At 67.1% G+C, this 40,756-nt stretch carries 41 protein-coding genes; 16 read left to right on the forward strand and 25 right to left on the reverse strand.

Annotated features, from left to right (window positions below; genetic code table 11):
- Nucleotides 1-238 precede the first annotated feature (238 nt).
- A complete protein-coding gene (locus AC6CHP_RS13435) occupies nt 239-865 on the forward strand; it encodes an NAD(P)-binding protein (protein WP_498230464.1) in 627 nt (208 codons plus the stop codon).
- A 58-nt stretch (nt 866-923) separates the two neighbouring features.
- Here the strand turns inward: AC6CHP_RS13435 and AC6CHP_RS13440 are convergent, their stop codons facing one another.
- Nucleotides 924-1,571 (reverse strand): copper resistance CopC family protein, encoded by a 648-nt coding sequence (locus AC6CHP_RS13440; protein ID WP_498230403.1) that lies wholly within the window; start codon nt 1,569-1,571, stop codon nt 924-926.
- A gap of 113 nt (nt 1,572-1,684) precedes the next feature.
- On the opposite strand from AC6CHP_RS13440, the gene AC6CHP_RS13445 reads away from it, so the two are divergent.
- Nucleotides 1,685-3,124: an NCS2 family permease gene (locus AC6CHP_RS13445; protein WP_498230405.1), complete on the forward strand. Its 1,440-nt coding sequence runs from the start codon at nt 1,685-1,687 to the stop codon at nt 3,122-3,124.
- A 55-nt stretch (nt 3,125-3,179) separates the two neighbouring features.
- On the opposite strand, the gene AC6CHP_RS13450 is transcribed toward AC6CHP_RS13445, so the two are convergent.
- Nucleotides 3,180-4,484, reverse strand: a complete 1,305-nt coding sequence (locus AC6CHP_RS13450) for a cation:proton antiporter (RefSeq protein WP_498230407.1) — start codon at nt 4,482-4,484, stop codon at nt 3,180-3,182.
- Nucleotides 4,485-4,664: 180 nt separating this feature from the next.
- Between AC6CHP_RS13450 and hutG the strand changes: the two genes are divergently transcribed.
- Complete coding sequence (gene hutG / locus AC6CHP_RS13455; protein WP_498230409.1) at nt 4,665-5,678, forward strand: formimidoylglutamase; 1,014 nt, start codon at nt 4,665-4,667, stop codon at nt 5,676-5,678.
- 51 nt (nt 5,679-5,729) lie between these two features.
- Here the strand turns inward: hutG and AC6CHP_RS13460 are convergent, their stop codons facing one another.
- The 3 genes from AC6CHP_RS13460 to AC6CHP_RS13470 form a co-directional block, all read right to left on the reverse strand.
- Nucleotides 5,730-6,398 carry a response regulator gene (locus AC6CHP_RS13460; RefSeq protein ID WP_188732005.1) on the reverse strand — a complete coding sequence of 223 codons (669 nt, stop codon included), beginning with the start codon at nt 6,396-6,398 and terminating at the stop codon, nt 5,730-5,732.
- Nucleotides 6,395-7,972 carry a sensor histidine kinase gene (locus tag AC6CHP_RS13465; RefSeq protein ID WP_498230466.1) on the reverse strand — a complete coding sequence of 526 codons (1,578 nt, stop codon included), beginning with the start codon at nt 7,970-7,972 and terminating at the stop codon, nt 6,395-6,397. Before AC6CHP_RS13465 ends, AC6CHP_RS13460 begins: the two co-directional genes overlap by 4 nt.
- Before the next feature lie 140 nt (nt 7,973-8,112).
- The gene (locus AC6CHP_RS13470; RefSeq protein ID WP_498230411.1) at nt 8,113-8,376 is read right to left on the reverse strand and encodes a hypothetical protein; all 264 of its coding nucleotides are present in this window, start codon (nt 8,374-8,376) and stop codon (nt 8,113-8,115) included.
- A gap of 207 nt (nt 8,377-8,583) precedes the next feature.
- Between AC6CHP_RS13470 and AC6CHP_RS13475 the strand changes: the two genes are divergently transcribed.
- From AC6CHP_RS13475 to AC6CHP_RS13490, 4 genes are read left to right on the forward strand one after another with little or no spacing between them, the layout of a single operon-like run.
- Nucleotides 8,584-9,594, forward strand: a complete 1,011-nt coding sequence (locus AC6CHP_RS13475; RefSeq protein WP_188732009.1) for a Bug family tripartite tricarboxylate transporter substrate binding protein — start codon at nt 8,584-8,586, stop codon at nt 9,592-9,594.
- On the forward strand, nt 9,591-10,103 hold the full coding sequence (locus AC6CHP_RS13480; protein WP_498230413.1) for a tripartite tricarboxylate transporter TctB family protein: 513 nt from the start codon (nt 9,591-9,593) through the stop codon (nt 10,101-10,103). The genes AC6CHP_RS13475 and AC6CHP_RS13480 overlap by 4 nt, the downstream gene beginning before the upstream one ends.
- Nucleotides 10,103-11,746, forward strand: a complete 1,644-nt coding sequence (locus AC6CHP_RS13485; RefSeq protein ID WP_377193566.1) for a tripartite tricarboxylate transporter permease — start codon at nt 10,103-10,105, stop codon at nt 11,744-11,746. The genes AC6CHP_RS13480 and AC6CHP_RS13485 overlap by 1 nt, the downstream gene beginning before the upstream one ends.
- A complete protein-coding gene (locus AC6CHP_RS13490; protein ID WP_066273479.1) occupies nt 11,743-12,135 on the forward strand; it encodes a universal stress protein in 393 nt (130 codons plus the stop codon). Before AC6CHP_RS13485 ends, AC6CHP_RS13490 begins: the two co-directional genes overlap by 4 nt.
- Here AC6CHP_RS13490 and AC6CHP_RS13495 read toward each other — a convergent pair.
- On the reverse strand, nt 12,132-12,995 hold the full coding sequence (locus AC6CHP_RS13495) for a fumarylacetoacetate hydrolase family protein (protein WP_498230416.1): 864 nt from the start codon (nt 12,993-12,995) through the stop codon (nt 12,132-12,134). The genes AC6CHP_RS13490 and AC6CHP_RS13495 overlap by 4 nt on opposite strands.
- Before the next feature lie 213 nt (nt 12,996-13,208).
- Between AC6CHP_RS13495 and AC6CHP_RS13500 the strand changes: the two genes are divergently transcribed.
- Complete coding sequence (locus AC6CHP_RS13500) at nt 13,209-13,469, forward strand: hypothetical protein (protein ID WP_377193570.1); 261 nt, start codon at nt 13,209-13,211, stop codon at nt 13,467-13,469.
- A 97-nt stretch (nt 13,470-13,566) separates the two neighbouring features.
- Here AC6CHP_RS13500 and AC6CHP_RS13505 read toward each other — a convergent pair whose 3' ends face one another.
- The 4 genes from AC6CHP_RS13505 to AC6CHP_RS13520 form a co-directional block, all read right to left on the reverse strand.
- Nucleotides 13,567-13,803: a hypothetical protein gene (locus AC6CHP_RS13505; protein WP_104188045.1), complete on the reverse strand. Its 237-nt coding sequence runs from the start codon at nt 13,801-13,803 to the stop codon at nt 13,567-13,569.
- Between the two features lie 162 nt (nt 13,804-13,965).
- Nucleotides 13,966-15,558, reverse strand: coding sequence for a histidine ammonia-lyase (gene hutH, locus AC6CHP_RS13510; protein WP_498230419.1), 1,593 nt, complete (start codon nt 15,556-15,558; stop codon nt 13,966-13,968).
- A gap of 95 nt (nt 15,559-15,653) precedes the next feature.
- Nucleotides 15,654-17,363: a urocanate hydratase gene (hutU, locus tag AC6CHP_RS13515; RefSeq protein WP_498230421.1), complete on the reverse strand. Its 1,710-nt coding sequence runs from the start codon at nt 17,361-17,363 to the stop codon at nt 15,654-15,656.
- A 111-nt stretch (nt 17,364-17,474) separates the two neighbouring features.
- On the reverse strand, nt 17,475-18,305 hold the full coding sequence (locus tag AC6CHP_RS13520) for an IclR family transcriptional regulator (RefSeq protein WP_498230423.1): 831 nt from the start codon (nt 18,303-18,305) through the stop codon (nt 17,475-17,477).
- Between the two features lie 266 nt (nt 18,306-18,571).
- On the opposite strand from AC6CHP_RS13520, the gene AC6CHP_RS13525 reads away from it, so the two are divergent.
- From AC6CHP_RS13525 to AC6CHP_RS13535, 3 genes are read left to right on the forward strand one after another with little or no spacing between them, the layout of a single operon-like run.
- Nucleotides 18,572-20,056: a DUF1538 domain-containing protein gene (locus AC6CHP_RS13525; RefSeq protein WP_188732015.1), complete on the forward strand. Its 1,485-nt coding sequence runs from the start codon at nt 18,572-18,574 to the stop codon at nt 20,054-20,056.
- Complete coding sequence (locus AC6CHP_RS13530) at nt 20,053-20,403, forward strand: P-II family nitrogen regulator (RefSeq protein ID WP_104188034.1); 351 nt, start codon at nt 20,053-20,055, stop codon at nt 20,401-20,403. The genes AC6CHP_RS13525 and AC6CHP_RS13530 overlap by 4 nt, the downstream gene beginning before the upstream one ends.
- Before the next feature lie 30 nt (nt 20,404-20,433).
- Complete coding sequence (locus AC6CHP_RS13535) at nt 20,434-20,823, forward strand: CBS domain-containing protein (RefSeq protein ID WP_104188031.1); 390 nt, start codon at nt 20,434-20,436, stop codon at nt 20,821-20,823.
- 87 nt (nt 20,824-20,910) lie between these two features.
- On the opposite strand, the gene AC6CHP_RS13540 is transcribed toward AC6CHP_RS13535, so the two are convergent.
- On the reverse strand, nt 20,911-21,882 hold the full coding sequence (locus AC6CHP_RS13540) for an NAD(P)-dependent alcohol dehydrogenase (RefSeq protein WP_377193580.1): 972 nt from the start codon (nt 21,880-21,882) through the stop codon (nt 20,911-20,913).
- A 170-nt stretch (nt 21,883-22,052) separates the two neighbouring features.
- Nucleotides 22,053-22,916, reverse strand: a complete 864-nt coding sequence (locus tag AC6CHP_RS13545; RefSeq protein WP_498230426.1) for an SDR family oxidoreductase — start codon at nt 22,914-22,916, stop codon at nt 22,053-22,055.
- A gap of 97 nt (nt 22,917-23,013) precedes the next feature.
- Between AC6CHP_RS13545 and AC6CHP_RS13550 the strand changes: the two genes are divergently transcribed.
- Together AC6CHP_RS13550 and AC6CHP_RS13555 are read left to right on the forward strand one after the other, a co-directional pair.
- Nucleotides 23,014-23,406: a winged helix-turn-helix transcriptional regulator gene (locus tag AC6CHP_RS13550; protein ID WP_498230428.1), complete on the forward strand. Its 393-nt coding sequence runs from the start codon at nt 23,014-23,016 to the stop codon at nt 23,404-23,406.
- A 191-nt stretch (nt 23,407-23,597) separates the two neighbouring features.
- Nucleotides 23,598-23,861 carry a hypothetical protein gene (locus AC6CHP_RS13555; protein ID WP_104188021.1) on the forward strand — a complete coding sequence of 88 codons (264 nt, stop codon included), beginning with the start codon at nt 23,598-23,600 and terminating at the stop codon, nt 23,859-23,861.
- A 71-nt stretch (nt 23,862-23,932) separates the two neighbouring features.
- On the opposite strand, the gene AC6CHP_RS13560 is transcribed toward AC6CHP_RS13555, so the two are convergent.
- Nucleotides 23,933-24,682, reverse strand: a complete 750-nt coding sequence (locus tag AC6CHP_RS13560; RefSeq protein ID WP_377193582.1) for a 3-hydroxybutyrate dehydrogenase — start codon at nt 24,680-24,682, stop codon at nt 23,933-23,935.
- Nucleotides 24,683-24,918: 236 nt separating this feature from the next.
- Here AC6CHP_RS13560 and AC6CHP_RS13565 point away from each other — a divergent pair, with 236 nt between their 5' ends.
- Complete coding sequence (locus tag AC6CHP_RS13565; RefSeq protein WP_498230431.1) at nt 24,919-25,836, forward strand: LysR family transcriptional regulator; 918 nt, start codon at nt 24,919-24,921, stop codon at nt 25,834-25,836.
- A 28-nt stretch (nt 25,837-25,864) separates the two neighbouring features.
- On the opposite strand, the gene AC6CHP_RS13570 is transcribed toward AC6CHP_RS13565, so the two are convergent.
- From AC6CHP_RS13570 to AC6CHP_RS13620, 11 genes are all read right to left on the reverse strand, one after another.
- A complete protein-coding gene (locus AC6CHP_RS13570; protein WP_498230433.1) occupies nt 25,865-26,782 on the reverse strand; it encodes a spermidine synthase in 918 nt (305 codons plus the stop codon).
- Nucleotides 26,783-26,828: 46 nt separating this feature from the next.
- Nucleotides 26,829-28,367, reverse strand: coding sequence for a D-glycero-beta-D-manno-heptose 1-phosphate adenylyltransferase (gene rfaE2 / locus AC6CHP_RS13575; RefSeq protein WP_498230435.1), 1,539 nt, complete (start codon nt 28,365-28,367; stop codon nt 26,829-26,831).
- Nucleotides 28,364-29,791, reverse strand: coding sequence for an aldehyde dehydrogenase family protein (locus tag AC6CHP_RS13580; protein WP_498230437.1), 1,428 nt, complete (start codon nt 29,789-29,791; stop codon nt 28,364-28,366). Before AC6CHP_RS13580 ends, rfaE2 (AC6CHP_RS13575) begins: the two co-directional genes overlap by 4 nt.
- A gap of 42 nt (nt 29,792-29,833) precedes the next feature.
- Entirely contained in the window at nt 29,834-30,550 is a 717-nt protein-coding gene (locus tag AC6CHP_RS13585) for an SDR family oxidoreductase (RefSeq protein ID WP_104188007.1), read from the reverse strand.
- A 48-nt stretch (nt 30,551-30,598) separates the two neighbouring features.
- Nucleotides 30,599-32,041 (reverse strand): D-glycero-beta-D-manno-heptose 1-phosphate adenylyltransferase, encoded by a 1,443-nt coding sequence (rfaE2, locus tag AC6CHP_RS13590; RefSeq protein WP_498230440.1) that lies wholly within the window; start codon nt 32,039-32,041, stop codon nt 30,599-30,601.
- On the reverse strand, nt 32,038-32,745 hold the full coding sequence (locus AC6CHP_RS13595) for a D-sedoheptulose-7-phosphate isomerase (RefSeq protein WP_498230442.1): 708 nt from the start codon (nt 32,743-32,745) through the stop codon (nt 32,038-32,040). Before AC6CHP_RS13595 ends, rfaE2 (AC6CHP_RS13590) begins: the two co-directional genes overlap by 4 nt.
- The gene (locus AC6CHP_RS13600; RefSeq protein ID WP_498230444.1) at nt 32,742-33,995 is read right to left on the reverse strand and encodes a glycosyltransferase; all 1,254 of its coding nucleotides are present in this window, start codon (nt 33,993-33,995) and stop codon (nt 32,742-32,744) included. The genes AC6CHP_RS13595 and AC6CHP_RS13600 overlap by 4 nt, the downstream gene beginning before the upstream one ends.
- Nucleotides 33,992-35,035, reverse strand: coding sequence for a glycosyltransferase (locus AC6CHP_RS13605; protein ID WP_498230446.1), 1,044 nt, complete (start codon nt 35,033-35,035; stop codon nt 33,992-33,994). Before AC6CHP_RS13605 ends, AC6CHP_RS13600 begins: the two co-directional genes overlap by 4 nt.
- On the reverse strand, nt 35,032-36,087 hold the full coding sequence (locus tag AC6CHP_RS13610; RefSeq protein WP_377193662.1) for a glycosyltransferase family 9 protein: 1,056 nt from the start codon (nt 36,085-36,087) through the stop codon (nt 35,032-35,034). Before AC6CHP_RS13610 ends, AC6CHP_RS13605 begins: the two co-directional genes overlap by 4 nt.
- Nucleotides 36,088-36,119: 32 nt before the next feature.
- A complete protein-coding gene (locus AC6CHP_RS13615; protein WP_188729138.1) occupies nt 36,120-36,656 on the reverse strand; it encodes a D-glycero-alpha-D-manno-heptose-1,7-bisphosphate 7-phosphatase in 537 nt (178 codons plus the stop codon).
- A 266-nt stretch (nt 36,657-36,922) separates the two neighbouring features.
- Nucleotides 36,923-37,783: a sigma-70 family RNA polymerase sigma factor gene (locus AC6CHP_RS13620; RefSeq protein ID WP_188729136.1), complete on the reverse strand. Its 861-nt coding sequence runs from the start codon at nt 37,781-37,783 to the stop codon at nt 36,923-36,925.
- A gap of 147 nt (nt 37,784-37,930) precedes the next feature.
- Between AC6CHP_RS13620 and AC6CHP_RS13625 the strand changes: the two genes are divergently transcribed.
- Nucleotides 37,931-38,986, forward strand: a complete 1,056-nt coding sequence (locus tag AC6CHP_RS13625; protein ID WP_188729134.1) for an NAD-dependent epimerase/dehydratase family protein — start codon at nt 37,931-37,933, stop codon at nt 38,984-38,986.
- Here the strand turns inward: AC6CHP_RS13625 and AC6CHP_RS13630 are convergent.
- The gene (locus AC6CHP_RS13630) at nt 38,983-39,603 is read right to left on the reverse strand and encodes a hypothetical protein (protein ID WP_188729132.1); all 621 of its coding nucleotides are present in this window, start codon (nt 39,601-39,603) and stop codon (nt 38,983-38,985) included. The two genes, AC6CHP_RS13625 and AC6CHP_RS13630, sit on opposite strands and share 4 nt — an antisense overlap.
- A 187-nt stretch (nt 39,604-39,790) precedes the next feature.
- Here AC6CHP_RS13630 and AC6CHP_RS13635 point away from each other — a divergent pair, with 187 nt between their 5' ends.
- Complete coding sequence (locus AC6CHP_RS13635; protein WP_188729130.1) at nt 39,791-40,756, forward strand: hypothetical protein; 966 nt, start codon at nt 39,791-39,793, stop codon at nt 40,754-40,756.

Consider the following 40,756-nt stretch of genomic DNA (forward strand, 5'->3'; position numbering starts at 1 on the left):
TGGGCGATCTCCGGGAAAGCGCCTTCACCCCGACAAAATTGTTTCGGGATTGGGCTATCCCTGGCCGCCAATCTTCTGTAGTCTTCAGGACATTGTTGGTCCGGGACGCCTACTGCCTTACTCCGTCAGAGTTGCCCGGAACGCACTGCGGCCGGGCTTTGGGGGTAACGGGACGCGAGCGGGCGAGGACGCCCGCACCTGCCGAAACTTTCGAAGGAGGGAAACTGTAGTGTCAAGCATGCCTGGGAATGCCGGGACCGAACAGACCACCACTGTGATCATTGGCACCGGCCTGTCCGGCCTGGCCGTGGCTGCAGAGCTGTGCCGCCGCGGCGTGGACTCGATAGTGGTGGACGGACTGGACCTCCTTGGCGCCGCACAGCCGGCCAACACAGCTTCCCTCCAACGGTGCGACGCGGCGGACTCCGTGAACCTTCGCGAACGCAACGAGATCCTGCGGCACCTGCGGAACTACGCTGCCAGCCACGACGTCGACGTGCGCAACACCACCCGCGCCGTCCAGCTGACCATGGTGAACGGCGGGTCGCCGCTTTCTTCAGCCCCGCAGTGGGAGGTGCATACGCCCACGGGAATCCTGGTGGCGGACCACATTGTCCTGACCCGTTGCGCCCACAGCCAGCTCCGGCGCATGATCAACGACTTCGGCATGGCGGTGGGCCGAAACCTCACCGCAGCCATGCGGGCCATCGGCATCTACCTGGTGGGCGTTGGGGAACTCATCACGCCCTCCCCCAAGGAAGTCCTGCGGCAAGCCAAGACGGTGGGCCAGGCAATCTCCGCCAGAGTGCACCCGGACACTGTGGCCTACCCGGCCACCGGGAGCTTTGCGGCCCTAACCGGCTAGGCCCTGACCTGCTAAGGCCGCCCGGCGCCCCTGCCCGCGGCGGGCCCCCAACCCGCCATCATTCGTCGTCCGTGCCTGCTGTGAGCCGGCGCCGGGCCAGGATGGCAAGCGTGGCCAGCAGCCCCACTGCGACGAGGGCAAAGATGACGATGCTCCACTGGAACGGCTCCCCTGAGCCCACCTGTTCAGGCTCGCCCGTCGTCCCCGGCCGGGCCGTCCCCATGGCGGGGGCAGTACTTGCCCCGGCGCCGGTGGCTGGGACTGTAGCCGCCGCCGTCGGACTTCCTCCCTCAGTTGGACTTGCTGCCGGTGCGGCGCCCTGCCCGGCAGAGGCGGCCGTAAAGGAGAACGTCCCCTCGATGGGATGCGAATCCGAGCTGACCACCCGCCAGGCCACGGTGTACTCCCCCGCCGGGCCTCCGGCCCTCAGCTTCTGGGATGCCACGTTGTCCACGATGTCCACCGGCCCCTCCGCCCACTCGGTACCGGAGGCGTCTTTGACGGAGAACGCGGCGCCAATGCCCAGCGGCTTGTTGTTGAAGGCCACCGAGACCTGTTCGGGCGGCGCCGGCAACGACGCGCCGGCCGCCGGGGTGCTGGATTCGGCGGCATCATGGGCCGCTGCGGGCCCGGCGAGGCCCAGCACACCGGCGGCAAAAACGAGGAGCACGAGCCCCAGGGTCAGGATCTGGCGGATGGGACGCATGCGGCGGCGGCTCCTTGTGTGTTGGCTTCCTTACAGACTAGGCGAAAATGCCTGCCGCCCTGCCGCCGCCACCATAGGATGCAGGTATCCCCACAGACTCCCCCGGAGGACTAATGCTTAAGCAAGGCTCTGCCCTGGACCGGTACTTCAAGATCACCGAGCGCGGTTCCAACCTTTCCCGCGAGATCCGAGGCGGCTTCGCCACGTTCTTTGCCATGAGCTACATCGTGGTGCTGAACCCCCTGATCCTCTCGGGCCCTGACTCCAGCGGCACAACGCTGGGGTTCACCGCCGTAGCCGCCGTAACAGCCTTCGTGGCAGGCATCCTGACCATCCTTATGGGCGCCTGGGCAAAGCACCCCTTCGCGCTCGCCACGGGCCTGGGCGTCAATGCGTTCGTGGCCGTCACCGTGGCCACCAATCCGGGGCTGACCTGGCCGGACATGATGGGCCTGGTGGTGCTCTCCGGCGTCACCATGCTGATCCTTGTCCTCACCGGGTTCCGCACCGCCGTCTTCAAGGCCGTCCCGGACGGGCTCAAGACGGCCATCGTGGTGGGCATCGGCCTGTTCATCGCGCTGATCGGGCTGGTCAACGCGGGCTTCGTCCGCCGCATCCCAGATGTCGCCGGCACCACCGTGCCCGTTGGCCTTGGCTACGACGGCAAGCTCCTTGGCTGGCCCACCGCGGTGTTCATCTTTGGCCTGATCCTGACCATCGCCCTGGTGGTGCGCAAGGTCAAGGGCGCCATCCTGATCGGCATCATCACCTCCACCCTCATCTCGGTGCTCCTGGAGATGACCCTGCACATCGGACCGAGCTTCGACGGGCAAACCTCCAACCCGCAGGGCTGGTCCCTGGTGGCGCCCACCTTCACCGGCTGGGCCGCCCCGGACCTGTCCCTGATCGGCAAGGCAAACCCGTTCGGCGCCTTCGAGCACCTGGGCTTCGTTGCCGCAACCCTGCTCGCCTTCGTCATCCTCCTCAGCATCTTCTTCGATGCCATGGGGACCATGGTGGGCCTGGCCAACGAGGCCGGGACAGTTGACGAACACGGCAACATCCCGGACGTCGACCGCGTGCTCCAGGTGGACGCCCTCGGCGCGATCGTGGGCGGCGGGGCGTCGGTTTCCTCCAACCAGATCTATGTGGAAGCCGGCGCCGGAATCGGCGAAGGCGCGCGCACAGGCGTGGCCTCGATCGTCACCGGGCTGCTGTTCCTGGTGGCCATGTTCTTCACCCCGCTCATCAACCTGGTGCCCTTCGAAGCGGTTGCCCCCGCCCTGGTGGTGGTGGGCTTCATGATGGTGTCCCAGGTGGGCAGGATCGACTGGCAGGACTGGGGCATTGCCATCCCCGCGTTCCTGACCTTCACCCTGATGCCGTTTACGTACTCCATCGCCAACGGCCTGGGCGCGGGCTTCATCGCCTTTGTCCTGATCCGCACCGTCCAGGGCAGGGTCAAGGAGATCCACCCGCTCATGTGGGCCGTCGCCGGCGCGTTCCTGCTCTTCTTCGCGGTAGGTCCCATCGAGGCGGCACTGAGCATGTAGCCCCCGGCCCGGGAGCAAGGCCCGGCGCCCGGCACGGAACCAAGGCCTGGTTGCCCTACACGGGAGTGTTGGGCGCCAGGCCTTCGTCGCCTGTCAACGCCCGGGCTTTCTTTTCCCGGAGCTTGTCCAGCCGGTTCATGAGTGGCGAGGTGGTGGCGCCATGGATCACGATGGACAGTGCCACCACCAGCCCCACGAAAGACCACAGCCACTCCGCCTGGCCGGCGAACTCGCCCTTGCCCAGCGCATAGGAGAGGTAGTACAGCGAGCCGATCCCCCGGATCCCGAAGAACGAGAGGGCGATCCGCTCCCGCGGTCCGGTTTTGCCGCCGAGCAGACCGAGCCAGCCTGCCAGTGGCCTGACCAGCAGCAGGAAGGCCAGCGCCACCAGCACCTCGGCCCAGCCGATCCCCGCAAGCAGTCCGCGGGCAATCGCGCCGCCCAGCAGGACCAGGATCACCACGGTCAGGAGCCGCTCCAGCTGCTCCACGTAGGAGTGCAGCACACGGTGGTAGCCATGCGTGTGCTCGGCGGAACGGATGGTCACCGCGCAGACAAACACGGCAATGAAGCCGTAGCCCTCGATCATCTCGGTGACGCCGTAGGCGAGGAAGGTTGCGGCCAGCGCCACGAAGCCTTCCGAGTGGTTGGACAGCCGGAGGCTTTCAGCGCCGGCAGAGAAAAACAGCCGTGCCAGGAGCTTTCCGGTGAGGAACCCCAGCAGCACTCCGATGGCCAGCCGCCACAGGACGTCCACCGCAAACCATTCGGGAAACCAAGCCAGCGGCGATGAGCCCACAATGCTGATGGCGATGGCGAGGTAGACAAAGGGAAACGCCAGCCCGTCGTTGAGGCCGGCTTCGGAAGTGAGGCCAAAGCGGACCTCATCTTCTTTGTCCGCGCCCTCCTCCTCGTCCGCGGGCTCACCCACCTGCACTTCGGAGGCCAGGACGGGGTCCGTGGGCGCCAGGGCGGAGGCCACCAGCAGGGCAGCGCCGAGGCCCAGGCCCAGGAACCACAGGCCCATCAGGGTCAGCGCGACGATGCACAACGGCATGGCGATTCCCAGGAGCCGCCACGTGGTGGCCCAGCGCTTGCGGCCCACAGGGCGGTCCAGGGCAAGCCCGGCGCCCATCAGCGAGATGATGACGCAGATCTCCGTCAGGTGCACAACAAAATCGCTGTGCACCATGGGATCCGGGTCCGGAAGCGTGGGAATCAGGGCGAAAGCCGCCATGCCTGCGCCCAGGAAAACCATGGGCATGGAGAACGGCATGTTGCGCAGGAGCTTGGGAAGGACAGCTGCGGTAAACACGGCCGCGCCTGCGGCAGCAAAGAGGACGCTGGGGGCTTCAAACACGGGGCTGTTCTCCGGCCTGGCTATGGTGCGCCGTCCGGCGCAAAAAGTGATGGGGTCCCCGGGGGAAGGGATTGCTCCACAATAGCCCCTGCTGCCCCCAGGCGCCGACGATCTTGGATTCCAGACATGGCGACGGCGGCGCTGCTGGTTTTCGGCGTCGCCATGCGGTGAGCTTGGAGCATGGCCCCCCTGATACCTGACGTTGACCTCCCGCCCCGGCCCTGGGAAGGGAGGCTCGACGGTGATGACGCCGCCCACCGCCGCTGGTGGCAGGCAGTTACTGCGTACGACGGCGGGACGGCAGGCACCCGCGCCGAAGGCGCTCCGGGTGCTCAGGGCACCTTGGGTAATGCGGGTGCTGCGGGTGGGGATGATGCCAGGCCCGCCACCCTGCTGGGCTTCGCCAGCGACGAGGGCGTGCGCCGAAACAAGGGCCGCACCGGCGCGGCGGCCGCACCGGCGGCCATCCGCAAGGTCCTGGGCCCCCTGGCGTTCCATCTGGACCGGGCCGTGTACGACGCCGGGGACGTCGTGGTGTCAGGCGGTGACCTTGAGGCCGGCCAGGAACGCGCCGGCCGTGCCGTCAAAAAACTGCTCGACGCCGGGCAGGTGACCGCAGTCCTGGGCGGCGGCCACGAAACCGCCTTCGCGAGCTACCTGGGGGTGGCCGCCTCTGCGGCGGTCCGGGGCGGGAAGCGGCTGGGCGTCCTGAACCTTGACGCCCATTTCGACCTGCGGGACGAGCCGCTGGCAACGTCCGGGACGCCGTTCCTGCAGATGGCCCGCGCGGAAGCGGCCGCTGGGCGTGACTTCCGCTATGCCGTCGTCGGAATTTCCGAGCCCAACAACACGCGTGCTCTCTTCGACACAGCGCGGACGCTGGGCGTGCACTACCTGCTGGACGAGGACTGCGAGGCGGAACGCGTCCGCACCTTCGTGGCAGACTTCCTTGACGGGATCGACGTGCTCTACCTGACCATCGACCTTGACGTACTGCCGGCCGCGGTGGCGCCGGGGGTGAGTGCCCCGGCCGCGTACGGCGTGCCCCTCCCGGTTATCGCCGCCGTGTGCCGGCAGGTGGCCTGGAGCGGGAAGCTGCTGCACCTGGACATCGCCGAACTGAACCCGGCGCTGGACGTGGACAGCCGGACTGCGCGCGTTGCCGCGCGGCTGCTGGACACGCTGCTGCGCTGATCCGGCAGACTCCTGTCAGGCTTCGGGCTGCGCTGCCTGCCCGTAAACGCGCTACTGGCCCTTGAGGACGTAGCGCCGCTCCGGACGCCCCACCCCGTACTTGAGCCTCACGTCCAGGGTTCCTTCGTCGTGCAGGTACTCCAGGTACCGCCGCGCGCTGACCCGGGACGTTCCCAGCTGCTCGGCTACCTCGGCCGCGGAAAGATCGCCGTCGGCGGCATTCAGGGTGGCCTCCACGAGCTTCAGGGTCTCGATGCTGCAGCCTTTGGGAAGCGGACGCTCGGTCCGGTCCAGGCCGAACACCCGGTTGACGTCCGACTGCTCGGCCACGTCCTTGGCTGAATCCAGTCCCTGGTATGCACTGCGGTAGTGCTCCAGGCGCTCCTGCAGGTCCGACTGCGAAAACGGCTTGATCAGGTAGTGCACAATCCCGCCGCGGAGGGCCTTGCGCACGGTCTCCACCTCCCGGGCGGCACTGATCACCAGCACGTCCAGCTCCGGGGCGACGTCCCGCAGCCGCTGCATGAGGTCCAGCCCATTGATGTCCGGAAGGTGGATGTCCAGCAGCACCAGGTCAGGCCGCAGCCGTTCCGTCTCGATCACAGCCTGGGCGCCGGTGTGGGCCACGCCCACCACAGCGAAGCCGGGCGTCCGCTGGATGAACCCGGCGTGGACCTTGGCCACCATGAAGTCGTCGTCGACGATCAGCACCTTGATCATGGCTGCGTTGCACCTCTTTTGAATCGTGCGGTGAAGACTGCTCCGTTGTCATTGGCCACGGTGAGGTCCCCGCCGGAACGCCGGCAGACCACCCGGGAAAGCGCCAGGCCGAAGCCGCGGCCGTCCGCCGGGCCGGCCTCCTTGGTGGAGAACCCCTGGCGGAAGATGTCCTCCACGGCGTCGTCCGGGACGCCGGGGCCGGTGTCCCGGACCGTAACGGTGACATGGTCCGTGCCGTCCTCCACGAGCACCCGGACGGCTGCCCCGGGAAGCCCCGTGACGGCGTCGAACGCGTTGTCCACCAGGTTCCCCACAACGGTGGTGAGGTCCCGGGACAAATCGTCGCTGACCGGGCGCAGGGCGGATACGGGGTCAAGCTGCAGTGCCACGCCGCGCTCGGTGGCGAGGCTGGACTTGGCAATCAGCAATGCGGCGAGCGCTGGATCCTGGATCCGGCTGGTCACTTCATCATTGAGCCTGGTCCGGTCCACCGTGGCGCCGTTGACGAACTGGACCACGGAATCGTACTCGCCGATCTGAATCAGGCCGGAAATGACGTGCAGCTGGTTGGCGAACTCGTGGGCCTGCGCGCGCAGCGTGTCCGTGGCGGTCCGGGTGGCCCCCAGCTCACGCTCCAGGGAGGACAGCTCTGTCCGGTCCCTCAGGGTTGTCACCGAGCCAATGTTGCGGCCGCGGGAGCGGATGGGAACACGGTTCAGCACCACCAGCCGTTCCCCTACGAGCACCAGCTGGTCCGGGTCCGGCTGGTCGCGGGTCAGGACCACTTTGAGGGCCGGATCCACAGGAAGGGACGCGAGTTTCCTGCCCACGCAGTCCGGCGGCAGCCCCAGCAGTTCCCGGGCACTGTCGTTCGCTACGGTGACGCGCTCGTGGGGGTCCAGCGCCACCACGCCTTCCTTCAGGCCGTGCAGCATAGCCTCCCGGTTTTCCACCAGGCCGGTGATCTCGCTTGGCTCCATCCCGAGGGTCTGGCGTTTGACCCGCCGGGACAGCAGCAGGGACCCCGCCACGCCCAGGACGCTGGCCACACCGAGATAGGTCAGGAGGTTGGGGACGGCGTCCCCCAGCCGTTCAAGGGTGGACGGGTAGTTGCGGCTGATGGCTGCGATGCCGATCATCTTTCCCGCATCATCGAGCACCGGGACATGGGCGGAGAGGACGGTGGTTCCGCCTTCGTCCAACACCCCGGTCCAGGCCCGGCCTTCCATCACCCTGCTGGGGCCGAGCTCCAGGGGCTTGCCCAGCAGGCCCGGATCGGAAGCGGCAACCACCGTCCGGTCCACTTTTGCGAGTGCAACGTGCGACGATCCCGAAACGGTCCGGACGGACTCGGCCACCGCGGGAAGCGCTGAACCAACACGCGGCTCTGCCTCCGGCAGCAAGGCACGTACTGCCGGGTTGTTACCGAGCGCCTCAGCGGCGGAGAGCGCCCTCCTGCCCTCGGTGCGTTCGAAGGCGGCAGCGGACTGGGCAAGGGAAATGGCCACCACGGCCACGAGTACTGCCAGGACGATCAGCAACTGGAGCACAAGGTACTGCCCGGCGAGGGACATTCCTCTTCGTCGCGTCACTGCGTGGATTCCTTTAGTGGTGGTTCAGATGTCTGGCCGCAGGCACGCGGAGCGCAGGCACCCAAGGGCGCGCCGCCCGCCCCTCCCGGCGTACCGGAACTATACCGCAGCCAGGCGGCCAGTCAGCGGGGACCGCCGTCGTGCTCTTCCCCGCTGGCCCTCCGGGCGGTGCCGGCGGACGGATTCCGGCCGGCGCGGTGCAGCAGCACCAGCCGGGTTGCGTGGAACGCGATGAACCCGGCCCCGGCCAGGATGTACAGCGCCTCCAACCAGCCCGGTCGTCCATCGACAACCCTCACGACTGCCGGCACCAGCGCCAGCAGAACCACCGCCATGCCGATCCATGCCGCCGGTTTGGTTCCGTAACGCCCGCTTCGCTCCGCCATATCCGTCCCCCGCCCTGTAAGCAGCTTCCAGCCTAAAGGGCGACACAAACCGGGGCGTGGTGGGGTGCCGGAAACGTGAACGCAATGAACTTAACTTTCTCTGCGTACACAAGAGTGATCGCCGTCACTGCCGGGCCTAGCATCGAAGCACAGATCAGGTCCGCTGATCATCCTGTAGAGAATTGCATTACTGAGAAGAGGAACACCATGCGCCAGATCCGCGCATTGCGAGTCGCCGCCGTCGCCGCCGGCATCGCCCTGATGGCCACCGGTTGCGGTGCCACCGGCAGCAGCTCCACCGGCCCGGAAAGCTCCGGCGCCGCAGCCGGCCCGGTGACCGGCCTCCAGATCATGGTCCCCAACACCCCGGGTGGCGGATATGACACCACAGCCCGCGTTGCGGCCAAGGTTCTCGATGACGAGAAGGTCGCCACCAACACCGAGGTCTTCAACCTTGCAGGCGCCGGCGGCACTGTTGGCCTGGCGCGCATCGTCAACGAAAAGGGCAATGGCGACCTCACCATGCTCATGGGCCTGGGCGTGGTAGGCGCGAGCTACACCAACAAGTCCGAGTCCAAACTGACGGACACCACCCCGCTGGCCCGGCTCATCGAAGAGCCCGGCGCAATCATGGTCAACAAAGACTCGCCCTACAAGACCATCGATGACCTGGTCACCGCGTGGAAGGCCGACCCGGGTTCCATCGCCGTAGGCGGCGGCTCATCGCCCGGCGGCCCGGACCACCTGCTCCCGATGCAGCTTGCAGGAGCCGTAGGAATTGACGCCACCAAGGTGAACTTTGTGTCGTACGACGGCGGTGGAGACCTCCTCCCGGCCATCCTCGGCAACAAGGTGGGCTTTGCCGCATCCGGCGCCGGAGAGTACTTGCAGCAGATCGAATCGGGAGACGTCCGTGTCCTGGCAACCAGCGGTGAAGAGCGCCTGGAAGGTGTGGACGCACCCACGCTGAAGGAATCCAACATCGACCTGGTGTTCACCAACTGGCGCGGCATCGTGGCCCCTCCCGGAATCAGCGACGAGGACAAGGCCAAGCTGATCGCCACCCTCGAGAAGATGCACGGCACTGACGCCTGGAAGGAAGCCCTGGTCAAGAACAGCTGGACTGACGCCTTCATCACCGGCGACGAGTTCGAAACCTTCCTGACCGAGCAGGACACTCGGGTGGCGGACGTGCTCACGAAGCTTGGCCTGGCGTGAGCTCCTCACCAACTTTGACTTCCAGGCTCAAAGGCCGCTCCGAGCTGGGGGTCGCCCTCCTGCTCGGAGCGGCGGGCGTCCTCGTCCTGGTGGATGCCATCGCCCTGGTAACCCCGTATTCGCAGTCAGATCCGGTGGGACCCAAGACGCTGCCGTACATCGTCTCCGGCCTGCTCCTGGTCTGCGCCGTCCTGCTCGCCATCAATGTGCTTCGTGGCGGACAGGGCGAAGCCGAAGGCGGTGAGGACGTGGATCTCTCACATCCCGCCGACTGGAAGACCATCCTGCCGCTGGTAGGAGCTTTCGTGGCCAACATCCTGCTGATCGATTGGGCCGGCTGGGTGATCTCGGGAACCGTCCTGTTTTGGGGCAGCGCCTGGGCCCTGGGCAGCCGGCACAATGTCCGTGACGGCCTCATTTCCGTGGGACTCGCAGTGCTCACTTTTTACGGTTTCTACCTTGGCCTCGGCATCCCGCTGCCCGCCGGTCTTCTGGAAGGGATTCTCTGATGGATGTCTTTTCCTCCCTCATGGACGGTTTCGCCACCGCCCTCACCCCCATGAACCTCCTCTACGCCGTCATCGGCGTGATCCTGGGTTCCGCCGTTGGCGTGCTCCCGGGCCTTGGCCCAGCCATGACCATTGCCCTGCTGCTCCCGGTCACCTATGTCCTGGAACCCACCAGCGCCTTCATCATGTTCGCCGGCATCTACTACGGCGGCATGTACGGCGGCTCCACCACCTCGATCCTGCTGAATACACCCGGTGAATCGTCCTCGGTGGTGACGGCGATCGAGGGCAACAAGATGGCCAAAGCGGGGCGGGCCGCACAGGCCCTTGCGACGGCGGCCATCGGTTCATTCGTCGCCGGCACCATCGGCACCGCGCTCCTGGCCGTCTTCGCACCGATCGTGGTGGAATTCGCCGTCAGCCTGGGCTCGCCAAGCTACTTCGCCATCATGGTCCTCGCGCTTGTGGCAGTGACCGCCGTCCTTGGATCATCCCGCCTCAGGGGCTTTGCCTCGCTGGGCCTCGGGCTGGCGATCGGCCTGGTGGGCATGGACTCCGTCACAGGCCAGCGCCGCCTCACCTTCGGCCAGCCCCTGCTGGCCGATGGCCTGGACATTGTGGTGGTGGCAGTGGCCATCTTTGCCGTGGGCGAAGCTTTGTGGGTTGCCGCGCACATGCGCCGCACTCCTTTGCAGGTCATCCCGGTCGGCCGCCCCTGGATGGGCAAACAGGACTGGAAGCGGTCCTGGAAGCCCTGGCTCCGCGGAACGGCGTTCGGTTTCCCCTTTGGTGCACTGCCGGCCGGTGGAGCCGAGATCCCCACGTTCCTCTCCTACGTCACGGAGAAGCGGCTTAGCAAGCATCCCGAGGAATTCGGCAAGGGTGCCATCGAAGGTGTTGCCGGCCCGGAAGCTGCCAATAACGCGGCCGCTGCCGGCACCATGACCCCCCTGCTGGCACTGGGGTTGCCCACCAACGCCACGGCTGCCGTCATGCTCGCAGCGTTCGTCCAGTTCGGCATTCAACCGGGGCCCCTGCTGTTCGCCAATGAGGGACCCCTGGTGTGGGCCTTGATTGCGAGCCTCTTCATCGGCAACTTCCTGCTCCTGCTCATCAACCTGCCCCTGGCACCGATGTGGGCGAAGATCCTCCAGCTTCCACGGCCGTACCTCTACGCAGGCATTTTGTTCTTCGCCACACTGGGTGCCTACTCGGTGAACCTGCAGGCGTTCGACCTGGTCCTCCTACTGGTGCTGGGCGCATTGGGATTCATGATGCGCCGCTTCGGACTGCCGGTACTGCCGCTTATCCTGGGCGTTATCCTTGGGCCGCGGATCGAAGGACAGCTTCGCAAGAGCCTCCAGCTGAGTGCGGGCGACCCCGCCGGCCTCCTGGGCGAGCCCATCGCCGTCAGCATCTACATCATCCTGGCGCTGATCCTGGCGTGGCCGCTGATCTTCAAACTGATCCGGCGCAACCGCCCGGCTGCGGCCGGACCGGCGCCGGCCACGGAAGCGGCTCCGGCAGCCCCATCAGGCAGCTCCGTGCACGCAGATCTGCCTGTCCACCCGGACGGTGCAGCCCACCAGGGCAATGCACCCTCAGACAGCAGCGTCCACCCAGACAAGAAGGAGACACCATGACCATCGTGGTGGGATACGTCCCGACCCCCGAGGGCGAAGCAGCCCTGACCCAAGCCATCCACGAAGCCCGGAAGAGCAATACCAAACTGTTGGTCATCAACTCGTCCAAGGGGGACGCGCTGGTGGACAACCGCTACGCCCAGGAGCCGGAGATCCAGAGCATTGAGGACCGACTGGCCACCCAGGGCATCGACCACGTGATCAAGCAGCCGGTCCGTGGCCACGATGCCGCCGCGGAGGTGCTGGATGCCGCGGAGGAGCACAACGCTGAACTGATTGTGATCGGCCTGCGCCGGCGGACACCGGTGGGCAAGCTCATCATGGGCAGCGTCTCCCAGCGGATCCTGCTGGAAGCCGACTGCCCGGTCCTGGCAGTAAAAGCAGGCTAGCCGGACTCTCCAGCGCGGAACAGCTCAAGGCGTTGGCGCCCCAGCCCCACAACCTCTACCTCCACCACGTCACCCGGCTGGAGGTAGGGGAAGCGGCCGCTGAGCGCCACGCCTTCGGGCGTTCCGGTGAGGATGACGTCCCCGGGCTCCAGGCGCATGTACTGGCTGCAGTGGTGGACAAGGGTGGCGGCATCGAAGATGAGCTCCGACGTGCAGGAGTCCTGGCGCGGCTCCCCGTTGACCCAGCTCCGCAACGGCAGGTTCCCGCCGTCGATCTCGCCGGCCGGAACCAGCCACGGGCCCAGCGGTGTGGAGCCCGGGAGGGACTTCCCCTTGGTCCACTGGCCGGCTGCCCCGGGGAGCTGGTACTCACGCTCGGAAAGGTCATTGGCGGTGACATAGCCTGCGATGCATTCCTTCGCCTGGCTGGGAGAATCCAGGTAACTGGCCTCCCTGCCGATGACGATACCCAGCTCCACTTCCCAGTCGTAGCTGATGGAGTTCGGCGGAACGGGGGCGGGATCGAACGGCCCCGCAACAGTATTGGCCGGTTTGAGGAACACCACCGGAATCTCCGGGAGCGCGGACCCTGACTCGGCGGCGTGCGCGGCGTAATTCATCCCGATTCCCACCACCGAGCCGGGCCTGGCAACCGGGGGGCCAATTCTGAGCGTCTCTGCTCCGTCCAGTTCCGGCAGGGACCCGGCTTCCAGCGCGTGCCGGATCCTGTCCACTCCTCCGGATGCCAGGAACGCACCGTCCACGTCCTGAGTCAGCGGCAGGAGGCTGTAGCACCGGCCGGACGGCACCATAACGGCCGGTTGCTCCTTGCCCTTTGCACCCAGGCGCATGATTTTCATCCAGATCTCCTTCGAGCTGACGTTGCACGTTTGTACCCATCGTTGCTGATGCGCTGACGCGCCGCCAACGCGCCCTATTGTGACTGGTGGCGCACCTGCCCTGCCGTTTTCTGGTGGCGTTCGACACTCCAAAAACAGCAGTCATCTGACATTTGCCGGGACTAGCAGGTAGGATAGGACGGCCCTCAGGCATGAAACACAGAAAGTTCACACATGACTACAGCAACTATGGAACGCATCCCCACCGTTTCCTCCCCCACCGACGCGCCGGCCGTCCGGTCGATCGACCTGGAGTTCTCCACCGCGAGCGACGTCCACACGGGCCTGGAAGAAGCAGTTGCCGAACTCATTGAGGTTGCAGCCCAGGACGCGGACTGCGGCATCCTGGTGACCAGGCTGCACCCCGGCCGCTACACCGTGGCCCTGGACGAATCGGTCCCCTTCGGCGAGACATACGAGGCCATCGCCGCCTGACAGCCTGCGACGGACCCCTCTTTCGCGCACAGACAAAAGTCCCCGCCGCTGCATACGCAGTGGCGGGGACTTTTTCTGTCGGCGGTTGCCGGCGTTGTCAGGCCCGGCGGACCTGTACGCCGTCGGACTTCAAAAAGAGCTGTTTTTCGGACGGACCAGCCGGCACAAGCCACAGAACATTTCCGCTCTGGGACACCTCTTCCACCTCACCGGTGGCCACCACATGCGCCTGCTTGATGATCTCGACGCGCTCCCCGGCCTGGAGGCCCCTCCAGTCGGAAATAACGGCGGAATGGGCATTGCGCCTCGATAGGACTGCCCCACGTGCTTTCATTTGAACTTCTACCCCTTTGTATATGTTCCGTGCCACAGCCTCTTTGATGTGACTTTCACTACACCTTCAGTTCTACTACACTCTGCGTCCGCCCGATGTCCGCGTCGCTGGAAATTTCACCAGGTGGACGCCTTGTGCCGATGTGCTGAAGATTGTTCGCTCTTATGCCAGAGGACCTACGGCAGATTCGACTGCCCGGCGCACCTCCCCTGCTGCGACCAGGTTGTCCGCCGCCTCCAGCTCCGGGGAAAGGAAACGGTCCGGCCCCGGCCCGTCCACCACGCTCCGCAGTGCAGTGACGACGGCGGCGCCCGCCGGTCCCGGGGTCAGCACACCACCGGAGAGCTGGGTCCGGATGTCCAGTGCCCGGGCTGATGTCACCAGCTCGATCGCCAGGACGCGCCGCAGGTTCTCCACTGCCTTCCGGAGTTTGCGGGCTGCGTGCCAGCCCATGGAGACGTGGTCTTCCTGCATGGCAGAACTCGGGATGGAGTCCACCGATGCAGGCACGGCGAGCCGTTTGTTGTCCGAGACCAGCCCGGCCTGGGTGTACTGGGCGATCATGAGCCCGGAATCGACGCCGGGATCGGCTGCGAGGAAGGCAGGAAGGCCGTGGGACCGCGCGGGGTCCAGCATCCTGTCCGTCCGCCGCTCCGCGATGGAGCTGAGGTCCGCCACGGCGATGGCCAGGAAGTCCAGGACATACGCCACAGGAGCGCCGTGGAAATTGCCGTTGGAGCTGACCCGCCCGTCCGGCAGCACCACCGGGTTGTCGATGGCCGCGGCCAGTTCGCGGGACGCCACCAGGTCCGCGTGGTCCAGCGTGTCCCTCACCGCACCGGTGACCTGCGGGGCGCAGCGGAGCGAATAGGCGTCCTGCACGCGGGAATCGCCGACTTTATGGGAGGCCACGATCGGCGAACCGGAGAGCACGCGCAGCATGTTGTCAGCGCTGGCGGCCTGCCCCGGGTGGGGGCGCAGTGCGGCGTGCAGCTCCGGCAGGAACACCTGGTCGGTGCCCAGCAGCGCCTCGACGCTCATCGCCGCGGTGATGTCCGCCGTCGTCAGCAGCTGCCGAAGGTCCGCGATGGCCATCAGCAGCATGCCCAGCATGCCCTCGGTGCCGTTGACCAGGGCAAGGCCCTCCTTCTCGGCGAGGATGACCGGCTCGATGCCGTGCGCGGCAAGGAGTTCCGCGACGGCGGGACGGCCGGCGGTGCCGTACAGCTGGCCGTCCCGCCCGGCGGCTTCACCCTCGCCCATCAGGACCAGGGCGCAGTGCGACAGGGGCGCCAGGTCGCCGGAACAGCCCAGCGACCCGAATTCGCGGACCACAGGGGTGATGCCGGCATTGAGGACGTCCACCATGGTCTGCAGGACCACGGGACGGACGCCGGTGCGGCCGGAGGCCAGGGTCTTGGCACGGAGGAACATGATGCCGCGGACCACTTCACGCTCCACGGCCGGACCCATGCCGGCGGCGTGGCTGCGGATCAGGCTCTTTTGCAGCTGGGTGCGCAGTTCGTTGGGAATGTGCCGGTTGGCAAGGGCGCCGAAACCGGTGGAGATTCCGTATGCCGGGGTGTCGCTGGCGGCAAGGTCGTCGATGTGCGCACGCACTTTTGCAACGGTTGCGAGGGCTTCCGGGGAAAGGGTGACCTTCGCGTTGTGGCGCGCGACGGCGACGACGTCCTCCGGTGTGACACCGCTGGTGCCGAGGGTGACGGTCAGCGGTTCGTGGGTAATCGTAGTCATGGTGTTCCTGCTTCTGTGGATCGATTGCTCCGTAGCTGTCGTTTTCGGGGCTCTAAGCGACAGTTACGGAGCAATCGATGTGGATGTGGGGCTGGTCAGCGGGCTTCGGACGCTGCCTCTTGCATGGGGATGCGGACCCCGCGTTCCGTGGCGACCTCGAGTGCGCGGTCATAGCCGGCGTCTGCGTGGCGGATGACGCCCATGCCGGGGTCGTTGGTGAGGAGGCGCTCGAGTTTCCGGGCGGCGAGGTCGGTGCCGTCCGCGACGGAGACCTGGCCGGCGTGGATGGAGCGGCCGATGCCGACGCCCCCGCCGTGGTGCAGCGACACCCAGGTGGCGCCCGAGGCGGTGTTCAGCAGGGCGTTGAGCATGGGCCAGTCAGCAATCGCGTCAGAACCGTCCTGCATTGCCTCGGTTTCGCGGTACGGGGAGGCGACGGAGCCTGAATCCAGGTGGTCGCGGCCGATCACGATGGGCGCCTTGACCTTGCCGTCCTTCACGAGCTGGTTGAACAGCAGTCCGGCCTTGGCGCGTTCGCCGTAGCCGAGCCAGCAGATCCGTGCCGGGAGGCCCTCGAACTCGACCCGCTCCTGGGCGGCGTCGATCCACCGGTGCAGGTGCTTGTTCTCCGGGAACAATTCCTTGATGGCCTCATCGGTGACGCGGATGTCCTCGGGGTCACCGGAGAGGGCCACCCAGCGGAACGGGCCCAGGCCCTCGCAGAACAGCGGGCGGATGTAGGCCGGAACGAAACCGGGAAATTCGAATGCCCGGGTGTACCCGCCCTTGCGTGCCTCATCACGGATCGAGTTGCCGTAATCGAACACTTCAGCGCCCGCGTCCTGGAACTCCACCATCGCCTGCACGTGCCGGGCCATCGACGCCTGGGCCTTCTTGGTGAAGCCTTCCGGGTCGGCTTCTGATTCGCGGTGCCATTCCGCCACCGAGATGCCTTCGGGCAGGTAGGACAGAGGATCGTGCGCGCTCGTCTGGTCGGTGACGATGTCCACGGTGAGCTCACCGGCATTGTGGCGGCGCAGGATCTCCGGGAAGACCTCGGCGGCGTTGCCGACGTAGCCCACGGACCAGCCGCGGCGCTCTTCCTTGGCCTTGAGAACCTTGGCGATCGCGGCGTCAAGATCGGTTTCCACCTCATCGAGGTAGCGCTTGCCGGCGCGGCGGCGCAGGCGGGTCTCGTCGACGTCGACAATCAGGCACGCGCCGTCATTCAGGGTGACGGCAAGCGGCTGGGCACCGCCCATGCCGCCGCACCCGCCAGTGAGCGTCAGGGTACCGGCGAGGGTGCCGTCCTCATCCCCGGAGAGCTTGCGGGCGATCGCGGCGAAGGTCTCAAACGTGCCCTGCAGGATCCCCTGGGTACCGATGTAGATCCAGGAGCCGGCGGTCATCTGGCCGTACATCATCAGGCCCTCGGCCTCAAGCCGGCGGAATTCGGGCCAGTTGGCCCAGTCCCCCACCAGGTTGGAGTTGGCGAGCAGCACCCGCGGGGCCCATTCGTTGGTGCGGAACACGCCCACCGGCTTGCCGGACTGCACCAGGAGGGTTTCGTCCTTCTCCATGGTTTCCAGGGTGCGGGTGATCGCGTCAAAAGCGGCCCAGGACCGGACAGCGCGGCCCGTGCCGCCGTACACCACCAGGTCATCCGGGCGCTCCGCGACCTCGGGGTCCAGGTTGTTCATGAGCATGCGCAACGGCGCTTCCGTCTGCCAGGACTTGGCGGTGAGCTCGGTGCCGCGGGCTGCTTTGACCGGGCGGGCACCGGTGGTGAAATCGGCGGGTGCCATGGTGGCTCCTTCATGTAGTGGTTTTGCTGGAAGTTCTGTATCTACTAAAGCCCGTCCGCAATGGCAGAAACAGGGCCTTCGGAGCGGTGCTGTCCGGGATACCGGACGGGCCTACCTGGCGGGGCGGCCGTGGAGGCGAACCGAGAGCTCATCAGCCACCTTCTGGACGCGCGCGGCGAGCGACGGCCATTGCTCTGCCGGCAGTTTGTCCTCGAGGAAAGTGACGGCGACGGCCGCCGTCGGCCATCCCAGGTGATCCGTCACGGCGGCGGCGATGGAGCCAAAGCCTGGCGTGACCTCGCCGTGTTCGGTGGCGTAACCGCGCTGCCTTACCTGGTCCAGGTGGGAGGACAGCGCGGAGTACTTCATGATGGCGCCCGCCACCTCGTGCCGGGCAGTGAAAGCAGCTGCGTTCGGATAGAGCGCACGGACCTGGGACTTGGGCAGGGCCGCAAGGATGGCACGCCCGCTGGCGGTGAGGTGGCTGGGAAGCCGGACGCCGACGTCGGTCACCAGGGACGGGCGGTTTTTGGCGCGCTCCTCAACGATGTAGAGCACGTCGCGCCCATGCAGGACCGCCAGGTGTGCGCTCTCGCCGAGCGCATCCACGAGGGAGGCCAGCAACGGGCGGCCCAGCCGGGAGAGCGGCTCCTGCCTGGAGTAAGCGGAGCTGAGCTCGAACGCGCCGATGCCGAGCCCGTACCGCTGCTCCTCGTGGAGGTGGAGGACAAATCCGTTGGCTTCCATCACCCCCAGCAGGTGGTAGACGCTGGAGCGCGGCAGGCCCAGGGTGGAAGCAATTTGCGACGCCGCCATGGGGCCTCGCCGGGATGCCAGCAGTTTGAGGATGCGCAGGGTGTTTTCGGCAGCGGGGACTTTGGATGTCCCCTTCGACGCCACCTGGATTTCGCCACCGGTTCCATGCCTGGCTTCAGTATCCAACACCGCATTCCCTCCATCGCTGCTCTACGGACCTCGCAGCCCTGTCCGATATCCCGTACTTAACCATGCGCCCTGGTCGGAGCCTTGGACGCTATTAAAGCCCACCCGGTGTCTGGAATCCCAGACGTACCGGGGTAACGGAATCCCGGTCCGGCTCCGAGCACGGTTCGGGTGCCAGGCTGCGCAGTGGGGTGGACACTGTTTTGCCCTCCGGGCACACTGAAATACCCAGGCACTGAAAGGAACATCACCGGGAGAGGACCCCGATGGAGCACCTCAGCCGATTCAGCAATGAATTCCTCAAGGCGCTCAAAAACCTGCTGCCCATCGTGGCGGTAGTTTTTATGTTTCAGCTGCTGGTGTTCCGTTCGGTGCCCGACGATCCTTTGAGCCTGGTGGCCGGGCTCCTGATCGTGGCCGGGGGCATTGCCCTGTTCCTGCACGGCCTGGACCTCAGCATTTTTCCAGTGGGCAAGAACCTTGCAAATCAATTCGTAAGGCGCGGCGCATTGGTGTTGCTGCTGCCTTTTGGATTTGCTGTCGGTTTTGCCGCCTCCGTTGCGGAGCCGGCGGTAATCGCGGTCGCCGAGCAGGCCCAGCTCGTCAGCGGAGGTCGGATCAACGGGCTGGTGCTGCGTTTTGTCATCGCCCTGTCCGTTGGCCTGGTCCTGGTCCTTGGGGTAATGCGTGTTCTGCGCGGCTGGGCTGTGTACAAACTCCTGATTGCCGGTTATGCAGTGGTGCTGGGACTGACGTACATCGCCCCGCCCGAGATTGTTGGACTTGCCTACGACTCAGGCGGTGTCACCACCAACATCGTCAGCGTGCCGCTCATCACTGCTATAGGCCTTGGCCTGGCCAATTCAATCCGCGGACGCAGCGTCCTCGCCGACGGCTTCGGCCTCGTTGCACTGTGCGTGATGGTGCCGATGATCGGCGTCCAGCTCTATGGCACCTGGGTCTACTCATTTGGCGGCGCTGGGGCGGCACCCCCCGCGGCCGGATCCGGCGAGGACGCCGCTGACTGGGTGGTGGGCATGATCCTGGGCTTGGGGTCAATGCTCCGGGAGGTACTGCCAATTGTGGGCGTCGTCCTGTTCTTCCAGTACGTGGCACTGCGGCGCAGGCTGGCGCACCCGCTGCGTGTCGTCGTCGGCTTCCTGATGGTCCTGGTGGGACTGTACGCATTCGTGGTGGGACTCAAAATAGGTCTCTTTCCCATCGGGAAACTGATGGCTGAGCAGCTCATAGCACAGGGCGCGCCGGCCCTGATCCTGCTCTTCGCACTGCTGATCGGCTTCGCCACTACTATGGCTGAACCCGCCCTGGTGGCCATCGGTGAACAGGCGCAGGAGGCGTCGCCTGGACGCATCAGCGGCTTCGCCGTGCGGGTCATTGTCGCCCTGGGCGTCGCCGTCGGCATCGCCTTTGGCGTCTACCGGATCCTCGCGGGAGGCCCGTTCCACTACTTCATCATGGCCGCCTACGCGGTGGCGATGGTGTTGGTCTTCTTTGCACCGAAGTACATCATCGCCCTGGCCTTCGACCTCGGGGGCGTCACAACCTCGGAGGTCACCGTGCCTTTGGTGACGGCCCTCGGCATTGGGTTGGCAGCGGCTGTAGAGGGAAGGGATGTGCTGATCGACGGTTTCGGCCTGATCGCCTTCGCCTCAATCTTCCCTGTCATATCCGTCATGGTGTATGCCATGGTGATGGAGAAGATTCCGCGGCTGAGGAGTGAACCTGCATGAAATTCACCGCCATTGTCGTCATCGCACCGGACGACCTTGAAGACAGGATCATCGAACACGCCCAGGGGGCCGGCGCTACGGGGGTCACCATCCTTCCGGGCAAGGGAATTGGTGGTGAAGCCAGGAAGACGTTCTTCGGCCTGACCTTCGAAGGCACCCAGTCCGTGTTGCTGATGGTGGTTGGTTCGCATTTGGGCGCACCAATCCTGAAGGAGCTCCATTCGATCCTGGTGAAGGGAACTGAGTCGCGCGGGCTTGCTTTCGCTGTTCCGATCGAGCATCTGACGGGGATCGATATGAGGCAGGTCGTGAGGTTTGAGGAGCATCTGCGCCGCGAGGGCGCCTGAGCAGGCCCAGCAAATTTGAGGAGGAAGAAGTTGCTTATCGTCAATGACGTGATGGTCTCCCAGGTCGTCACCATCTCCCCCTACAGCACACTGCGTGAAGCCCTGTCCGTGATGAAGGAACGCCAGGTCAAGAGCCTCGTGGTGGACCGGCAGCATGCCCACGACGCCTACGGCATGCTGAGCTACCGGGAACTCCTGGACACCGTGGTTGCCCAGGAAGGAGATGTGGACCTCCTGAACGTCTACGACGCCGCCACCATCCCGGCCATCACCATTCAGAGGGAACTGTCCGTGCGGCAGGCGGCAGCCCTGATGAGCCGCTACCACCTCAGCCGGCTTGTGGTGGTGGAAGGCAACCAGCTCGTGGGCCTCCTGGCCATGAACGACATCCTGGCACGGCGCATGGAGGAACTGGCCTGACCTTCCCGACCACTCAAGGGGGACGCCTGACTGAGATGCCAGGAACATTTCCCCGTCCGGGGAAAGGGCCCTTCGGCATCAGATGGATCAGATCCTGACCACCACTTTCCCGAGACTCCGGCCCTCCCTGAGATACCTGACGGCGGCCGGTGCTTCGGCAAGCGGGAAGACCTTGTCCAGGGCGGGTTTGACGCTCCCGGCTTCGATCAGGGATGCCAGGGCCTCGAGGTCAAGGTGAGTCTCCCTCGACACCAGGCCTTTGAACTTTTGCCGGGAGAAGAGTGACAGCAAGGGTGCCGCGAGTGACCTTTCGAAGCCGCCGGTCAGTTTTCCGCCACGCTCGCCGCCCACCAGCACCAGTGTGCCCCGCGGGGCGAGTGCGCGTTTAAGGACGGAGAGCGGACGGTTGCCGGCGGTGTCCAGGATGACGTCGTACAGCGCTCCGGCGGCAGCAAAATCTTCCCGTGTGTAGTCGATGACGGCGTCGGCGCCGAGGGACCGGACCAGTTCCACTTTTCCCGTGCTGCAGACTCCGGTCACGTCCGCCCCAAAAGCCTTGGCTATCTGCACCGCGAAGGACCCCACTCCCCCGCCCGCCCCGATGACCAGAACTTTCTGGCCCACGGTGACCTGGCCGGCGTCCCTTACAGCCTGCAAGGCTGTCACGCCGGAGATGGGTGCCGCTGCCGCTTCCTCGAAGGAAAGGTCCCGGGGTTTCCCGGCCAGCCTGCCCTCCTTGGCGCAGACGTATTCCGCAAAAGAACCCTCTGACGTGCCGAAGACTTCGTCACCCGCCTTGAAGCGAGTCACGCCGGCGCCTACGGACTCCACAACGCCGGCCACCTCCCGGCCCCGCACGGGAACTTTGGGCTTCTTCAACCCGTAGCCAAAGAGCCGGACCAGATAGGGCAGTCCGGTCATCAGGTGCCACACGCCCTGCTCCACTCCGGCGGCCCGCACGCTGACCAGGACCTCGCCGTGGCCCGCTGCGGGCCGGGCAATATCCCGCAGCGCAAGCACGTCCGCGGTCCCATAGACGTCCTGCACGATAGCTTTCATGCTCGATCTCCTTTGGGCCGCCGCTGGCAGCAAGCCCCCAACGTAAGGAAAAGCCGTCACCGAGTCAAGGGGGGCGGACGACGGCGGGACCACCTTGTGGGCGGACCCCGCCGCTGTCCGTGGTCATCCCGGCCCGCACACGCCCAGTGCAAACGCAGGCGGTACGGCCGCTATACGGCGGCAGCGGCAGCCCGCACAGCCTCAGCCAGCGAGGTGGCAGGCCGTCCGATCAGCCTGCGCAGGTCCCCGCTGCTTACCAGGAGGTCCCCGCGGGCGATGCCCAGATCGGAGTCCGCCAGGATCTCCGCGAACGCCTCCGGCACTCCGGCGCCGGTCAGCAAGCCGGCGTATTCCTGTGCGGGCAAGTCGTTGTACGTGATGGTCCTGCCGGTGGCCGAGCTGATTTCGGCTGCGAGGTCCGCCATGCTGAAGGCCTCGTCACCGCCCAGTTCGTACACCTTGCCCGCCTGGCCCTCCGCCACGAGCACGGCAGCAGCGGCATGGGCATAGTCAGCACGCGCGGCGCCGCTGACCTGTCCGTCCCCTGCGCTGCCGGCGAGGGCGCCCTGGGCCAGGGTCCCGGGCAGCTGGTCCGTGTAGTTCTCGAGGTACCAGCCATTGCGCAGGAGGACGAAGGGCACCCCTGATTCCCGCAGGATGGCCTCCGTGGCCCGGTGCTCGGCTGCCAGCTTCATCCCCGTGCTGTCGGCGTTGGCGATGCTGGTGTAGGCCAACAGCTCCACACCTTCCGCCTTCGCGGCTTCGATCACGGTGCGGTGCTGCTCCACCCGCTGGCCCACCTCGCTGCCGGAAATGAGGAGCAGCTTCCGGGCACCCTTCAGTGCCGCGGCCACGGAGGACGCGTCCGCGTAGTCCAGTGCTTTGACCTGCACGCCGCTCCCGGCAAGGCCTGCCAGCTTTTCCACGGAGCGTCCCGTGGCCACAATTTCCCCGGCAGGGACGTTGCGCTCCAGCAGGGCCTCGACGACGTGGCGGCCCAGCTGGCCGGTTGCTCCGGTGATGACGATGCTCATGAAATTCCTTCCGTAGGGTGTCTGACATGAAGCACAACCACACGCATTCCTGATTACTTCCTAAAAGAGAGTACGCACTTTCAGGTAAGGTACTCACATGGAAGTTAGTGCCAACAGCCATGCGGTCCAAGCGGCTCCCCTTCCGGTTGACCTTGCCGACGGCGTGTTCCCGGCCGGTTGCCCCAGCCGGACTGTGCTGGACCACGTCACCAGCAAGTGGGGCGTCCTTATCCTGCTTGCGCTTTCGGAAGGCGAGCAGCGGTGGAGCGACCTGCGTCGCCGGGCTGAGGGAATCAGTGAAAAGATGCTGGCGCAGACCCTCAAGACTTTGGAACGGGATGGCCTGGTCCGCCGGGATGCGCAGACGGTTATTCCGCCCCGCGTGGATTACAGCCTTACCGAACGCGGCTACGAGCTGAGCGCACTGCTGGTTCCGCTGGTGGCATGGGCCTTCGAGAACGCAGAGGACATCGTCAACGGCAAGCGCTGAGCGCTGAGCACCAGGTAAGTACCGGGTCCGTAAAAAGCGAGTACTTGTTACTGGTGTGACTGGTGTGATTAGCGCATAGCTTTGACGTAAGGTGCCAGCCGGAATGTGGAGGGCCGCCCTCTGCTGGGAACATTCCGGTTAACCTGCACCGCGAGTGAGCGGCCTGCGCCGCTTCCGAGGAGTTGGTACACATGGCCAAAGCCGTTGTCCGGGACCCATCAAGCATGGGCCGGCCCGTCAGCCTGACCAAGGTTGCAGCCCAAACATGGAACCGCATGCTGAAGCCCTTCGCCCCGCGGTCACCCTACAAAATCGGCGACGCCGTGGTGGCGGATGATCCGTTCAAGGGCCGTCGCGAGGGATTGGTGGTTTTTCAGCAGGGAACATCAGTGGGCGTGGATACCGTCCACGGCGTGTTCTTCTACGACCACCGGCAAATCAAACAGCTGGATTGAGTTTTTGTCCAGATATGCAGGCTGAAGGCCGGAAGCCGGCACATCTGGAAAAAAACTCCCGCACCGGGAGGCTAGCGGGCCGACCAGCCGCCATCCATCGTGTAGCTGGCGCCGGTCACCATGCCCGCGTGGTCCGACGCGAGCCAGGCCACAAGAGAGGCCACTTCCTCCGGCTCCACCAAGCGTTTCACGGCGGATTCCGTGAGCATGATTTTCGCCAGGACTTCCGATTCCGGGATTCCGTGGACCTTGGCCTGGTCCGCGATCTGCGACTCCACCAGCGGCGTGCGCACATATCCGGGGTTGATGCAGTTGGAGGTTACGCCGTGCTCCCCGCCCTCAAGCGCCGTCACCTTGCTCAGCCCTTCCAGGCCGTGCTTGGCGGATACATACGCGCTTTTGAACGGGGAGGCCCGGATCCCGTGCACCGAGGAGAGGTTGATGATCCGGCCGAAATTGTTCGCATACATGTGCGGCAGCGCGGCCCGGATCAACAGGAACGGCGCCTCCAGCATGAGGGTGAGCAGCCGGCGGAAATCGGCTGGCTCGAAGTCCTCGATGGGACTGATGCGCTGGATCCCGGCGTTGTTCACCAGGATGTCGCAGTCAAGGCTCAGGGTGGCGAGCGATTCCACGTCCAACAGATCAACGGCCCAGGTGGTGCCTCCCACTTCATCCGCAAGTGCTTCCGCCGCGGCCGCGTCCACGTCCGCGATCACCACCTTGGCACCCCGCGCGGCGAGGGCCCGCGCGCTGGCGGCGCCGATCCCGCCCGCTCCCCCGGTAATCAGTGCCTTGCGGCCGTTCAACGTGTTTTCCATGGCAGTCCCCTCGGGCTTTCTAACAGATTTTCCGGTCGCTCATGCAGCGCAGCGTCTACCGGGGCAGGTCCGGCAGCACTCTCTGCCGGGCGCTGTTCAGCGCTCATGGGTTTCTCCTCCGTGTCCACGGCGACACGCGCTGTGATCTCCAGCACTAATGGCTCCACTGAGTCTTACTGCACGGACATGCGCCTTCAATAACCAAAGCAGCACGCACTGTGTGCAGAATTGCAGATATGAACGTCAATCCGGATGACCTGCTGGTACTCCTGGCGGTATCCCGCACCGCCAAATTCACGGCCGCCGCGCAGGCACTGGGCCTGAACCACACCACCGTCTCACGCCGGATCGCCTCCTTGGAGAAGGCACTCGGCGGTAGGGTCCTGGCCCGCGCCCCCGGAGGCTGGGAGCTGACCGACCTCGGAGCGCAGGCCGTCCAGGCCGCTGAGCAGGTCGAAGCGGTGGTGGGCGCCCTGGGACCCGCCGGACGGGCACCCGACCCAATTACCGGCGTCGTACGCATGACTGCAACGGACGGCTTCAGTGCCTACATCGCCGCACCCGCGGTGGCGCGGCTGCGCCGGGACCATCCCGGGCTCAGCGTTGAGGTGGTGACCATGACGCGGCGGGCGCTGCAGCAGCGCTCGGGCCTGGACATCGAAGTGGTGGTGGGCGAACCGCAGGTGCACCGGGCCGAGGCCATGCGGCTGGGCGAATACATGCTGGGGATGTACGCCTCGCGCGCCTACCTGGCCGAGCATGGCACGCCAGCCACGGTGGCCGAGCTCAATGACCACCCGCTGGTCTATTTCGTGGATTCGATGCTGCAGGTGGATGACCTGGACGCACCCCGCCGGCTGGTGCCCGCCATGCGCGACGGCCTCACCTCAACCAACGTCTTTGTCCACGTGGAGGCAACCCGCGCCGGAGCGGGGATCGGTTTCCTGCCCTGTTTCATGGGCGACCTCCACCCTGACCTGGTCCGCCTGCTGCCGGCCGAGATCGCCGAACTGCTGCCGTACTGGATGGTGCTCCGGCCGGATTCGCTGCGGCGCCCGGCGGTGGCGGCGGTGGTCCAGGCGCTGCGGGAACAGATGGCCGGACACCGGGAATGGCTGCTGGGCCGTGGCAAAACCTCTTCGGCTGCTCCGTAACTGTCGTTGTCGGGGGTGAGAACGACAGTTACGGAGCAATCGATGGGGTTGCGGGCGGATCGTGCCGCACCGGTGACCCTGCCGCGAAAGCCCGGACCTGGGCGTCGTCCCACAGGTGGGCCGGGACCGCGCCGCCCAGGAGCCGCCGGTGGAGTTTCGGGTCGTCGCCGAACGGGGTGTCGCTGCCCGCCATCACCATGTTTCCGTAGCGCCGGCCCTTCAGCATGGCAGGGTCCGCGATGATCACGGTGTGCTTGAAGGAGGCCGCAATGGTGGCGGCATCCTCCCGGGCGTTCTTCAGGTCCGGCGCGTCACCGGAGTTCACGACGTAAATCCCCCCGGGTGCAAGGACGCGCTTGGCGTGCCGGGTGAATTCCGCGGTGGTGAGGGGCCGCGGGGTGAGGGCTCCGGCGAACACGTCCCTGATGATGAAGTCGCGGGTGTCCGCCGTCAGGGCCTCGGTAACCTCGCGGGCCTCCCCCACGCGGAGCCGCAGCAGGGGCGCCTTGGGCAGGTCGAACCAGCCGCGGACGTATTCGGCCAGCTTGCCGTCCAGTTCCACCACCACCTGCCGCGCATCCGGGTAGGCGGCATGGAAGTACCGCGCCAGCGAGCAGGCTCCGCCGCCCAGGTGCAGCCCGCGGAGCTTCGGCCCGGAGGACGCTTCCGACGGCGGCCAGCGGGACTCGATGAGCGCCGCCATCCACCGCATGTACTCAAAGTCCAGGAACAGCGGGTCGGCGAGGTCGATATGGGAGCTCATGACGCCGTTGATCTTCAGGAGCCAGCCGGTGGAGTTGTCCTGGTCCGCGATCAGCTCGCAGTCTCCGGTATCGATGTAGTAGACGCCCTCAACCGGGCCGTCCGGCCGGGTTCCTTTGGGAACCTCCACCACGCCGGCCGTGGCACGGCTGCCGCGGCCCCCCGACTTCCCGCGTTTCGCCATTACCCGTGCCCCGCTTCATTCAGCCCAACCAGTCCAGCTCTCAACCCTAGTTGGTCCGCACGGCCCCTTCGCCGTCCCGGATCTTGTTGACCACAGCCGTCGTGGAACGGTCGGCCACGTAGTCCAGGATGGCCACGCGGCCGCCGTACTCCTCCACGGCCGGGGTCTCTGCCAGCATCTCCGGGGTGTAGTCCCCGCCCTTGGCGTAGACCTCGGGACGCAGCTGCCGGATCAACGGAGCTGCGGTGGGGGTGTCGAAGACCGTCACGTAATCCACGCAGCTCAGCGCCGCCACCACGGCCGCCCGGTCCGCCACCGCATTGATGGGACGGCCTTCACCTTTGAGCCGCCGCACGGAGTCGTCGCTGTTGAGCGCCACCACCAGGATGTCCCCCAGCTGTTTGGCCTGGTTGAGGTAGCGGGTGTGGCCGCTGTGCAGGACGTCGAAGCAGCCGTTGGTCAGCACGATGCGCTGGTCCTGGGCGCGGTGCAGCTCCAGCTGCCGTTCAAGCTCGCCGGCGTCCAGCGCGGTGTCCGCGAACGCTTTCAGGTAGCGGCTGAGCTGCGCCGTGCTGCAGACCGACGTGCCCGGCTGGTGCACCACGACGTCGGCCGCCGACTGCGCCAGGTCCAGGCTGGCCGTGAGGGGCAGGCCTGCAGACCGCGCAAGTGTCAGGGCGGCCACGAAGGTGTCACCGGCTCCCGACGCCTGTTTCTCGGCAGCCGGGCGTGCCCACGTCCGGTGCGTCACGCCGTCGGGCCTCAGCAGCACGGTTCCGTCACGGTCCAGGGTGACCACCACGGCCCCCGCACCCGTTGCCTCCAGCAGTGCCTCGGCGTGCCTGCCCACCTCCGCCACCCTCTCCTGTCCGTCCGGGAGCCGTACCTCCAACATCCGCGCAGTTTCCTGCGCGTTGGGGGTTACCAGGTCCGGGTGGAGCGGCGCCCACGGGCGGGGGTCGTGGGAGTCAACCACCAGCAGCGGGCGGGCAGCGGACTCCGCGCCGTGCCTGCCGGCCAGCGCGTCCGTCAGGGCGCGCCGCACGGGGTCGGCCAGGACGCCGGTGCCGTAGTCGCAGACCATCACCGCCTGCTGGTGTTCGACGGCGGACCGCACCAACGCCGCGAGTTCGGCCAGCGCTTCGGCGGGCACGGAGCTGGCGGAGTCATCGATGCGAAGCATTACCTGGCCGCCACTGCTGATCCGGATCTTGGTGGTGGTGACCATGTCCGGGTGGTCGAGCAGGTGCGTGACATCGATCCCGGCTGCCACGAGCTGGTTGCGGAGGTCCACGCCGGCGTCGTCGGTGCCGATGATGCCCGCCACCGAGACACGGGCCCCCAGGGCAGCCAAATTCATGGCTGTATTGGCCGCTCCGCCGGGCACCGACTCGCGGCTCTGCACGTCCACCACCGGGGCGGGGGCCTCCCGGCACAGCCGCTCGATGCTGCCGTTCCACCAGCCGTCCAGCATGACGTCGCCCAGCACCAGGATGGCCGGCCGTTCCGCAGCGATCCGTCCCGGCAGCCACTCCGCGAGGGCGCGCTGCTGCGAAAGATCCGCCGTTTCCGGCGCCGTGGTCACGGCTGGTCCCTTGCCATGGCAGCCGCCGGCGGCGCCGCAATGTGCACCACTTTCACCCGGCTGAACTCATCCAGGAGTTCGGGACCGTACCCGAAGCCGGCACCGCTGATGCCCCGCGGCTGGGCAGCCCCGCCGGGGGCCCCGCCGAAGACCTCGTTGATTTTCACGGTGCCAACGGGGAGGGTGGCCACTGCCTGCTGGATGTGGGCGATGTTGGCGGACAGCACCGTGGCGGCGAGGCCGTACTTGCCGCTGCACGCCAGCCGCAGGCCGTCGTCGAACGATGTCACCACCTGGACCGGGGCAACGGGTCCGAACGTCTCCTCCGTCATGACCTCCATCCGCTCCGTGCATCCGGTCAGCACCGTCGCCGGGTAGAAGGAGCCCGGACCGTCCGGGAGCGTCCCGCCTTCCACCGCATGCGCTCCCTGCTGCAGCGCCTCAGCCACGTGGGCGTGGACCGCGTCCCGCATCCGCCCGTCCACCAGCGGGGCCACCGTGCCATTGCCGTTCCGGAGTGCTGCCTCTGCCTCCAGCGCGGCGCAAAACTCCGCGGCGATGGCTTCATGGACATAGATACGTTCAACCGCCACACAGATCTGGCCGCTGTTGCTGAAGGCGCCCATGGCGGCCTGTTCTGCCGCCCATACGGGATCGACGTCACGGTCCACCAGCAGGGGATCGTTTCCTCCGTTTTCCCGGATGACGTGTGCACCGGACTGTGCCCCTGCACGGGCAAGATGGGCACCGGCAGCACTGGATCCGACGTGGGCGATGACGTCCAGGCCAGACTGTGCCAGAAGCGCGCCGACGCCCGCTCCACCGGTGATTGTCTGGAACACCCCGGGCGGGAACGCCGGGGCCAGGACCTCCCCCAGCGCCTCGCCGAGGCGCGGGCAGCGCTCGCTGGGCTTGTGGACCACCGTGTTGCCGGTGACCAGTGCGGCACCGATCAGTCCGCAGGCCACAGCGACGGGATCGTTCCATGGGGTCAGGAGCGCTGCCACTCCCCGGGGCTCCGCCACGGTGTAGTCCGACGCGAGCTGGCTTCCCCGCAGGCTGAGGCCGCGGTGGACAGGGCCAAGCTCGGCATACTGCTCCAGCGTGGACACACCGGCCGCGATCCCAGCCAGCGATTCGTCCACCGGCCGACCCGTTTCGCTGGCGTTGAGCCCGGCCAGTTCCCGGGCGGCGGCATCGAGTGCCCGCGCGGCGGTCCGGAGCGCGGCGCCCCGCTCCGACGGAGCGGTGGAGGCCCAGTCCGGAGCTGCGCTCCGGGCAACGTCCACGGCGCGGGCCACGGTCTCCGGTCCGGCCTCCGGCACGGTCCACAGGACGTCGCCGGTGCGCGGGTTGCGGATGGTGATCCCGGCTCGTTCTGCTGATTCGGTGCCTGTGGTTGTTTCGACTGCAGTGGTAGGCATGGTGTTCCTCCCGTCGGTTTCCGGTCTGGTGGTCTGTTGGATTTAGGGCCAGGAGCCCTCTTCCTCATGGCAGATCAGCATCTCGCGGACCTCGCATCCCGTGGGCTGTGACAGGGCGAAGAGGATTGCCTGCGCCGTATTGGCGGGGTCGTTGAGGCGCGAATCGTCCTGCGGCTTGTACTGCTCCGTGCGGTCATCGAAGAAGCGGGTCTTCATGCCCCCGGGGATCATGGTGGTCACACCGATTTCCCCGCCCGTTTCTGCTGCCAGCGCGTGGCTGAATCCCACCACGCCAAACTTGGAGGCGCAGTAGGCGGTGGCATCGGCAACGGCCCGCTTCCCCAGGGTGGAGGCGACAGTCACCACCCGGCCGTGGCTGGCCTTGAGGTAAGGCAGGGCAGCCCGGACCACCGAGACCGTGCCCATGAGGTTCACTCCGATGACCTTTTCCCACTCCGTGGCTTCGACGTCCGCCAGTTTGCCGCAGCGGTCGATTCCGGCCGCGGTGACCACGGCTTCCAGTCCCCCCAGCGACTCGGCGGCTTCCTTCACTGCCGCTTCCACGGCCGCGCGGTCCGAGACGTCCACTTCGAAGGCCTTCACGGCGGAAACGCTGCTGATATCGCGGTCCAGCACCACCGGGGTGCCGCCTGCCTTGAGGACGGCGTCGACGACGGCAGCCCCCAGTCCGGAGGCACCTCCGGTAACGAGCACGCGGCCGGGGGTGTTGGTTGCGGGCGCATTCACTTCTGCAGTCATGGTGTTCCTTTCAATGGGGAATACGAAAAACATGGGGCGGAGCGGCGGTCAGCCCACCTTGGCGAGGGCGTCGGCGAGGCCCGTGGTGGAACGGGCAGGGTGGAACGGCACGGTCAGGCAGCGGCCGCCCCACTGCTCCACGAGGTCGGCCTCCGGCAGGCGGGCGCCCTTGTAGTCCCCGCCTTTGACCCAGATGTCCGGGCGGAGGCGCTCCAGGACGGCGACCGGTGTGTCGTCGTCGAAGACCATCACCGCGTCCACGCATTCCAAGGCCAGCAGAAGCTCGGCCCTGTCCTGCTGGCCGATGATGGGACGGTCCGGCCCCTTGAGCCGGCGGACGGATTCGTCGGAATTGAGGCAGACGATCAGGCAGTCGCCCAGTTCGCGGGCTGCGGCGAGGGACCGGACGTGGCCGGCGTGCAGCAGGTCGAAGCAGCCGCCGGTGGCCACCACTGTCCCGCCGGCCTCCCGCACCGTGCGGGCCAGCAGCAGTGGTTCGCGGGTGCGGCGCCTCGGCGCTGCCTGGTTGTGGGGCGCGGAGTGGTTCCGGGGATCCTGGGCGGGCGCACTGGAGGACGCGTGGTCCGGGAGTGCGGACACTCCCCCGTTGGCGAGGAAATCTGCCGCGTCATGGACTGCCAGCCCCGCAGCCTCACCGAGGTCGCGGCCGGCCAGGAGGTGGACCGCCAGGCTGGCTGCAAGCCGGTCTCCGGCCCCGCAGGGATCACCCGCTTCCACCCGGGGCGCCGGCACCGCTTGCGGGGAGCCGCTGCCCTTCCGCAGCAGGACCGCTCCCTGTTCGCCCTTGGTCACCAGGACGGCGCGGCTCTGCCACTGTTCCAGCAGGATCCGGCCGGCCTGGACTGCGGGATCCTGCGGCGCTGGATCCTGCGTCGCCGGGTCCTGGGAGCCGGCATAAGCCTGCGCGGCCTTGCCCGCCTCGGCGGCGTTCGGCGTCACCACGGCCACTCCCGGGACGGGGTCCGGCCCGGAAGGATGCGGGTCCCAGATGATGGGCACCCTGCCGGCCAGCCGGGCCAGGAGGTCCCTGAGCTGCGGATTTGCCGCCAGCCCCCTGCCATAGTCGGCCACGATGATCACGCCTGCCTGCTCGACCGCGCGGAGCATGGCGGGGCTGGCATCCGGAATGGGAGCATTGCCGCAGCCCTCGTCAAAGCGCACCACCGGGTGCGATCCCGCCCTGACCCGGGTCTTGACCGGCGAGGCGTGGCCGCTGGGGCCGGACACAAGCCGCACCCCGGCGAGGTGCGCTTCAAGCTGGCGCCCGGCGTCGTCGTCGCCCAGGACAGTCACCAGGGTGACGGGCCAGCCGTCCTCCGCGAGCATCCGCGCCACCAGGCCGGCGCCGCCGGCCCGCCGCTTCACCCCGGAGACGTCCACCACCGGAACGGGCGCGTCGGGGCTGAGCCGGGTGGCCTCCCCGGACAGGTCCACGTCCAGCATCACGTCGCCCACCACCACGATCCTCATGACCGGCCCCGTCCCTGGAGCCCGGCGTCGGGAGTGCTGCGCCGCCCCACTTCCAGGTCGAAGGCACGGCACATGGCATGCAGGGCGATCAGGTGCCCTTCCTGCGCATTGGCGTTAAGGGCGTCAATCATCACTGCCTCGTCACACGCGTCGGATAAGGGGTTGGGGCCGGCCCCCGTGAGCGCCCAGGTGGTGATGTTGAGCCGGGACGCGACCTCCGCGGCCCGCAGCAGGTTGGGGCTCTTGCCGCTGGTGGACAGCAGCATCAGCACGTCGCCGGAGCGGCCGTGGGCACGCACCTGGCGCGCGAAGACGTCGTCGTACCCATAGTCGTTGGCGATCGCCGTGACGGCCGAGGACTCGGCATGCAGGGAGATCGCGGAGAACGGGACACGCTCGCCGTCGAACCTGCCCACCAGCTCGGCAGTCAGGTGCTGCGCCTCCGCGGCTGAACCGCCGTTGCCTGCGGCCAGGAGGCGCTGCCCGCGCAGCAGTCGGTGCGCCAGGTCCACTCCCCATGCGGCTAGGCGGAAGGACTGGCGCCGCAGCGAATCCAGCGCCGGCAGGACGTTGTCCAGGTGGGCCTGGACAACGTCCGCGGTGACCGGGTCAACATAGCCGGAGCCGGGCAGGACGGCCGGCAGCGCCTGAGGGGCGGCCAGGGTCCTCAGGCCGGCATCACGCAAGGACCAGTCCGGAGTCACAGCGCCGCTCCTTCCATCGGGGCAACACCGGCAGGAGCTCCTGCCACCGCCAGCTGGTAGGCCTTTTCGGTTTCGGCGGCCACCCGGTCCCAGGAATACCGGGTGCGGGCGCGGACCTTTCCCGCATTGCCCAGCTCCGTCCGCAGCGACGGATTGCTTAGCAGCATGGCCAGGGCGGAAGCGATGGCTTCCGGATCGCGGGGCGGCACGTGCAGCCCCGTTCCATGGTCCACCACGGTGTCACGGAGACCGCCGACGGCGGCAGCCACCACAGGGACGCCGCAGGCCATGGCTTCCAGCGGAACGATGCCGAAGGGCTCGTACCAGGGGGCGCAGACCACGGCGTCCGCGCTGCGGAAAATCCCGGGCATCTCGCCGCGGGACACCTGGCCCTGCAGCCGCACCTGGTCCGCCACACCGAGTTCGGCGGCAAGGCCCAGCAGGCGGCGCACCTCCGGATCCGCGTCAAGCACGCCGGAGTCCCCGCCGCCGCCCACGATCAGGAGCTCAACGTCGTCGAACCCTGACTCACGCAGGTAGGGAAGCGACCGGATCACCAGGTCAACTCCCTTGCGCGGCACCAGGCGGCCCACGGAGAGGATACGGTGGCTTGCAGTCCGTGCAGCCGTGGGACCGTCGGCGGAAAAGAAGTCCAGGTCCACGCCGCAGGGGGCGATGGAGATCTTGCTGGTGTCGATGCCCATGGCCTTGAGCTCGAACACCTCGTCCGAGCAGGTGGCGATGATCCGGTCCGCGGACCGGCCCACGCCCGGTTCGAGCCAGCGGCGTTCCTGCGGACTGGTGTCCTCTGCGCCCTGGTGCCGGCGCTTGACAGTTCCCAGCGCGTGGAAGGTCTGGATGACGGGGATCCGGTATCCGGGGGCGGGGCGCCTGGCGGCGTCCAGGGCAGCCAGGCCCGACATCCAGAAGTGGCCGTGCACCACATCCGGGGGCCGCTGGGTCCAGTCCCTGGCCACACCGTCAGCGAGTTCACCCATGAAGGGCAGCAGCCCGTCCTTCGGAACGTGGCGTGCCGGTCCGGCCTCCACGTGGACCACTTCCAGGCGGAGCCCCACCCGGACCCGGGCGGGAAGCTCCGTTGCGTCCCTGCGGGTGTAGACGGTGACGTGGTGGCCGCGCCTGGCCAGCGCTTCGGACAGTGCCGCGACGTGCACGTTCTGCCCGCCGGCGTCCACTCCGCCCAAAGCCGCCAAAGGGCTGGCATGTTCTGAAATCATCGAGATTCTCATGGCGTCTTCCTCTCTCGCGCCGGAACAAGGATCCGCTCGTCCGGGCCGTTATTGCCGGCGGCCAGCGGGCGCCGGGGATGGCCGGCCAGGTCCCCCAGGAGCTCGTCCCAGCGTTGCTGGAACCTGGCCAGGCCATAGCGTTCGAGTGCCGCCTCGCGCGCGGCGACGCCACGTCGTCGTGCTTCCTCCGGATTGGACACCAGCCGCCGCGCACACCGGAGCAGCTCGTCGATGTCGGCGGACACGGCGCCCGCTTCCGGCGGCACCGCCCGCGGTGCTTCGGTGGTTGCCAGGGCAACCACGGGCATTCCCAGGTGCATGGCTTCCAGGAGGGACAGCCCCAGAGAGGTCCAGCGCATCGGGTGCATGTAGACCCGGCATCGTGCCAGTTCGCGGTGCAGCTCCAGCGTCTTCAGGTCGCCCCGGGAGGTCAGCCGGGACGCGTCGATCCCGGTGGCGGCGGCGAGGCCGTCGGTCTTCATACCGAAGACCTGCAGGGGTGCCACCGAGGCGAAGGCGGGCAGCAGGTCCGTCCCCGTCACGCGGCCGCGCCGGATGGGTTCATTGACCACCACGCCGAGCTCTGCCAGCTCGCCCGTGTAGAGCTGCCCGGGGTCCGGTATTCCGTGCTCGATCACCGTTGACACCGCAGACCCGTTGTCCCAGGCGAGCCGGTTGAAGTGCGTTACGTGGACCAGCGGGATGCCGCGCTGGTCCGCGAGCGGGTGCCTTGTGAAGGGGAAGTCGCCCTTGGGGGTGTTGTGCTCCACGTACACTGCCGGCAGGTCCGCGCCGGGCCGGCGGCCCAGGACCCGCGCAACTTCGTCGATCTCCTCCGGGCGTTGCAGGACGACGGCGTCCACGGCTTCGGCGTCCAGCGACGCCAGCTCCACCTCCCGCACTGATTTGGGCCAGTCCCTGCGGGCACGGCCAAGCCCCCACGGCCCACCGCCGGGCAGGACAGGGAGAAGATACTCGTGACGGCCGCGCACAAAGGCGTCCGTCCAGGAACCGTGGACATGCCAGAGCAGGATTCTCATCTGTTGCGGGCCTTTCTCCGGGTACTGACGTGGGTACTGAAAGAGCTCACTCCACCCATCAGCCGTTCCACTGCTGCCACCACTTCCTCGGGCGACACGGAGTCCAGGCAGGGATGTCCCGGAACCGGGCAGACGCGGGCGCGGGTCATCCGGCAGGCAGCGTTCTGGTCCCCCAGGAGTTCCAGCGGAACCCCGTACGGTGCCCAGCGGATGGCCGGCACCACCGGGGAGAAAAGGCAGGCAACGGGAGTGCCGACGGCGGCCGCGAGGTGTGCGGGACCGGTGTTGCCGGTGATGACTGCCCCGGCTCCCGCCATGACGCCCGCCAGCGAGGTGAGGTCCGTCCGGCCGCCCAGGTCCAGCGCCGAGGGACCCGCCACTGTGGCGGTCAGGGACGTTTCGCCGGGACCTCCGGTGACCACTACGCGGTGCCCCGCGCCCTGGAGGAGTTCGACGGCGGCCGCGTGGTGCAGCGGCGGCCAGGCCCTTGCGGGGACGGCCGCGCCGGGATGGACCACCACGTATGGGCCGTGCCCCACAAGGTCCGCGACATCGGGCACGGAGGCGAGGCGGAGCTTGCCGTCGTCGCCCGCCGGGAGCCTGAACCCTGCCGCCTCCGCGATGCCCAGGGCGCGTTCGGCCTCAGGCTGGTCTTCGGAAAAGTCCTCCCCCGGCTTCAGCCGGACATCAAGGAGGGACCCGGCGTAATCGGTGGACGCCCCGGTAATGCGCTCAACACCCGCCAGCCGCAGCAGCAGCGCCAGCGGAAGGGGCGACTGGTGGAAGGACGTGAGGATGACGGCTTCGGTGATCCTGGAGTTCCGGACATAGTCGATGAGCCTGTCCGCGTGCGGGCCGGTCATTGCCGGTGCCGGGTTCATGATCCACGGGCTGTCCCAGCTGTACACCTCCGCGGCCCCCGGCAGCATGGCTGCGGCAGCTTCCCCCTGCCTGCCGCAGAGCATCACAACGTGGTTGGGCCTGCTGCCGTCCGGAATCCGGCCGTTGGCCACGGCCCTGACTGCAGGACCGGCCAGCAGGACATCGCCCATGCTGTCCAGGCGCGCCACCAGGACGCGGCCCGTCACCGCCCCTCCTGCAGCAGGCGCACGGCGCCGGCCAGGTCCTGCGCCACCAGCGGCGCTTCAGCCACTTCCGCGGCAAGAGTTACGGGGGTGGGGACCAGGACGCCCGTGGCACCGGCTGCTTCCGCAGCCCTGACGTCAGCGCCGATGTCGCCGATCAGGGCAGCCCCGGACTCCGGTATGCCGAGCTTCCGGCACGCGCTGTGGACCATGCCCGGCGCCGGTTTGCGGCACAGGCAACCGTCCTGTTCAGCGTGGGGACACACTTCCCATACGTCGAAGGGGCCAAGCAGTTCCTCCACCCTGGCATTCACCCGGGCGACGTCGTCGGCGGAGATCATGCCCCGGGCGATGCCGGACTGGTTGCTGACCACCCCGGTGGCTATGCCTGCGGAACGCAAGGCGTCAAGCACGTCTTTGGCGCCGGGCATCGGCCGGACAAGGTCCGGATTCCCGTTGTACGGCACATCGACCACCAGGGTTCCGTCCCGGTCGAACAGGACAGCCCTGAGCCTGGATGTTTCGGTGCTTACCATGTCCTCCCTGTTCCCCTCTGCCGATGTCCCTAAACAGGGCCGCACGGTTTTCTCAACTGTCGTTTGTTATTCGTCCCTGGGCGCTGAACAGGCAAGATAGGGCCGTGGTGCCTGTGCTTGGTACGGGGGTCTTCCTGCGGTTTTCCCAGCGGGGTGCGGTATGCCGGATTTCGGTTGGACGGTGTCCGGGATCTGGATGCCGTGGCGCAGGAATCCTGTGCTGCGGATCCCGAGCCCTGCGGATGCCGTCCAAACGAGCCGGGCGGCTAGCCCGTCCGGGTCCGGGAAGTCTTTCCGTGCGAAGTGTTTCCGCGTGCTTCGTCCCCTGGTAGCGGGAGCGCACTGCCTTCCAGCCTGCGCTGGAGGGCCACCAGCACCCGGGCAAGCCGGCGCGAGACCTGCATCTGGGACATGCCCAGCCGCTTTCCCAGCTGCACCTGGGTTTCCTCGCAGAAGTAGCGGCGGTACAGGAGTTCCCTGTCCGCGGGATCCAGGTCCTGGATGGCATCACGCAGGCACGCAAGCTCCTCCAGGCGCTCCAGCGGCGTCTCGGGGCAGGCCAGCACCTCGCCGATGGACGGCGCGTCGGAGTACGGGTTGACGGCGTCCAGCGAGTCCGGGTGCATGCTGCTCGAGGCCGAGATGGCTTCCTGCACGGCGGCGGCATCTTCGTCCAGCGCCCCTGCCAGTTCGGCCACGCTGGGATTCCTTCCCAGCGACTGGGTGAGCTCCGGCTCGGCCCGGAACATCCGGGTGCGCAGGTCCTGGATGTGCCGTGGCGGGCGGACCACCCACGTGCGGTCACGCAGGTACCGCTTTAGCTCACCCGTGATGGTGGGGGCTGCATAGGCGGGAAAGCTGTCTCCCTTGGACTGGTCAAAACCGCGGGCAGCCTTCACGAGCCCAAGGTAGGCCACCTGGTTCAGGTCCGCGCGCTCGCGTCCGCGGGCCTCAAACCGGGCGGCCAGCGCTTCAGCCAGGTCCAGGTAGCGGAGGACTAAGTCGTTTTCGAAGGTCTGGTGCAGCCGCCCCGCTCTGATGCCGGACGGGCTTGTTTCCGCGAGTTCTGGCTGGTGCTGGTGGACGGGCATCGTATCCACGGCAAGTGCGGGAAAGTATTCGGGCATTGTCGTTGGTTCCCTCGGGTAGGGGTCCGAAAGCCTGCGGCAAGACTTAGAAGTAGGAAATCATAAGGTTGCTTATAAAACAATGGTTCCCGGATATAGGCTCGGTATGTCAGCCGTACCGAGAGGCCACGCCGAGGAGTCCTTGCCATGCACATCGCCATCACGGGTGCCAGCGGAAACGCCGGAACAGCACTCCTCCGCAGGCTGCAGTCCCAGTTGTCTGAAAAGCCGGGAAGCCTGAAACTGACGGGCATCAGCAGGCGCCGCCCAGACACCGGCCGGGAACCCTTCTCCGGCGTTGAATGGCACACCCTGGACATCGGCCTGGATGGTGACCGCGCCCAGCTTGATGCCGCCCTGGAAGGTGTGGATTCCGTTGTCCACCTGGCCTGGCAGATCCAGCCCAACCGGGATTTGGAGAAGCTGTACCGCACCAATGTGACGGGCACCAGGAACGTGCTCGCGGCAGCGTCCAGGGCCGGGGTGAAACAGGTGGTGTGCGCCTCTTCCGTTGGTGCCTACAGCAAGGCGCCCAAAGATCAGCGACGCGACGAATCCTGGCCGGTCAACGGCATGGCGGGCTCGCACTACAGCCGGCACAAGGCGGAGCAGGAAGCAGCCCTGGACGCGTTCATGGCAGCGGAGCCGGGCATCTCGGTGGCAAGGCTCCGGCCAGGGCTGATTTTCCAGTCCGATGCCGGAAGTGAAATCGGCAGGTATTTTCTCGGCCGGCTCCTGCCGCGTCTCCTGCCGGGGAAACTTCGGATTCCGCTGCTGCCCGCCCCGGACAACCTGGTCTTCCAGGCGGTGCACGCTGATGACGTGGCGGATGCCTACTGGCGTGTGATCGACCAGCGCGCATCCGGGGCCTTCAACATTGCGGCGGAGCCGGTACTGACGCCGCAGGAGCTCGCCCGCATTGTAGGCGCCCGCAGGATCCTCCCCATTCCCATGGGACTGCTTCACAAGATCGTCGGCCTGACGTGGCGGCTGCGGCTCCAACCCACAGACTCCGGATGGGTGGAGATGGCTGCCGGCGCCCCCATCATGGACACGGGCCGGGCCCGCCGGATTCTTTGCTGGGAGCCAACGATACCGGCCACCGATGCGGTCAGGGCCGTGCTCCGGGGCATGGGAACGGGGGAAGGAGTAACTCCCTCCCCCGTGCTCAAGCCAAGGAAACCGGTACCGCCCGTGGACTAGATACCCGAGGGGGGTTCCTCCCGGTCACGGCGGCTGCTCCGGTCACGGTTAGGACCCTGGCCGGGGCGGTCATTCTGCACCCCGTCGTCCCGGACGCCGTCATGGGCCACCTCGTCCCGGACGCCGTCACGGGGCTCGGCCCCGCGGACGCCCCGGTCATCAGCGCCGCGGGCCGCGTCAGTGGTGCCATCCCCCACGCCCTCGTGGCCGGCTCGCTCGCGGTTGCTGCGGTCCCGGCGGTCCGGGTTCACATCACCGCGGCGGTCGCCGTGGACATCGGGGTCGAGCTCGTCCGCTTTCCGCGCCCGTTCATTCACATCGTCGCGGAGTGCCTTGGCCTCCATTGCCTGCTGGTCAGCCTGCTGGCGCAGCCTGGCTGCGTCCACCTGGGCCTGCTCTGCATCCGCTTTGGCACGCGTCGCTTTCGCTTCACGCTCCCGGGCGTCAAGTTCCTTCGCCTCGGCCTCGCGGCGGATTTCCGCAGCCTTCTCCCGGTGTTCGTCGTCACGCTTTTGCTGGATCGCCTTCCGGCGCCTTCCGCTGGCCAGCAACAGCAGCACTATCAGCACCACCACAACTACGGCAACGACTACCCAAACCCATGGAGCTGTTTCCACACTACCCACCACTTTCCACTTGACGTGACCGGACCGGCCTGCGCCCTTCCGGCTGACTCTGTTGGATCCGTTTAGAACTCGCTTAGCAAGGGTACTTACCTTTTATTAGTAATCATGCTTATTATTTTACGGCCAGTACTGCTGGTTCTTGATCAACAACCGGCCTTCTTGGAAAGAGAGAGCGAAGATGACAGAGAACCAATGGCCCGAGGATCCCGCTACCACGGCTCCACCGGCCTCTACAGGAATTCCGGGTGAGCGGTCCGCCGCCACTTTCCCGTCAGCCGCCACTCCCCAGTACGGTGCAGGCCAGGCCGGCGACAGCACGGGGACCTCCCGCAAGGATGCGGCCAAGGAAGAAGCGGCTGACGTCGCCCGCACGGCGAAGGGCTCGGCCCAGAACGTTGCCCAGACCGCCAAGGAAGAAGCCGCGCACGTTGCGTCCGAGGCGAAGCACAGCGCGCAGGATCTTCTGCACCAGGCGAAGTCGGGCCTGACAAGCCAGGCTGGGACCCAGCAGCAGAAGGCCGCAGAAGGCATGCGCAATATCTCCAGCCAGCTGCACAGCATGGCCACCGCTCCGAACCAGCAGGGCATGGCCAGCGACCTGGTCCGGCAGGCTGCGGAGCGCACCTCTTCCATGGCGTCCTGGCTGGAGAACAAGCAGCCGGGCGACATTCTCGGCGAGGTCCAGCGGTTCGCCCGCAACAACCCCGGAACTTTCCTGCTGCTTGCAGCGGGTGCGGGCGTCCTGGCCGGCCGGCTCACCCGCGGCCTGACAGCCGGGGCACCGGAGTCTTCGCCCACCAGCGGCACCACTGGCACGGCGGGGCTCTACTCCGGCACGCCGTACGGTGACCGGTACACCGAGTCCTATGTGCCCGCGGGCGGCACCGTACCGCCCCCTCCGGTGCAACTTCCCGGCCCGGCCACCACAACGGCAGGATACGACGGCGGCGCGCCAGGCAGCAGCTACTCCGACCCCACGCGACCCGCCAGTCCCTTGGACAGCCCGCAGCTGGTCGAAGAACCGTGGTCCGGCAACCGGATTGCCGATGATCCGCTGGGCGACCGCGACCTTGCCGACGATCCCATGGCAGGCGATCCCCTCACCCGGGACCGTTCCAGGGATGGCCAGTCTGGCGGGCTGTGA

The sequence above is a fragment of the Pseudarthrobacter sp. GQ63 genome, from assembly GCF_059758765.1.

What these genes read in the sequence shown, in the direction of transcription:
- AC6CHP_RS13435 (WP_498230464.1), top strand. Translation starts at nt 239, where the DNA reads ATGCCTGGGAATGCCGGGACCGAACAGACCACCACTGTGATCATTGGC.
- AC6CHP_RS13440 (WP_498230403.1), bottom strand. Translation starts at nt 1,571, where the DNA reads ATGCGTCCCATCCGCCAGATCCTGACCCTGGGGCTCGTGCTCCTCGTT.
- AC6CHP_RS13445 (WP_498230405.1), top strand. Translation starts at nt 1,685, where the DNA reads ATGCTTAAGCAAGGCTCTGCCCTGGACCGGTACTTCAAGATCACCGAG.
- hutG (WP_498230409.1), top strand. Translation starts at nt 4,665, where the DNA reads ATGGCCCCCCTGATACCTGACGTTGACCTCCCGCCCCGGCCCTGGGAA.
- AC6CHP_RS13460 (WP_188732005.1), bottom strand. Translation starts at nt 6,398, where the DNA reads ATGATCAAGGTGCTGATCGTCGACGACGACTTCATGGTGGCCAAGGTC.
- AC6CHP_RS13465 (WP_498230466.1), bottom strand. Translation starts at nt 7,972, where the DNA reads ATGTCCCTCGCCGGGCAGTACCTTGTGCTCCAGTTGCTGATCGTCCTG.
- AC6CHP_RS13470 (WP_498230411.1), bottom strand. Translation starts at nt 8,376, where the DNA reads ATGGCGGAGCGAAGCGGGCGTTACGGAACCAAACCGGCGGCATGGATC.
- AC6CHP_RS13475 (WP_188732009.1), top strand. Translation starts at nt 8,584, where the DNA reads ATGCGCCAGATCCGCGCATTGCGAGTCGCCGCCGTCGCCGCCGGCATC.
- AC6CHP_RS13485 (WP_377193566.1), top strand. Translation starts at nt 10,103, where the DNA reads ATGGATGTCTTTTCCTCCCTCATGGACGGTTTCGCCACCGCCCTCACC.
- AC6CHP_RS13490 (WP_066273479.1), top strand. Translation starts at nt 11,743, where the DNA reads ATGACCATCGTGGTGGGATACGTCCCGACCCCCGAGGGCGAAGCAGCC.
- AC6CHP_RS13495 (WP_498230416.1), bottom strand. Translation starts at nt 12,995, where the DNA reads ATGAAAATCATGCGCCTGGGTGCAAAGGGCAAGGAGCAACCGGCCGTT.
- AC6CHP_RS13500 (WP_377193570.1), top strand. Translation starts at nt 13,209, where the DNA reads ATGACTACAGCAACTATGGAACGCATCCCCACCGTTTCCTCCCCCACC.
- AC6CHP_RS13505 (WP_104188045.1), bottom strand. Translation starts at nt 13,803, where the DNA reads ATGAAAGCACGTGGGGCAGTCCTATCGAGGCGCAATGCCCATTCCGCC.
- hutH (WP_498230419.1), bottom strand. Translation starts at nt 15,558, where the DNA reads ATGACTACGATTACCCACGAACCGCTGACCGTCACCCTCGGCACCAGC.
- hutU (WP_498230421.1), bottom strand. Translation starts at nt 17,363, where the DNA reads ATGGCACCCGCCGATTTCACCACCGGTGCCCGCCCGGTCAAAGCAGCC.
- AC6CHP_RS13525 (WP_188732015.1), top strand. Translation starts at nt 18,572, where the DNA reads ATGGAGCACCTCAGCCGATTCAGCAATGAATTCCTCAAGGCGCTCAAA.
- AC6CHP_RS13530 (WP_104188034.1), top strand. Translation starts at nt 20,053, where the DNA reads ATGAAATTCACCGCCATTGTCGTCATCGCACCGGACGACCTTGAAGAC.
- AC6CHP_RS13540 (WP_377193580.1), bottom strand. Translation starts at nt 21,882, where the DNA reads ATGAAAGCTATCGTGCAGGACGTCTATGGGACCGCGGACGTGCTTGCG.
- AC6CHP_RS13545 (WP_498230426.1), bottom strand. Translation starts at nt 22,916, where the DNA reads ATGAGCATCGTCATCACCGGAGCAACCGGCCAGCTGGGCCGCCACGTC.
- AC6CHP_RS13550 (WP_498230428.1), top strand. Translation starts at nt 23,014, where the DNA reads ATGGAAGTTAGTGCCAACAGCCATGCGGTCCAAGCGGCTCCCCTTCCG.
- AC6CHP_RS13555 (WP_104188021.1), top strand. Translation starts at nt 23,598, where the DNA reads ATGGCCAAAGCCGTTGTCCGGGACCCATCAAGCATGGGCCGGCCCGTC.
- AC6CHP_RS13560 (WP_377193582.1), bottom strand. Translation starts at nt 24,682, where the DNA reads ATGGAAAACACGTTGAACGGCCGCAAGGCACTGATTACCGGGGGAGCG.
- AC6CHP_RS13565 (WP_498230431.1), top strand. Translation starts at nt 24,919, where the DNA reads ATGAACGTCAATCCGGATGACCTGCTGGTACTCCTGGCGGTATCCCGC.
- AC6CHP_RS13570 (WP_498230433.1), bottom strand. Translation starts at nt 26,782, where the DNA reads ATGGCGAAACGCGGGAAGTCGGGGGGCCGCGGCAGCCGTGCCACGGCC.
- AC6CHP_RS13580 (WP_498230437.1), bottom strand. Translation starts at nt 29,791, where the DNA reads ATGCCTACCACTGCAGTCGAAACAACCACAGGCACCGAATCAGCAGAA.
- AC6CHP_RS13585 (WP_104188007.1), bottom strand. Translation starts at nt 30,550, where the DNA reads ATGACTGCAGAAGTGAATGCGCCCGCAACCAACACCCCCGGCCGCGTG.
- rfaE2 (WP_498230440.1), bottom strand. Translation starts at nt 32,041, where the DNA reads ATGAGGATCGTGGTGGTGGGCGACGTGATGCTGGACGTGGACCTGTCC.
- AC6CHP_RS13600 (WP_498230444.1), bottom strand. Translation starts at nt 33,995, where the DNA reads ATGAGAATCTCGATGATTTCAGAACATGCCAGCCCTTTGGCGGCTTTG.
- AC6CHP_RS13605 (WP_498230446.1), bottom strand. Translation starts at nt 35,035, where the DNA reads ATGAGAATCCTGCTCTGGCATGTCCACGGTTCCTGGACGGACGCCTTT.
- AC6CHP_RS13610 (WP_377193662.1), bottom strand. Translation starts at nt 36,087, where the DNA reads ATGGGCGATGTCCTGCTGGCCGGTCCTGCAGTCAGGGCCGTGGCCAAC.
- AC6CHP_RS13615 (WP_188729138.1), bottom strand. Translation starts at nt 36,656, where the DNA reads ATGGTAAGCACCGAAACATCCAGGCTCAGGGCTGTCCTGTTCGACCGG.
- AC6CHP_RS13620 (WP_188729136.1), bottom strand. Translation starts at nt 37,783, where the DNA reads ATGCCCGAATACTTTCCCGCACTTGCCGTGGATACGATGCCCGTCCAC.
- AC6CHP_RS13625 (WP_188729134.1), top strand. Translation starts at nt 37,931, where the DNA reads ATGCACATCGCCATCACGGGTGCCAGCGGAAACGCCGGAACAGCACTC.
- AC6CHP_RS13635 (WP_188729130.1), top strand. Translation starts at nt 39,791, where the DNA reads ATGACAGAGAACCAATGGCCCGAGGATCCCGCTACCACGGCTCCACCG.